Source organism: Streptomyces sp. NPDC088387 (assembly GCF_044753385.1).
In the GTDB taxonomy this organism is placed as follows: domain Bacteria; phylum Actinomycetota; class Actinomycetes; order Streptomycetales; family Streptomycetaceae; genus Streptomyces.
Map to the genome: position 1 here is coordinate 91503 of NZ_JBIVNC010000018.1, position 55838 is coordinate 147340.

The 55838-nt window shown below is 73.0% G+C and carries 50 protein-coding genes and 1 pseudogene (1 of these 51 only partly in view); 18 read left to right on the forward strand and 33 right to left on the reverse strand.

Going from position 1 to position 55838, the window contains the following annotated elements; all coding sequences use genetic code 11:
• Positions 1–154: 154 nt before the first annotated feature.
• Entirely contained in the window at positions 155–1228 is a 1074-nt protein-coding gene (locus ACIQAC_RS35345; protein WP_402198587.1) for a glycosyltransferase, read from the reverse strand.
• Between the two features lie 138 nt (positions 1229–1366).
• Positions 1367–2236, reverse strand: coding sequence for a glucose-1-phosphate thymidylyltransferase RfbA (rfbA, locus tag ACIQAC_RS35350; protein WP_402198589.1), 870 nt, complete (start codon positions 2234–2236; stop codon positions 1367–1369).
• Positions 2237–2431: 195 nt separating this feature from the next.
• Between rfbA and ACIQAC_RS35355 the strand changes: the two genes are divergently transcribed.
• Positions 2432–3433, forward strand: a complete 1002-nt coding sequence (locus ACIQAC_RS35355; RefSeq protein WP_402198592.1) for a Gfo/Idh/MocA family protein — start codon at positions 2432–2434, stop codon at positions 3431–3433.
• Between the two features lie 88 nt (positions 3434–3521).
• On the opposite strand, the gene ACIQAC_RS35360 is transcribed toward ACIQAC_RS35355, so the two are convergent.
• From ACIQAC_RS35360 to ACIQAC_RS35375, 4 genes are all read right to left on the reverse strand, one after another.
• The gene (locus tag ACIQAC_RS35360; protein WP_402198595.1) at positions 3522–4148 is read right to left on the reverse strand and encodes a dTDP-4-dehydrorhamnose 3,5-epimerase family protein; all 627 of its coding nucleotides are present in this window, start codon (positions 4146–4148) and stop codon (positions 3522–3524) included.
• A 26-nt stretch (positions 4149–4174) separates the two neighbouring features.
• Positions 4175–4831, reverse strand: coding sequence for a sulfotransferase family protein (locus ACIQAC_RS35365; RefSeq protein WP_402198597.1), 657 nt, complete (start codon positions 4829–4831; stop codon positions 4175–4177).
• Between the two features lie 22 nt (positions 4832–4853).
• Positions 4854–5300 carry a carboxymuconolactone decarboxylase family protein gene (locus tag ACIQAC_RS35370; protein ID WP_402198599.1) on the reverse strand — a complete coding sequence of 149 codons (447 nt, stop codon included), beginning with the start codon at positions 5298–5300 and terminating at the stop codon, positions 4854–4856.
• A gap of 68 nt (positions 5301–5368) precedes the next feature.
• Positions 5369–6397 carry a methyltransferase gene (locus ACIQAC_RS35375; RefSeq protein ID WP_402198602.1) on the reverse strand — a complete coding sequence of 343 codons (1029 nt, stop codon included), beginning with the start codon at positions 6395–6397 and terminating at the stop codon, positions 5369–5371.
• Between the two features lie 212 nt (positions 6398–6609).
• Between ACIQAC_RS35375 and ACIQAC_RS35380 the strand changes: the two genes are divergently transcribed.
• Entirely contained in the window at positions 6610–7227 is a 618-nt protein-coding gene (locus ACIQAC_RS35380; RefSeq protein WP_402198604.1) for a DsbA family protein, read from the forward strand.
• 20 nt (positions 7228–7247) lie between these two features.
• Here the strand turns inward: ACIQAC_RS35380 and ACIQAC_RS35385 are convergent, their stop codons facing one another.
• Together ACIQAC_RS35385 and ACIQAC_RS35390 are read right to left on the reverse strand one after the other, a co-directional pair.
• Positions 7248–8090: an NmrA/HSCARG family protein gene (locus tag ACIQAC_RS35385; RefSeq protein WP_402198607.1), complete on the reverse strand. Its 843-nt coding sequence runs from the start codon at positions 8088–8090 to the stop codon at positions 7248–7250.
• Between the two features lie 193 nt (positions 8091–8283).
• Positions 8284–9009, reverse strand: a complete 726-nt coding sequence (locus ACIQAC_RS35390; protein ID WP_402198609.1) for an SDR family oxidoreductase — start codon at positions 9007–9009, stop codon at positions 8284–8286.
• A gap of 262 nt (positions 9010–9271) precedes the next feature.
• Here ACIQAC_RS35390 and ACIQAC_RS35395 point away from each other — a divergent pair, with 262 nt between their 5' ends.
• The 3 genes from ACIQAC_RS35395 (at position 9272) to hemG (ending at position 13945) form a co-directional block, all read left to right on the forward strand.
• Entirely contained in the window at positions 9272–10759 is a 1488-nt protein-coding gene (locus ACIQAC_RS35395; protein WP_402198612.1) for an FAD-dependent monooxygenase, read from the forward strand.
• A 38-nt stretch (positions 10760–10797) separates the two neighbouring features.
• Positions 10798–12282, forward strand: coding sequence for an FAD-dependent monooxygenase (locus ACIQAC_RS35400; protein WP_402198614.1), 1485 nt, complete (start codon positions 10798–10800; stop codon positions 12280–12282).
• Positions 12283–12478: 196 nt separating this feature from the next.
• A complete protein-coding gene (gene hemG, locus ACIQAC_RS35405) occupies positions 12479–13945 on the forward strand; it encodes a protoporphyrinogen oxidase (protein ID WP_402198616.1) in 1467 nt (488 codons plus the stop codon).
• Between the two features lie 127 nt (positions 13946–14072).
• Here the strand turns inward: hemG and ACIQAC_RS35410 are convergent, their stop codons facing one another.
• From ACIQAC_RS35410 to ACIQAC_RS35450, 9 genes are all read right to left on the reverse strand, one after another.
• Positions 14073–15827: an FAD-dependent monooxygenase gene (locus ACIQAC_RS35410; protein WP_402198619.1), complete on the reverse strand. Its 1755-nt coding sequence runs from the start codon at positions 15825–15827 to the stop codon at positions 14073–14075.
• 134 nt (positions 15828–15961) lie between these two features.
• Entirely contained in the window at positions 15962–16414 is a 453-nt protein-coding gene (locus ACIQAC_RS35415; RefSeq protein ID WP_402198621.1) for a pyridoxamine 5'-phosphate oxidase family protein, read from the reverse strand.
• A complete protein-coding gene (locus ACIQAC_RS35420) occupies positions 16383–17522 on the reverse strand; it encodes a threonine aldolase family protein (protein WP_402198623.1) in 1140 nt (379 codons plus the stop codon). The genes ACIQAC_RS35415 and ACIQAC_RS35420 overlap by 32 nt, the downstream gene beginning before the upstream one ends.
• On the reverse strand, positions 17519–18973 hold the full coding sequence (locus tag ACIQAC_RS35425) for an aldehyde dehydrogenase family protein (RefSeq protein WP_402198625.1): 1455 nt from the start codon (positions 18971–18973) through the stop codon (positions 17519–17521). Before ACIQAC_RS35425 ends, ACIQAC_RS35420 begins: the two co-directional genes overlap by 4 nt.
• Positions 18970–20082: a hypothetical protein gene (locus ACIQAC_RS35430; protein ID WP_402198626.1), complete on the reverse strand. Its 1113-nt coding sequence runs from the start codon at positions 20080–20082 to the stop codon at positions 18970–18972. Before ACIQAC_RS35430 ends, ACIQAC_RS35425 begins: the two co-directional genes overlap by 4 nt.
• Positions 20024–21868 (reverse strand): asparagine synthetase B family protein, encoded by a 1845-nt coding sequence (locus ACIQAC_RS35435; RefSeq protein WP_402198628.1) that lies wholly within the window; start codon positions 21866–21868, stop codon positions 20024–20026. The genes ACIQAC_RS35430 and ACIQAC_RS35435 overlap by 59 nt, the downstream gene beginning before the upstream one ends.
• Positions 21856–22869 (reverse strand): alpha/beta hydrolase-fold protein, encoded by a 1014-nt coding sequence (locus ACIQAC_RS35440; RefSeq protein WP_402198631.1) that lies wholly within the window; start codon positions 22867–22869, stop codon positions 21856–21858. Before ACIQAC_RS35440 ends, ACIQAC_RS35435 begins: the two co-directional genes overlap by 13 nt.
• Positions 22866–24272 carry an MBL fold metallo-hydrolase gene (locus ACIQAC_RS35445; RefSeq protein ID WP_402198634.1) on the reverse strand — a complete coding sequence of 469 codons (1407 nt, stop codon included), beginning with the start codon at positions 24270–24272 and terminating at the stop codon, positions 22866–22868. The genes ACIQAC_RS35440 and ACIQAC_RS35445 overlap by 4 nt, the downstream gene beginning before the upstream one ends.
• A complete protein-coding gene (locus tag ACIQAC_RS35450; RefSeq protein WP_402198636.1) occupies positions 24272–25639 on the reverse strand; it encodes a formylglycine-generating enzyme family protein in 1368 nt (455 codons plus the stop codon). Before ACIQAC_RS35450 ends, ACIQAC_RS35445 begins: the two co-directional genes overlap by 1 nt.
• A gap of 323 nt (positions 25640–25962) precedes the next feature.
• On the opposite strand from ACIQAC_RS35450, the gene ACIQAC_RS35455 reads away from it, so the two are divergent.
• On the forward strand, positions 25963–26766 hold the full coding sequence (locus ACIQAC_RS35455) for a phytanoyl-CoA dioxygenase family protein (protein WP_402198638.1): 804 nt from the start codon (positions 25963–25965) through the stop codon (positions 26764–26766).
• Positions 26767–26860: 94 nt separating this feature from the next.
• Here the strand turns inward: ACIQAC_RS35455 and ACIQAC_RS35460 are convergent, their stop codons facing one another.
• Positions 26861–28144: an ATP-grasp domain-containing protein gene (locus tag ACIQAC_RS35460; RefSeq protein WP_402198641.1), complete on the reverse strand. Its 1284-nt coding sequence runs from the start codon at positions 28142–28144 to the stop codon at positions 26861–26863.
• A 78-nt stretch (positions 28145–28222) separates the two neighbouring features.
• On the opposite strand from ACIQAC_RS35460, the gene ACIQAC_RS35465 reads away from it, so the two are divergent.
• Both ACIQAC_RS35465 and ACIQAC_RS35470 read left to right on the forward strand, forming a co-directional pair.
• Positions 28223–29467, forward strand: a complete 1245-nt coding sequence (locus ACIQAC_RS35465; RefSeq protein ID WP_402198642.1) for an MFS transporter — start codon at positions 28223–28225, stop codon at positions 29465–29467.
• A 178-nt stretch (positions 29468–29645) separates the two neighbouring features.
• Positions 29646–30986 carry a nucleotide disphospho-sugar-binding domain-containing protein gene (locus tag ACIQAC_RS35470; protein ID WP_402198645.1) on the forward strand — a complete coding sequence of 447 codons (1341 nt, stop codon included), beginning with the start codon at positions 29646–29648 and terminating at the stop codon, positions 30984–30986.
• A 279-nt stretch (positions 30987–31265) separates the two neighbouring features.
• On the opposite strand, the gene ACIQAC_RS35475 is transcribed toward ACIQAC_RS35470, so the two are convergent.
• A complete protein-coding gene (locus tag ACIQAC_RS35475) occupies positions 31266–32831 on the reverse strand; it encodes an alpha/beta fold hydrolase (protein ID WP_402198646.1) in 1566 nt (521 codons plus the stop codon).
• A gap of 171 nt (positions 32832–33002) precedes the next feature.
• Here ACIQAC_RS35475 and ACIQAC_RS35480 point away from each other — a divergent pair, with 171 nt between their 5' ends.
• The 3 genes from ACIQAC_RS35480 to ACIQAC_RS35490 all read left to right on the forward strand — a co-directional run bounded on the left by ACIQAC_RS35480 (position 33003) and on the right by ACIQAC_RS35490 (position 35988).
• Complete coding sequence (locus tag ACIQAC_RS35480) at positions 33003–33356, forward strand: VOC family protein (RefSeq protein WP_402198648.1); 354 nt, start codon at positions 33003–33005, stop codon at positions 33354–33356.
• Positions 33357–33604: 248 nt separating this feature from the next.
• Positions 33605–34585 (forward strand): dTDP-glucose 4,6-dehydratase, encoded by a 981-nt coding sequence (rfbB, locus tag ACIQAC_RS35485; RefSeq protein ID WP_402198650.1) that lies wholly within the window; start codon positions 33605–33607, stop codon positions 34583–34585.
• Positions 34582–35988: an NDP-hexose 2,3-dehydratase family protein gene (locus tag ACIQAC_RS35490; RefSeq protein WP_402198652.1), complete on the forward strand. Its 1407-nt coding sequence runs from the start codon at positions 34582–34584 to the stop codon at positions 35986–35988. The genes rfbB and ACIQAC_RS35490 overlap by 4 nt, the downstream gene beginning before the upstream one ends.
• A 123-nt stretch (positions 35989–36111) precedes the next feature.
• On the opposite strand, the gene ACIQAC_RS35495 is transcribed toward ACIQAC_RS35490, so the two are convergent.
• Both ACIQAC_RS35495 and ACIQAC_RS35500 read right to left on the reverse strand, forming a co-directional pair.
• On the reverse strand, positions 36112–36618 hold the full coding sequence (locus tag ACIQAC_RS35495; RefSeq protein ID WP_402198653.1) for a carboxymuconolactone decarboxylase family protein: 507 nt from the start codon (positions 36616–36618) through the stop codon (positions 36112–36114).
• Positions 36619–36680: 62 nt separating this feature from the next.
• Positions 36681–37520, reverse strand: coding sequence for a gamma-glutamyl-gamma-aminobutyrate hydrolase family protein (locus ACIQAC_RS35500; protein WP_402198655.1), 840 nt, complete (start codon positions 37518–37520; stop codon positions 36681–36683).
• 230 nt (positions 37521–37750) lie between these two features.
• Here ACIQAC_RS35500 and ACIQAC_RS35505 point away from each other — a divergent pair, with 230 nt between their 5' ends.
• From ACIQAC_RS35505 to ACIQAC_RS35515, 3 genes are all read left to right on the forward strand, one after another.
• Positions 37751–38677: an ABC transporter ATP-binding protein gene (locus ACIQAC_RS35505; protein WP_402198758.1), complete on the forward strand. Its 927-nt coding sequence runs from the start codon at positions 37751–37753 to the stop codon at positions 38675–38677.
• A complete protein-coding gene (locus ACIQAC_RS35510) occupies positions 38674–39504 on the forward strand; it encodes an ABC transporter permease (RefSeq protein ID WP_402198657.1) in 831 nt (276 codons plus the stop codon). Before ACIQAC_RS35505 ends, ACIQAC_RS35510 begins: the two co-directional genes overlap by 4 nt.
• 190 nt (positions 39505–39694) lie before the next feature.
• The gene (locus ACIQAC_RS35515) at positions 39695–40903 is read left to right on the forward strand and encodes a ParB N-terminal domain-containing protein (RefSeq protein ID WP_402198659.1); all 1209 of its coding nucleotides are present in this window, start codon (positions 39695–39697) and stop codon (positions 40901–40903) included.
• A gap of 377 nt (positions 40904–41280) precedes the next feature.
• Here the strand turns inward: ACIQAC_RS35515 and ACIQAC_RS35520 are convergent, their stop codons facing one another.
• Positions 41281–42177, reverse strand: a complete 897-nt coding sequence (locus ACIQAC_RS35520; protein WP_402198662.1) for a helix-turn-helix transcriptional regulator — start codon at positions 42175–42177, stop codon at positions 41281–41283.
• Between the two features lie 232 nt (positions 42178–42409).
• On the opposite strand from ACIQAC_RS35520, the gene ACIQAC_RS35525 reads away from it, so the two are divergent.
• From ACIQAC_RS35525 to ACIQAC_RS35535, 3 genes are all read left to right on the forward strand, one after another.
• A complete protein-coding gene (locus ACIQAC_RS35525) occupies positions 42410–42874 on the forward strand; it encodes a helix-turn-helix transcriptional regulator (protein WP_402198664.1) in 465 nt (154 codons plus the stop codon).
• A gap of 5 nt (positions 42875–42879) precedes the next feature.
• Positions 42880–43512, forward strand: coding sequence for a glyoxalase (locus tag ACIQAC_RS35530; RefSeq protein WP_402198666.1), 633 nt, complete (start codon positions 42880–42882; stop codon positions 43510–43512).
• A gap of 70 nt (positions 43513–43582) precedes the next feature.
• Positions 43583–44044: an iron chaperone gene (locus ACIQAC_RS35535; RefSeq protein ID WP_402198669.1), complete on the forward strand. Its 462-nt coding sequence runs from the start codon at positions 43583–43585 to the stop codon at positions 44042–44044.
• A 330-nt stretch (positions 44045–44374) separates the two neighbouring features.
• On the opposite strand, the gene ACIQAC_RS35540 is transcribed toward ACIQAC_RS35535, so the two are convergent.
• The 3 genes and pseudogenes from ACIQAC_RS35540 to ACIQAC_RS35550 all read right to left on the reverse strand — a co-directional run bounded on the left by ACIQAC_RS35540 (position 44375) and on the right by ACIQAC_RS35550 (position 46326).
• Positions 44375–44785, reverse strand: coding sequence for an enediyne antibiotic chromoprotein (locus ACIQAC_RS35540; RefSeq protein WP_402198671.1), 411 nt, complete (start codon positions 44783–44785; stop codon positions 44375–44377).
• 301 nt (positions 44786–45086) lie between these two features.
• Positions 45087–45341: pseudogene (locus ACIQAC_RS35545) on the reverse strand (IS5/IS1182 family transposase); the annotation flags it as partial.
• Positions 45342–45645: 304 nt separating this feature from the next.
• Positions 45646–46326 (reverse strand): TetR family transcriptional regulator, encoded by a 681-nt coding sequence (locus ACIQAC_RS35550; RefSeq protein WP_402198672.1) that lies wholly within the window; start codon positions 46324–46326, stop codon positions 45646–45648.
• 255 nt (positions 46327–46581) lie between these two features.
• Here ACIQAC_RS35550 and ACIQAC_RS35555 point away from each other — a divergent pair, with 255 nt between their 5' ends.
• On the forward strand, positions 46582–48084 hold the full coding sequence (locus ACIQAC_RS35555) for an aldehyde dehydrogenase family protein (RefSeq protein WP_402198675.1): 1503 nt from the start codon (positions 46582–46584) through the stop codon (positions 48082–48084).
• Positions 48085–48177: 93 nt separating this feature from the next.
• On the opposite strand, the gene ACIQAC_RS35560 is transcribed toward ACIQAC_RS35555, so the two are convergent.
• The 8 genes from ACIQAC_RS35560 to ACIQAC_RS35595 all read right to left on the reverse strand — a co-directional run.
• Positions 48178–48435, reverse strand: a complete 258-nt coding sequence (locus tag ACIQAC_RS35560; RefSeq protein WP_402198677.1) for an NUDIX hydrolase — start codon at positions 48433–48435, stop codon at positions 48178–48180.
• Between the two features lie 270 nt (positions 48436–48705).
• A complete protein-coding gene (locus ACIQAC_RS35565) occupies positions 48706–49371 on the reverse strand; it encodes a response regulator transcription factor (RefSeq protein WP_402198760.1) in 666 nt (221 codons plus the stop codon).
• A gap of 456 nt (positions 49372–49827) precedes the next feature.
• A complete protein-coding gene (locus ACIQAC_RS35570; RefSeq protein ID WP_402198766.1) occupies positions 49828–50001 on the reverse strand; it encodes a hypothetical protein in 174 nt (57 codons plus the stop codon).
• Between the two features lie 139 nt (positions 50002–50140).
• Positions 50141–50551 (reverse strand): GNAT family N-acetyltransferase, encoded by a 411-nt coding sequence (locus ACIQAC_RS35575; protein WP_402198679.1) that lies wholly within the window; start codon positions 50549–50551, stop codon positions 50141–50143.
• The gene (purB, locus tag ACIQAC_RS35580; protein ID WP_402198682.1) at positions 50535–51824 is read right to left on the reverse strand and encodes an adenylosuccinate lyase; all 1290 of its coding nucleotides are present in this window, start codon (positions 51822–51824) and stop codon (positions 50535–50537) included. The genes ACIQAC_RS35575 and purB overlap by 17 nt, the downstream gene beginning before the upstream one ends.
• Positions 51825–51901: 77 nt before the next feature.
• Positions 51902–53398: a glutamine synthetase gene (locus ACIQAC_RS35585; RefSeq protein WP_402198684.1), complete on the reverse strand. Its 1497-nt coding sequence runs from the start codon at positions 53396–53398 to the stop codon at positions 51902–51904.
• 157 nt (positions 53399–53555) lie between these two features.
• Positions 53556–54947, reverse strand: coding sequence for an amidase (locus tag ACIQAC_RS35590; RefSeq protein WP_402198687.1), 1392 nt, complete (start codon positions 54945–54947; stop codon positions 53556–53558).
• Positions 54948–55005: 58 nt separating this feature from the next.
• Positions 55006–55838, reverse strand: partial view of a hypothetical protein gene (locus tag ACIQAC_RS35595; protein ID WP_402198688.1) — the end only. Its footprint extends 1108 nt past the window's final position; 833 of the gene's 1941 nt are visible here — the last part of the coding sequence; the start codon falls outside the window, past its right edge; the stop codon is at positions 55006–55008.

The following is a 55838-nucleotide window of genomic DNA, read 5'->3' on the forward strand; positions in this document are numbered from 1 at the left end:
CCCGCGGCCGCGGACCTTCTGTCGGCCGCGTCCGGCCCCCGGGGGTGTGGCACACAAAACACCCCCCCCCCCCCCGGGGGGGGGGGGGCGCCGGGGGGGGGGGGGCCCCGCCGCCCCCCCGCCCGTCTGTCCGCTGTCCGCGCTGTGGTGGCCGTCAGGCCGCGAGGGCCTCGATGTCGCGCAGCACCTCGTCCGGGGTGGGCAGGACGGCGCTCTGCGCGGCGAGGATCCGGCTGCGCTGCGCGTAGCGGTCGTCGGCGAGGATCGCGCGGCAGGCGTCCGCCGTGGCCTCCTCGGGGTCGGTGCCGGGCCGCGGCCGGTGGCGGTCGACCAGGATCGCGGCGCCGAAGCCGCTGACGGCCTCGGCGACCGCCTTGCCGTAGCCGTTGTCGGGGATGATCGCCTGCGGCACGCCGGCGTTGATCAGGGTCATCGCGGTGGTCGCGCCGCCGTGGTGGATCGCGAGGTCCAGGGTGGGGGCGACCACGTCCAGCGGGATCCAGCCGATGCGTACGTCGCCCAGCTGGTCGCCGAGCTTCTCCGCGGCCTCGGGCAGCGCCGCGATCAGCACCTCGGCGCCGGAGCCGGTCAGTTCGTCCACGACGCGCCGCAGTGAGCTGCCCGGGGTGTCGAGGACGAGGTTGCGGGTGCCGGCGGTGATCAGGACCCGGCGCGCGCCGTCGGGGCGGGTGTACATCCACGGCTCGACGGCGCGCTGGCTGACCCGGGGCACCCAGCGCATCGAGCGGGCGGCGGGGGCGCCGGGCGGGCGCAGCGCGGGCGGGCACAGGTCGATGAACAGGTCCGGGTCGGGCAGCTCGGTCAGGCCCAGGCGCTCCAGCTGGGGCTGGAGTTCGGCGATGGCGGTGCGGTCGCGGCGGGCCATCGGGGCGATGTGCCAGATGTGCCGGACGTAGGGGACCTTCAGCCGGGCGGCGAGGACCCGCGGGACGTGCGAGAGGCCGCCGACGACCAGGTCGGGCGCCCACTGCCCGGCCAGTTCCAGGAGGGCGTCGATGCGGGTGGTCGCGGTCATCGCGTCCTGGCCGTAGCGCATCCGCTCGGGGGTGATGCAGACGGCGGGCAGGCCCACCGACTGTGCCGCCGCCATCAGGGGCTGGTCGGCGGCGAGCAGGATCTGGTGGCCGGCGTTGCGGGCCGCCGCGGCGAGGGGGGCGACGCCGAAGACGGCCGCCTGGCTGCCGCCGACGGTGAACAGGATCTTCATAGCTATCGCTCTTCTTCCGGTGGAAGGACGCCCGGACGGGCGCGGGGCACGGCACGACAAGGGCACGGCACGACAAGGGCACGGCACCGCGGGGAGAGGCCGGCGGCAGTGCGGGGAGGGTGGTGGCGGGTGCGGGGGTCAGCCGGCCTGGGCCATCTCCATGACGTAGCGGCCGTAGGCGGAGTTCGACAGGCGGCTGCCGAGCCGGTAGCAGGCGTCCTGGTCGATGTAGCCCATGCGCCAGGCGATCTCCTCCAGGCAGGCGATGCGCACGCCCTGGCGGTGTTCCAGGACCTGGACGTAGTCGCCCGCCTCCATGAGCGCGTCGTGGGTTCCGGTGTCCAGCCACACGAAGCCGCGGCCCAGCGGGATCAGCCGGGCCTCGCCGCGTTCCAGGTAGACCCGGTTGAGGTCGGTGATCTCCAGCTCGCCGCGCTCGGAGGGCGCCAGGTGGCGGGCGATGTCCACGACCTGGTTGTCGTAGAGGTACAGGCCGGTGACGGCGAGGTTGGTGGCCGGGCGGGCGGGCTTCTCCTCCAGGGCGATCAGCCGGCCCTGTCCGTCGAGGGTGCCCACGCCGTAGCGCTCGGGGTCACGGACCGGGTAGCCGAACAGGACACAGCCGTGGATGTCCTGCGCGGCCCGCTGGACCATGGGCCCGAACTCGTAGCCGTGGAAGATGTTGTCGCCCAGCACCAGGGCGACGGAGTCGTCGCCGATGTGGTCCTCGGAGACCAGGAACGCGTCCGCGAGCCCGCGGGGCTTGTCCTGCTCCGCGTAGGTCAGCGAGATCCCGAGCCAGGAACCGTCACCGAGCAGCCGGCGGAACATGTCCGCGTCGTCGGGGGTGGTGATGATCTCTATTTCGGTGATCCCGGCCAGCATGAGCGCGGACAGCGGGTAGTAAATCATCGGCTTGTCGTAGACCGGGAGCATTTGCTTCGAGACTCCGAGGGTGATCGGATGGAGCCTCGTGCCATTGCCGCCGGCCAGGATGATGCCCTTCACCGTGGCGCCTCCTCAGTGACATGGTGCCCATGTGGGCATGCCGGCACTTTATCCGCGTACGGCATGCGGCCGAAAGTTTCTTCCGGGCCCGGCCTTCGTGAATAGCCGCATTGTTGACAGGGACGGGTCCGCCTACTCAGGCTGACGGTATACCGGTTCAGGCACCCGAATTCCGATCGTCGTTTAGGTGGACCTGTGAAAATCGAAGCTCTGAAGCCCGAACTCGAATATGAGCAGAGGGCCGGTATCGGCATCATGGGATGCGCCGACATCGCGGTGCGCCGTGCCCTCCCGGCGATCCGGCGCTCCCCCTTCAAGCTGGCCGCCGTCGCGAGCCGCTCCCACGAGAAGGCCGCGCGCGTCGCCGCGGCCGACGGTGCCACGGCCGTCGAGGGCTACAAGCGGCTGCTGGAGCAGCCCGGCGTCGACGCGGTCTACATCCCGCTGCCCAACAGCGAGCACGCCGTGTGGGCGCGCCGCGCGCTGGAGGCGGGCAAGCACGTCCTGATCGAGAAGCCGGCCGTGTCCAGCGAGGACAGCGCCCGGCAGCTGGTGGCGCTGGCCCAGGCGCGCGGGCTGGCCCTGATGGAGAACTTCGCGTTCTTGCGCCACCCCCAGCACGCGCAGGCGCAGGCGCTGATCGCCGACGGGGCGATCGGGCGACTGCGCGCCTACAACGGCTCGTTCGGGATCCCGCCGACCGACCCCGGCGGCATCAAGTACCAGGCGGACCTCGGCGGCGGCGCCCTGTGGGAGGTCGGCTGCTATCCGGTGCGTGCCGCCCAGGCCTATCTCGCGCCCGATGCCCGGGTCCTGGGCGCGGGGCTCACCTTCGACCCCGCGCTGGGCGTCGACGTGTCCGGGTCGGCGCTGCTCCAGGACGGCGACGGGGTGAGCGCGCACTGCTCCTTCGGGCTGTCGCACGGCTACCGCTCGACGTACGAGGTGTGGGGCAGCGCGGGGCGGCTGGTCCTGGAGTGGGCGTTCACGCCCTCGCACAGTGCCCGCCCGGTGCTGCGGTTGCAGCAAAAGGACCGGGAGACGAGCATGCTCGCGCCGGCCGCCGACCAGTTCCTCGGTGTGTTCGACGCCTTCCACGAGGCGGTGCGTGATCCCGCGGCGCGGGCGGTGCACCGCGAGGACCTGGTGCGCCAGGCCACGCTGATGGCCGCGATCCGGTCCCACGCCCGCCCCTGAGAACGGCGAAACGGCAGCCGGCGTCCTGGACGCCGGCTGCCGTTCGTGGTGTCGCCACGGCCCGGGGGGAGGCCGCGGCGACCGGGACTCACCCCGCGCGTCCTCGGGCGGGGTGAGGCGCGGAGAGGGCGAGGGGGCGCGGCGGGCACTGCTCCCAGGTGGGCAGCAGTCCCGCGGCGGCCGCCTCGGCCAGGGTGGGCGCGGCGGCGTCCTTGTCCGAGCGGATCGGCTCCTGCGTGAGGTCCCAGGGCAGGGCGAGCGCCGGGTCGAGCGCGTCGACGTCGATCATGGTGCCCGGTACGTACTCCTGGGAGCACAGGTAGCTCATGCAGGTGTCGTCGCTCAGGGCGAGGAAGGCGTGGCCGACCCCGTCGGGCAGGTAGACGGCGGTGCCGGTCTCCGGGCTCTGCAAGGTGACGTCGTAGTGCCCGAAGGTGGGTGAGCCCACCCGCAGGTCGACGGCGATGTCCAGGGCGCTGCCCCGCACGCAGGTGACGAACTTGTCCTGGCCGGGCGGCACCTTGGTGCCGTGGATGCCGCGCAGGGTGCCCCGCCGGGACACCGAGTAGTTGACCTGGCGTACGGCGAACTCCCAGCCGCTGCCCGCCAGCAGGGCGCTGGCGCGCACCGACTCGAAGAAGTGCCCGCGCCGGTCGCTGAGCGGTTCGGGCTCGACGCGGTAGGCGCCGGGCACCGTCATTTCGGTTATCAGCACAGCAGGCTCCTCCAGCTCCTTCGCGCTCAGCCCGCGGCCGGGGCGCCGGCGGCGGCGGCCGCGACCCGGCGGCGCATGGACGCGGTGTCGTTGGTGCGCGGGAACGGCTCGGCGGGGACGTCGGTGCCCAGGAAGTCGCACAGCGGCTCCCATCCCTGCCGCACGTCGTAGACGAGGACGTTGCCGGCGCCGAGGGCGTCGACGACCTCGGCGTTGTGGCGGTGGTAGACGTCGATGGCGTGGTCCTTGTCGGCGAAGCGGCCGCCGAACAGGCCGTCCCAGACCATCGCGGAGGTGATGCGCAGCAGACGGGCCGGCGGGCTGCCGGGCGGGGGCGGGTCGGCCTTGGCGCGCAGGGCGAACTGGTAGAGCGTGTCGTGGGTGCTGCGGTACCAGCTGTCCGCGTCGCGCACGGTGAGGATCAGTTTCGCGTCGGGAAACGCCTGGCTGAGCTGCCGGTAGTACAGGGCGCAGGGGCCGTCCACGGCGGAGCGGTATCCGTCGAACACGGCCGCCCAGTCGGGGGTTTCGCCGTCGCAGACGATCCGTTCCCACTGCTCGAGGCGGCGGGCGTCGCCGACGATGTCGAACATGTGGAAGGAGGGTCCCAGGCCCAGCCGGTCCAGGGCCGCCTTCAGTGAGGTCGTACCGGTCCTGCCCAGACCGGTGTTGATGAGCTGCACGATGTCTTTCCCCCCTTGTCCGCTAGCGCCAGGCCGCCGGTTCCTCGCGGTTGGCGACGTTGACCCGGTTCCAGAAGTTGACCAGTCCGATGTGCATGACGAGCGCGCCGAGCTGCTCGTCGGTGTAGTGCTGGGAGGACTCCTCCCACAGGGTGTCGGAGGCCATGTTCTCCGGGTCGGTGGTCAGGGTGATGGCCTCGGCCATCTCCAGCGCGGAGCGTTCGGCGTCGTCGAAGCAGTCCTCGGTGCGCCAGTGCGCGACGCGGGGCAGGCGCCCGTCGAGCTTCTCGGCCCGGGCCGGGTCGTCGGGGAAGAGATAGGTGCGGCGGTTGATCTCGCTGACGCGCAGCCGCACCAGGTCGAGGGTGGTCTGCGGCACGCCGACCTTGCCGATGACCTCGGTCAGGTCGAGCAGGGGCTGTAGGGCGCCGGGAACGACCAGGGAGGGGTTGTCCATCCGTGGGGCCATCAGGGTCTTCTCCTGTGCGGTGTGCGGGGATGAGGTGGACGGGGGCCGGCCGCGGCCGGCGGGCCGGGTCAGGCGGGGACCGCCTCGATGACCGACAGGGGCGCGGTCGTGGGCACGGCCCGGGTGAGGGTGAAGCCGGCCTTGGCGAACAGGTCGGTGTACTGGGCGAGGGTGCGTTCGCGGGCGCCGAGCATCAGCATCAGCCACAGGTCGATGGTGTGGCCGAGGTGGTCCTCGTTGTTCTCCGGCAGGACGTACTCGATGACGAGGAGCTTGCCGCCGGGGGCGATCGCCTCGCGCGCGTTGCGCAGGGCGGTGACCGCGTCGGCCTCGGAGAAGTCGTGGATGATGTGCTTGAAGACGTAGGCGTCGGCGCCGGCGGGCAGTTCACCGAGGTAGCCGCCGTGCGCGATGGTGAGCCGGTCGGCGACGCCGGCCGCCTCGAACAGGGCCGGGGAGTCGACGGTGGCGACCTCGGAGTCGTACAGGATGCCCTTGGTGTCGGGGGCCTGGCGCAGGATGCCGGCCAGCAGGTTGCCGCGGCCGGCGATCACGTCGACGACGGTGGCGAACGGGCTGAAGTCGTAGGCGGCGAGGATCGGTTCGGTCTCGGACGCCGACAGTTCGCCGAAGGCGCGGAAGAAGACGGCCGCGTAGGCGGGGTCGGAGTGGAAGAAGTCCAGTGCGCCCATGCCGCGCAGCTTGGGCAGGTTGGCCTCGCCGCTCTCCACGGTGGCGTCCAGGTGGCCCCACTCCTCCCACAGGGTGGGGTGGTTCATCAGCAGGGCGAAGCCGCGCAGGGAGTCGGTGACGCCCTCGCGGAGCTTGTCGGACAGCGGGGTGTTCTCGTAGCGGCCGTCGGGGCGGACGGCGAACACCCGGTGTCCGGTGAGGGCGCGCAGCAGCCGGTGGGTGGCTTCGGCGTCGGAGCCGGCCCGGGCCGCGATGTCCTCGACGGGCAGCGGTCCGTCGGCCAGGACGTCGGCGATGCCGAGCCGGGCCGCGACGGAGATCGCCTGGGTGATCACGGCACCCTGAATGAGACGGAGCAGCGCGTACGAGTCGGACTGGTCACGAACCTCGGGCAACACAGTCATGCCTATCCCTTTCAGAGCACCTCAGTCTTCGCGTTTCCCGAAGATATGTCGGTGCTTCGCGCAGCCGCAACCACGGCCGGATATCCGCGGTAATTCGCCTGTTCAACCGGGGAATTTGAGCGGTTGAACAGGCCACTTCCAGTGCCGCTCCAGCAGAATTCCGGGCCTTCTTGTCAAATTGTTGCGGTCCGGCTATATCGAGGAGGCCTCCGTTGCGGCACGACATCCAGACCCCGGTGGATTTCTGGTTCGACCCGACCTGCCCGTGGGCGTGGCTGACCTCGCGCTGGGTCCTTGAGGTGGCCCGCCAGCGGCCCCTGGAGGTGCGCTGGCATCTGATGAGCCTGGCCGTCCTCAACGAGGGGCGTTCGGACCTGCCCGAACGCTGGCACCGCGACCTGGCGTTGCGGATGGAGCCGGTGCGGGTGTGCGCGGCGGCCGAGCAGCGTCACGGCCCCGGTGTGCTGGGGCGGCTGTACACCGAGCTCGGGACCCGCTTCCACCTGGAGCAGGCGCCCAAGGAGCCTGCCGTGTACGCGGCGGCGCTGGCGGCGGCGGGCCTGGATCCGGCGCTGGCCGGCGCGGCCCGCTCCACCGAGTACGACGAGGCGGTGCGGGCCTCGCACCACGAGGGGATCGGCCGGGTCGGCTCGGACGTGGGCACGCCGGTCGTCGCGGTGGGCGACGCGGCGTTCTTCGGGCCGGTGGTGACCCCGTCGCCGCGCGGCGAGGCGGCGCTGCGGCTGTGGGACGGGGTGCTCGCGGTGGCCGGGACCGACGGGTTCTTCGAGCTGAAGCGGACCCGGACCCGGCAACCGGAGTTCACCTAGAAAGGGGCGCTCGTGCGGGGTCAGGCGGGGACGGGGGCCGTCCAGTTGCCGGCCAGCCAGCTCTCCAGGGTGACCAGGTCGCGGCCGCGGCGCAGGGTGTCGAGGTCGGCGCGGAACCCGTCGCGCTCGAACCAGTCGAACATGTTGGCCAGGTCGGGGCGGGCCTCGCGCAGCGGGCCGATCGGCAGCTGCTGGTAGCGGGTGGGTATGCCGCCGGCGGCCTGGAACGCGGCGGCCATCTGCGGGCCGGTGAGGCTGTCGCCGGCGATCTCGACGGTGCGGCCGAGCCAGGCTGCGGGGTTCTCGAAGGCGTCCGCGGCGAACACGCCGATGTCGCCGGCCGCGATGAGCTGCACCTCGACCGCCGGGTCCAGCCACATGGCCAGGACCAGTTCGCCGCCCGAGGGGCGCGGGGCGATGTCGAGGAGGATGTCGTGGAACATCACCGGCCGCAGCACCGTGGTGGGCAGGTCGAGGGTGTGCAGGTACTGCTCGATGCGGAGTTTGCTCTCGAAGTGCGGGACGCGGGTGTCGCGGTCCGCGCCGCCGACGGAGCTGTACACGAAGTGGCCGACGCGGGCGCGTACGGCGGCGTCGGCGACGTTGCGGCCGTGGCGTTCCTCGGCGTCGACGCCGCCGGGGCCGCGGAAGGTCTGGACGCTGAAGACGCCGTGGACGCCGCTCATGGCGGCGTCCAGGGACGCCTCGTCGTCCATGTCGCCGCGCACGAGGACCGCGCCGGCCGCGGCGAGTTCCCGGGCGGCGGGCTTGGTGTCGTCGCGGACCAGGGCGTGCACGGTGTGGCCGCGGCGCAGCAGTTCACGGGCGGTGGCCCCGCCTTGGCGGCCGGTTGCGCCCAGCACCAGGATGGTTCCTTCAAGCGCCACTGTCTGTCTCCAAGTCTTGTGCCCGCCACGGGGTGTTGCCGGGGGCGGGGTGGGTGTCGGCCGGGTGGGTCTGCGGGCCGCGGGGTGCCCGGGGGCCGGGGTGCCGGGTGGTGTGACCGGGGCACGGGCGGCGGGGGTCACCAGGGCACGGGGTGCCGGGGCGGCGGGGTTACCAGGGCACGGGGCCGTCGTCCGCCAGGCACTGGCCCGTCGGGCCGCTGTCGTCGAGCAGGGCGAGGCGGACCACGATCTCGGCGCCCTCGGCGGGGGTGCGGTGTCCGCGGTGGTGGTTGATGTCGGTGGCGACCACGCCGGGCAGGGCGGCGTTGACCTTCACCGGGGTGCCGGCGAGGTCCTTGGCGTAGGCGGCGGTGATCGCGTTCAGGGCCGTCTTGGAGGACTGGTAGGCGATCATGCTGACGCCCGCCAGGGGGGCGCCGGGCGCGGTCAGGGTCAGTGAGCCCACGTGGCTGGAGAGGTTGACGATGCGGGCGGCCGGTGAGCGGTGCAGCAGCGGCAGCATCGCGTGGGTCACGGTGACCACGCCGAAGACGTTGGTCTCGTAGACCTCCCGCAGGTCCGCGGCGCTCGCCTCGCCGGGGGTGCCGGTGAAGGAGCCCGCGGTGCCGGCGTTGTTGACCAGGATGTCCAGGCGTCCGTGGCGCCGGTCCAGGACGCGGGCGGCCTCGGCCACGCAGTGGGGGTCGGTCACGTCCAGGCACAGGGTGCCCGCGGTGATGCCCTCGGCGGCCAGCGCGTCGGCGGCCTGTTTGCCCAGGACCTCGTCGCGCGCGCCGACGACGACGGTGACGCCCCGCTCGCCGAGCGCGCGGGCCACGGCGAACCCGATGCCCTTGTTGGCGCCCGTGACAAGTGCGATCTTCTCGTCCGCCACGTCAGCTTCCTTTCCACGGCCGCAAAAACAATCGAGGGTCTGCGCATTGCCTTCGGGGAACGGAAAAACCCGGGGCACCCGACGATATTGGGGCGGTGCGGACGTCACGTTCAAGTGTTCACCGCCGGTGTTCAATCACCGCGATTCCTCGGTCGAACGCGCCGTGACAGCGTTCCTCTATTTCTTTCGTTGCGGCCGGACATTGCCCTGAGTAGTTTCGCCATGGCCAACTATTGCCGCAGCGCAGGGGTCTGGGACAAAGATGAGAACTAGTGACGTCATAGTGGTCGGCGCGGGACCGGCCGGCCTGCTGCTGGCCGGTGAACTGGGCCTGGGCGGCGCCGATGTGGTGGTCCTGGACCGGCTGCCCGCCGCGTCCGGGCAGTCCCGGGCGCTGGGCTTCAACCGGCGGGCCGCGGAATCGCTGGACCAGCGCGGGCTGCTGGGCCGCCTCGGCGCGGTGCGGTGGGGCCCGATGGGCCACTTCGGCGGGGTCCGCTTCGATCTCAGCGTCCTCGACGAGGACCACAGCGGGATCCTGGGCCTCTCGCAGGCCCGCACCGAACAGGCGCTGGCCCACTGGCTGGCCGACCTCGGTGTGCCGGTGCTGCGCGGCCACGAGGTGAGCGCGCTGCGCGAGGACAGCGACGGCGTGGTGGTGTCCTTCACCGGCCCGGACGGCGACGGCGAGCGGCGGGCCGCCTATGTGGTGGGCTGCGACGGCGCGGACAGCACGGTGCGCCGGCTGGCCGGCATCCCCGTCACCCGCATCGAGCCCACCCGCGGCATGTACACCGCGGAGATCACCGGGGTGCGGCCGCGGCCGCGGCCGATCGGTGAACGGCTGCCGGGCGGGCGGATGGTGGTGTGCACCCCGCTGGGTGAGGACCGCTGCCGGGTGGTCGTGCACGACCCGGACCTGCCGTCCCGGCCGGTGCCGGGCGCGCTGACGTTCGCCGAGGTCGCGGCCGCCTGGCAGCGGCTGACCGGTGAGTCGATCGAGGGGGCGCGGCCGCAGTGGCTGTGGGCGTGCGGCAACTCCGCCGCCCTCGCCGGGCAGTTGCGCAGCGGGCGGGTCCTGCTGGCCGGGGACGCGGCGCACGAGATCCCGCCGCTGGCCGCGTGGGGGCTCAGTGCCGGTGTGCAGGACGCGGCCAACCTCGGCTGGAAGCTGGCGGCGGTGGTCACCGGCCGGGCGCCCGAGGAGCTCCTGGACACGTATCACGCCGAACGCCATCCGGTGGGGGCGCAGTTGCTGCGCGACGCGCGGGCGGCGGCCCAGCTGTATCTGGGCGACGAGGCCATGGACCCGGTCCGTGAGGTGGTGGGCGAGCTGCTCGCGCACCCGGACTCCGCCGAGCGGATCGCCGGGATCGTCAGCGGTCTGGGGATCCGCTACGACCTGGGCGTCGGCGAACACCCCCTGCTGGGCCGCCGTATGCCCCCCGGCACGGTCCTCACCCTCGCCGACGGCACCCGCACCCGCGTCGCCGACCTCCTGCACACCGGAGCCGGCCTGCTCCTGACCACCGGCCGGGACACCACGGCCCTCACCGGGGCGGCCCGGGGGTACGGCGACCGGCTCACCGTGGTCGAGGCCGACTTCACCACCGCCCATGCCACGGACGCGGTGCTGGTACGCCCGGACGGCTATGTCGCCTGGACCTCCCCCGGCACCGCCGCCGACCTCGATGACACACTGCGCCGCTGGTTCGGCGCCGGACGCGTCCCGCAGCCGGCCGGCCGGTGAACACCGCCGCCGGCAGCGGGCAGAACAGGAGCGCACACATGCCCACGGACAGGGATGTCGATGTCGTCGTCGCCGGCGCGGGCCCGGTCGGGCTCATGCTGGCGGGCGAACTGCGGCTGCGGGGCGTGGACGTGGCCGTCCACGAGCGGCTGGCCGAACCGACCCGGCAGTCGCGCGGCGCGAGTTTCACCAAGCGCACCGCGGAGTGTTTCGACCAGCGGGGCCTGCTGGGTCGGCTCGGTGCGACCGAGCCCGCCGACAGCCACTTCGGCGGGGTGCCGGTCGACTACCGGATCCTCGCCGAGGACCACTACGGGCACCGCGGCGTCCCGCAGTTCCGCACCGAGCAGATGCTCCAGGAGTGGCTGCGCGAGCTGGGAGTGCCCGTGCTGCGCGGCCACGAGGTGACCGGCTACCGCGAGGAGCAGGACACGGTCACCGTGCAGGTGACGGGTCCCGGCGGGCCGGGCGAGGTGCGGGCCGCCTATCTGGTGGGCTGCGACGGCGGCCGCAGCCGCATCCGCAAGCTGGCCGGTATCGGCTTCCCCGGCACCGAGGGCCGGCGCGGCTTCCTGACGGCCGACGTGAGCGGTATCAGCACCCGCAAGCGGCGCATCGGCGAGGACCTGCCGGGCGGCAGCATGGTCATGGCGATGGACCTGGAGGGCGGCATCACCCGGCTCGTCGTGCACGAGGCCGGCACCGGGCCGCGCGCACGCGACACCCTCACCTACGCCGATCTCGCCGACGCCTGGCAGCGGCTGACCGGCGAGTCCCTCCACCACGGGCAGTGCCGCTGGATCAGCTGCTTCACCGACGCCTCACGGGCCGCCGACACCTACCGGCGCGGCCGGGTCCTGCTCGCCGGGGACGCCGCGCACGTGCAGCCGCCCGCCATGGCGCAGGGACTGAGCGTGGGTGTGCAGGACGCGGTGAACCTGGGCTGGAAGCTGGCGGCGGTCGTCCAGGGGTGGGCGCCCGACGGCCTGCTGGACACCTACGACAGTGAACGCAGGCCGGTGGGCGAGCAGTTGGCGCGCAACGCCCGCGCCGCCATCGAACTGCGCCTGAGCGGTGCGGAGATGGACCCGGTCCGCGAGATCGTGGGCGAACTGCTCGCCCACGAGGGGGCGGCCGGCCACATGGCGGGCATGCTGAGCAACATCGGCATCCGCTACGACCTCGGCGCGGGCGCACACCCCCTGCTGGGCCGCCGGATGCCCCCGGACACCGCCCTGACCCTCGCCGACGGCACCCGCACCCGCGTCGCCGACCTCCTGCACACCGGGACCGGCCTGCTCCTGACCACCGGCCAGGACACCACCCCCCTCACCGGGGCGGCCCGGGGGTACGGCGGCCGGCTCACCGTGGTCGACGCCGCCTGGGACCTCGACCACGCCGCGGACGCCGTCCTGGTGCGCCCGGACGGCCATGTCGCCTGGACCTCCCCCGGCACCACCGCCGGCCTCGACGAGGCCCTGCGCCGCTGGTTCGGCACCCCACAGCACGCACACGCCCTCTAGGGCGTGTCTCGAAAGCCCCGCCTGCCGAGCGGACGACGGGACTTCGAAACACGCCCTAGTCGCCCTCGACCGGGGGGCCGGTGCCCCCCGCGAGACTGCCAGGACCTGTCCTGGCGCCGGATGCCCGGTGCCGGGACAGCCCCCGCACGGGCGGCAACCGCGCCTCTACGACAGCTACCGCGAAGGATCGGGTGGAATGGCTCGCACCGAACAGGATCAGGTGAGTGGAAAGCCCCATGTGGTCATCATCGGGGGTGGTATCGCGGGACTGGCCGCCGCGTTCCGGCTCCGCAACGAGCCGGTCCGGGTGACGGTCCTGGAGGGCTCCGCCCGGCTCGGCGGAAAGCTGTCGGTCTCCGAGGTGGCCGGCGTCGCCGTCGACGAGGGCGCCGAGTCCCTCTACGCCAACCGGCGCCGCACCACCGGGCTGATCGGCGAGGCCGGGCTCGGCGAGCAGATCATGCCGGCGGGCGTCACCGCGTCCGCGATCTGGAGCCGCGGCGACATCCTCAGGCAGCCGGACCGTCAGTTCATGGGCGTGCCCTGCGACATGGACGACCTGGCCCGCTCGGGGGTCGTCTCCGCCGAGGGCGTCGAGCGGGCCCGGCAGGACCTGGTGCTGCCCTCGTTCGACCAGGACGGCGACGTCTCCGTCGCCTCCTACGTCGGCGGCCGGCTCGGCAAGGAGGTCGTGGACCGGCTCGTCGACCCGTTCCTGGCCGGCGTGTTCTCCGGCCGGGCCGAGGACCTGTCGTTCGAGGCGACCCTGACACCGCTGGCCAAGGCCTCCGCCCACCATGTGTCCCTCGCCGACGCGGCCGCCACCCTCACCCCCGAACTCGCCCCGGGCCAGGCGCCGCCGCCGGTACGGGTCGCCACCCTGGACGGCGGGTTCGGCTCCCTGCCCGCGGTGCTGGTACGGGAGATCCTCGCCGCCGCGCCGGACGCGGCCGTACGCACCGACGCCCCCGTGCGGGAACTGACCCGCACCGCGGACGGCTGGCGGCTGATCGTCGGACCGGGCACGGACGGGGAGCGGATCGACGCGGACGCCGTCGTCGTCGCCGTGCCCGCCGCCCCCGCCGCCGCCCTGCTGCGCCAGGTCCCCGGCACGGGCGCGGCCGTCGCCGCGTTCACCGACGTGCCCTACTCCGGGGTGGCGATGGTGACGCTGGCCTACCCGCGCACCGCGTTCCCCGGCGGCCTCACCGGCCGCGGCTACGCCGCCTACCGGGTGCCCGCGGTGGAGGGCAGGGCGGTCAAGGAGGTCACGTTCACCACGGTGAAGTGGCCGCACCTGGCCGGCGAGGTCGACATCGTGCGCTGCTCGATCGGCCGGCTCGGCGAGGAACACCTCCTTCAGCGCGACGACGCCGCCCTGATCGCGCTGGCGACGGCCGAACTGGCCGAGGCCACCGGGGTGAGCGGGCCGCCGGTGGCGTCCCGGGTCAACCGCTGGCCCGACGCCCTGCCGCAGTACACCGTCGGCCACCTGGCGCGGGTGCGGCTGATCCGGGAGACGGTCGCCGCCCAGCCGGGCCTCGCGGTGTGCGGGGCCCTGTACGACGGGGTGGGGGTCGGGGTGTGCATGGCGTCCGCGCGCACGGCCGCCGACCAGGTCCTGGCCCAGGTGAAGAAGGCCCCGGTGACCGCCGGCGTCTGATTGCACCGCACACACGAAGAAGGGGGCCGTGTCCGGATCCGGACACGGCCCCCTCTTTCTGTGCTCTGTGCTCTGTGCTGCTGTGCTCTGTGCTGCTGTGTTCTGTGCTGCTGTGCCGGGGGGTGGTTCAGCGTTCCAGGACGGCGGCGAAGGCCTGCGCCAGTGCCTGTCCGGGGTCCTCGCCGCCGGCTTCGGTGGTGCGCCAGGCGATGTGCTGGTCGGGGCGGACGAGCAGGGCGCCGTCGGCGCCGATGCCGCTCACCGCGGCCCAGCCGCCGTCGGGGTCGGCCCAGTCGGCGCCGGCGCCGATGGTGACGGTGTCGACGCGCACCGCGTACTTCTCGGCGATCCGGGCGGCCGCCTCGGCCCAGGCGGCGCCGCCGGGGCCGGTGATGAGGGTGAACGCGGTCAGGCCGGTCACGTCCAGGGTGGAGACGCGGCGGCCGTCGCGCTCGATCCAGGCGTGCGGCAGACGGTGCCCGGGGCGGGAGGTGGGGATGTGCTCGTTGCGCATGGGCACGCGGGCGGGCGGCTCGCTGCCGTCGGTGACGAGGGCGCCGTCCTCGTAGTGGAAGCCGATCTCCATGTCGAGGGACTGGCAGCCGCCGCGGTGGGTGTGGAAGACCTCCAGGGCGCGGGCCCGTACGGTGTCGCCGAGCGGGGAGGGGTCGAAGTAGGACTGGAGGCGCTGGGTGCGGCGCCCTGCGGGGATGTTGGGGCCGGCGCCGACGGCGTCGATGACGGCCTGGTGGTGGACGGCCGCGGAGACGGCCCAGTCGACGTTCTCGCGGCCCACCGGGCGGCGTTCGGACTCGTAGGTGTCCAGGAGGGCGTCGGTGGCGTGGCCGCCGGTGACGGCGGCGAGTTTCCAGGCGAGGTTGTGGGCGTCCTGGATGCCGGTGTTCAGGCCCAGGCCGACGGCGGGGGGCTGGCGGTGTGCGGCGTCGCCGGCGATGAGGATGCGGCCGACGCGGTAGCGGTCGGCGAGGTGGGCGTGCACGATCCAGTCGGTCACCTTGTGCACGGTGACCTCCAGGTCGGGGATCTGGAGGAGTTCGCGGATGCGGGGCACGACGCTCTCGTTGTCCCACCGGCCGGGCGGGCCGGGCATGAAGTGCAGGCCCCACTGCTCGCAGTTCTTGCCCCAGCTGGGGCCCATCTCGATGAGGTTGCTGGACAGTTCGGGGTCGGTGGGGTGCAGGAAGTGGGTGATGAGGGTGCCTTCCTGCCACCACGCGGAGAGGTCGGCGGAGAAGTACACGGTGGTGGTGTTGATCAGGCCGGGCGGGCCCTGCATCTCGATGCCGGCCGCGGCGCCGACCATGCGGCCGCCGTCGGCGCCGATGAGGTACTGGGCGGTGACGGTGGTGAGTTCGCCGGTCTCGGTGTCGCGGATCTCGGCGACGACGCGGTCGCCCTCGTCGCGGAAGGTGGTGAGTTCGTGGTGGAAGAGGATCCGGCCGGGATTGCGGTCCTCGGCGTGGCGGCGCAGGATCGGCTCCAGCCACATCTGCGGCAGCTTGGCGGGCAGGACCGGCCCGGCCGCCTGGTAGATCTCGCGCAGGTGTCCGCCGCCGAAGGCGTCCATCTCGTGGATCACACGGCGGTCCAGCGGTCCGTCGCCGGCGAGTGTGGTCTGCCAGCGGACCTTGCCGAACTTCTCCAGCGGTGCCGCCTCGGCGAAGACGTCGTCGGCGAGCGCGTGCGTGCGGAAGATCTCCATCGTGCGCTGGTTGAGATAGTGCGCCTTCGGGACCCTCGACGTGTCCGGGTGCCGTTCCACCAGCAGATGACCGACGCCGTGGTCGGACAGGAACACGGAGGCGGACAGGCCGCATCCGCCGCCGCCCACGATCAGGACCGGAACCTCGATGGCTCCCATATTCGCCCCTCCAGATTCGACAGATGTGTTGCCTGCGCAGCCTGGCAAAACCGTCTTCAGCACCGGTCAAGCACGGCTGGAGGGCGCCCGCCGGACCCGGCCCCGCCGCATCGCGGGCGGGGCCGGGGCGGGGGTCAGCCGGTCCAGGTGCCGTCGCGCATGAGGCCGCGTCCGGCGAGCTCGTTCGCCTCCCGCCAGGCCTGGATGCGGCGCGGCCGGATCCGGAAGTACTGGTAGGGGTCGGTGAGCTCACGCGGGTCGAAGCCGGTCCTGGCCGCGAAGTCGTCCGCGGCCGGGCCCAGGTCGGCGACGTCGACGGGCTGTGCGTCGCCGTCGACCATCACCACGTCGCGGGTCTGGCCCAGGCCCAGGCGGACCTGGCCGCCGGCGAGCAGGTTGCGGCCGGTGACCGAGTCGCGGGGGGTGGAGATGACGATCGCGGTGCCGTCCCACAGGTAGGACAGCGGTACGAGGTGCACGCCGCCGGCGCCCGCGGTGGCGACCCACAGGTCGACGTCGTTCTCGAGCCGGGCCCGAGTGTCCTTCAGCCGCTCCTCAAGGCCGCGCGGCGGCTCCTTCTTGCTCATCAGTCCTCCAGCTGTCGTCGGATGGGGCCGTCTTGGGGGTGTCTTCGCCGGTGTCCGGACAGCTCACCGCGGCGGTGGCGGCCACCGCCGCGAACGCGCGGACGGCCCGGCGCACACCGATCATGTCGTGTGCGCGGTGGGTGACGAAGCGGACGTGTCCGTTCGGCAGGGGCAGGACGTGAACGCCGTGCCCGGCCAGGCGCCGGGCGCACTCGGGCGCGGACAGCCCGGCCGGGCGGGCCATGACGATGTTGGTCGGGTGCGGCGCGTGCAGCAGGCGGGTGCCGGGCACGGCGGCGAGCCCGGCGGCCAGGCGGGCGGCGAGGGTGTGGTCGGCGGCGAGGTCGTCGAGGCGGTCCAGGGCGAGCAGGCCGGGGGCGGCCAGGACGCCCGCCTGGTGCAGGGCGCCGCCGAGCTGGGCGCGCAGGGTACGGGCGCGGGCGATGTAGGGGCGGGTGCCGGCCAGCAGGGCGCCGGCGGGGGCGCCGAGTCCTTTGGACAGGGAGAAGGTGATGCTGTCGGCGGGGGCGGCGAGTTCGGCCGGCGGCACGTGCAGGGCGGTGGCCGCGTTGGCGAGGCGGGCGCCGTCGAGGTGGAGGTGGGCGCCGTGGCGGTGGGCGAGCGCGGCCAGGGTGCGGGTGGCGGCGGCGTCGAGGGCGTTGCCCGCGCACATCATGCTGGTGTTCTCCAGGCAGACGACGGCCGGTGCCCCCGGCGCCGAGAGCAGTGCGGTCAGGGCGTCGGGGTCGGGCAGGCCGTCGGGCTGCTGGACCACCGGCAGGAGTTCCAGGCCGGCGAAGCGGCGCAGTCCGTCCGCCTCCAGGAACGCCATGTGGCTGCCGGCGCCGGCGAGCAGCCGCGGCGCCGGTGTGCCGGGCGCGGCGGCGGCGAGCGGGGCGAGGAGGTTGGCCAGGGTGGCGGTGGGGGTGAACAGGGCGTCCTCGGTGCCCAGCAGGCGGGCGGCCCGCTCCTGGAGGAGGGTGACGGTGGGGTCGTCGCCGTAGACGTCGTCGCCGACGGCGGCGGTGGCCATCGCGCGGCGCATACGGGCGTCGGGCAGGGTGCGGGTGTCGCTGCGGAAGTCCAGGTGCGCTGCGGCGGGGGTCATCGCGGGCCCTGCGGGGTGCTGCGGTGGGCGACCCAGACGGCGCGGGGGCGGGTGTAGCCGTCGGCGGCGTGCAGGCCGAGTTCGCGGCCGTAGCCGGACTGTCCGTGGCCGCCGACGCTGATCGCGGGATCGGTGTCGCCCCAGGTGTTGACCCACACCATGCCCGCGCGCAGGGTGCGGGCGAAGTGTTCGGCGCGGTGGGCGTCGGCGGTCCATACGGAGGCGGACAGGCCGTAGGCGGTGTCGTGGGCGAGGGCGAGGGCTTCGCTGTCGTGGGTGAAGGAGGCGACCGCCAGGACGGGGCCGAAGATCTCCTCGCGCCAGGCGCGGCCGGTGCGCGGTGCGTGGTCGATGACGGCGGGGTGGACGTAGAAGCCGCCGTCGAGGTGGTCGCGGGGGGTGGTGCGGCCGGGTGGCAGCAGGACGCGGGCGCCTGCGGCGGCGGCCTCGGTGACGAGGTGTGTGGTGCGGTCGGCGGCGGCCGCGCTGATCAGGGGGCCGAGGTCGGTGGTGGGGTCGGTGGGCCGTCCGACCCGCAGGTTGGCCGCGAGTTCGGCGACGCGGGCGACGAGTTCGTGGTGGACGCGGTCTTCGACGATCAGCCGGGAGCCGGCCACGCAGACCTGGCCGGTGTTGCCGGTGAAGCCGGTGACCACCGCGTGGGCGGCGGCGTCGAGGTCGGCGTCGGCGAAGACCACGACGGGGCTCTTGCCGCCCAGTTCGAGGGTGAGGGGGGTGGGGCCGTCCGCGCACAGCCGGGCCACCTCGCGGCCGGCGCGGGTGGAGCCGGTGAAGGAGACGGCCCCGACCTGGGGCCGGGTGCACAGGGCGCGGCCGGTGCGGGCGCCGCCGTAGACGGCCGACAGGACGCCGTCGGGCAGGACGTGCGCGGCCTGCTCGACGAGGCGGCGGATGCTCAGGGGGGTTTCGGGGGCGGGTTTGACGACGACGGTGTTGCCGTGGGCGAGGGCGGCGGCGATCTTCCATGTGGCCAGCAGCAGGGGGAAGTTGTTCGGGACGATCGCCGCGCACACCCCGACGGGCAGCCGGTCGGTGTAGGCGCGCAGGCCGGGGCCGGCCGGGTGGGTCTCGCCGACGGGGTGGCGGGCCGCGGCGGCGAAGAAGTCGGCGGCCTCGGCGGCGAAGGCGATCTCGCCCTCGGCGCGGGCGGTGGGTTTGCCGGTGTGGGCGCGTTCCAGGGCGGCGAGTTGTCCGCTGTCCTCGCGCAGCAGCCGGGCCAGAGCGGTGAGGGCGGCGGCCCGCTGGGCGGGGGTGGTGTGGGCCCAGTGCTCCTCGAAGGCGTGCGCGGCGCGGGCGGTGGTGGCGGCGACGGCGTCGGGGGTGGTGTCGGGTAGGTGGGTGAGGACGGTGCCGGTGGCGGGATCCAGTACCGGCCTGCCCTCCCCCGGCCCGCCGGGCACGAGGGGCACGGGTGTGGTGGGGGCGGTCATGCCGGCAGTTCCTTGCCGGTGAGGTCGAGAGCGGTGTCGAGGCCGGCGACCAGGGTGAGGAAGGCGTCGCGGCCCAGGCCTTCGCCCGCGCTGCCCAGCAGGCGCAGGGTGTGGCCGCCGGGGTGCTGCCAGATCGCGTCGCAGGCGCCGAACTCGGCGCTGAGGTGGCCGAGATGGACCGGGCGGGCGAAGTCGCCGGGTGGGGCGGGCAGGGTGTGGACCTCGGTGGTGGCGGGGTGCTTGTCCTGCTCGGGCGGGACGGTGAGGCGGCCGGCGCCGGTGCGCTGGACGGTCAGGCGCAGTTCGCCGCCGGCCGGCGAGAGGTAGACGACGTCCAGTGCGCGCCCGGCCGCGCCGTCGCCGAAGAGGGCGGCGCTCTCGGCACGGAACACCCCGGCCCGGTGGGGGATGCCGTGGGTGGTGAGGAAGGCGGGCAGCTGTGCGGTGGGGATCCAGTCGCCTTCGGCTTCGCGGCCGCCGCGGTGGACGTGGAAGACGCCGGTGGGCACCGACACCGGTTCGGCCCCGTGGCGGGCCCAGTAGCTGAGCTCCGCGAACGGGGTGGCCAGGATCCGGGGCACCGCCGAGGGGTCGGCGGGGCGCAGCGCGGTGTACAGGTCGGTGAGTTCGGTGTCGGTGAAGTCGCCGTCCAGGACGGAGAGTTCGACGGTGGTGCGGGCCATGCGGGCGGATGCGGCCGGGTGGCCGAGGTAGTCGGTGCCCAGCCACACCACCCGTCCTTCGCCGAGGGGGGCGGGGCGGGTGTCGCTGCCCCACAGGCAGGGGTGGTCGGCGGCCGGGAACGCCCAGTCGTACAGGAACTGCTTCAGGCGCAGCCGGCGGCCGCCGCCACTGATCTCGGTGCGGTAGCCGGCGGGGTTGGCGTCGCTCCACGGGGTGCGGCCCGCGGCGTCGACGCGGCCGGGGGGTGCTTCGCGGCGCAGGGTGCCGGTGGCGGTGGTGCAGCCGGCCGGGAGGCGGGTGGGCTGCCACAGGACGAAGTTGCACCAGGGCTGTGCGTCGGTTTCGGCGAGGGTGGGCGGGACGGGGTCAAGTGCGTCCGCCCGGGGCAGAGTCCGCCAGTGCCACCGGGGTGCGGAGGGGTTCACGGTGACTCCTCGGGTCGGTTGTGAGTGTGCTGAGGTGGCCGAGCCAGGCGGAGGTCGAGGCGAGGAACATCCATTCGCCGACGCCCAGTTCGGCGCGCAGGGCGGCCGGCAGGGGCGGCAGCCCGAAGGGGGTGCCGAGGTCGTCGGCGAGAGCGGCCAGGGTGGCGAGGTAGCCGGGGTCGGTGGGGCTGGGGAAGCCCTGCTTGGGGCGGTGGCGTACGGAGTCGGGCAGCAGGTCGGCGAGGGCCTCCTTGAGCAGGCCCTTGTGGCTGACGCCCGCTTCGCCGGTGTCCTTGAGGTGTTCGGGGCAGCGGAAGGCGAGTTCGGCGAGTGCGACGTCCTGGAAGACGGGCCGGTCCTCCAGGGTGAACGTCGCCGAGGTCGCGTCGACCATGTCGTTGACGTAGACGAGGAAGCGGCGCAGGAGGTGGTGGCGGCCGCGTTTGAGGGGGGAGGCTGTTTTCAGGGCGCGGTATTCGTCCATGGTGCGTTCCCACACCCGGTCGGTGACGGTGCTCATGTCGACGTCGAGTTCGCCGGCCATCCAGGTCACCAGCCGGGCCCAGACGGGGCGTTCGTCGGCGTGCAGCTGGTGGGTGAGGTAGTGGCGGCCGTGGATGTAGGTGGGGGCGTAGGGGTCGACGACGGGGAAGTAGCGGCCGGCCTGGTAGCCGAAGAGTTCGTCGGCGCCGTGGCCGGAGTAGACGACGACGTTGCGGTCCTGCGCGATCGCCCCGTACAGGTGGTGCATGGCGAGTTCGGCGCCGTGCAGCAGGGGCCGCATCAGCCGGGTGGGCAGGACGGGCACCAGGTCGGCGGCGCGGTGGCGGTCCAGGTCGCAGACGGTGAGGGGGACGCCGAGCAGTTCGGCGGCCTCGGCGGCGTGCACGGCGTCGTCGCCGGAGCCGCCGATGCCGTCCTGGTAGCGCAGGACGTATCCCTCGACGGGGACGCCGGCGCGGGTCAGGGCGGCGACGGTGGCGGTGGAGTCGACGCCGCCGGACAGGACGGCGGCGCGCGGGACGTCGGAGACGGCGCGTTCGGTGATGGCCCGGTCGAAGGCGTCGCGGATCTCCTCGGCGCCGACCAGGCCGTCGACGGGGGTGGGCTGCCAGTAGCGGTGGGTGCGGGTGTGGGGCCGGTCCACGATCAGGTATTCGGCGGGCTGAAGGGCGCGGATGCCGTGCAGCCAGGTGTGGTCGTCGGCGGCGTCCATGCGGATCCAGGAGCGCAGCACGTACTCGGTGGGGTCGACCTCGGGGGTGATGAGGCCGGTGGCGAGCAGGACGCCGGGTTCGGAGGCGAAGAGCAGGCCGCCGTCGGCGCGGGCGTAGTAGAGGGGTTTGACGCCGAAGTGGTCGCGGGCCAGGACGACCCGGCCGGTGGTGGTGTCGTGCCAGGCGAGGGCGAACATGCCCGACAGCGGGCGCAGTGCGTCGCCGGGGTCGTCCTCGCGGCAGACCTGCTGGAGGGCGAACTCGGTGTCGCAGTCGGTGCGCCGGGGCCACAGCGGTGCGGCGGGGGCGCGTGAGCCGTAGATCTCGCCGTTGTGGACGAGGACGGTGCGCCGGCCGGGGTCGGTCATGGGCTGGTCGCCGGCGTGGCTGCGGTCGCGGACGGCGAGCCGGGTCGCGCACAGCATGACGGTGGCGCAGGAGGAGACGTAGGGGGCGCGGGCTCCTTCGCCGCGGTGGGCCATGGCGTCGGTCATGGTCCGCCCCAGCCGGGCGAGGCGGTCCGGGTCGCGGGGGCCGTCGAAGCTGACGAAGCCCGCTATGCCGCACATGTGCCGGCCTCCGTCCCGGGGAACTGCCGCCACAGCCGCCACAGGCGGGCCAGGGCGTGGGTGAAGACGTGTTCGACGCCGTGGTGTCCGCCGTCGTGCTCCAGGTAGTCGTGTGCGACGCCGTGGCTGTCGAGGGCGGCGTGCAGGGCGCGCACGCCCCAGTGCATGCCGTACTCGTCGCGCCGGCCGACGTTGAGGTGGAGCAGGTCCAGGCGGCGCAGGGGGCCGGTGTGGGCGGGCAGCATGCGTACGGGGTCGTGGGTGAGCCAGCGCTGCCACACCTTCTCGCGGAAGGCGCCGGTGGCGGGGTCGCAGGGCAGGGCGTCGGCGGGGGTGACGGCGGGGTCGTCGGCGTAGCACATGCCCATCGCGACCAGGCTCATGGCGACCATGAACGGGACGTCGTGGGGGCCGCTGCCGCGCCGGGCGAGCAGGGCGTCCAGGCCGCCGGCCGCGCGTATCGTGTCGAGGGCGGCGGGCAGCAGCGGCAGGTAGCAGTGTTCGAAGCCGGCGTCGGGCGAGCAGGCGATCACCGCGCCGAACAGGGGGCTGGTCATGCCGGCGACGAGGGCGCCGTAGCCGCCGCTGGACTTGCCGCCGATCGCCCGCCACCGGGGTTCGGGCAGGGTGGCGAAGTGGTGGTCGGTCGCGGTGACGACTTCGGCGAGGTGGCCGGCGTAGTGGCCGGATGCGGCGGAGTCGATGTACTGCGAGCCGCCGTAGGCGGTGGTGGCGTCGGGTACGACGAGCAGGGCGGGCGGGATCCGGCCGTCGATCATGGCGGTGCGCAGCCGGTCGGCGACGGACGTGCCGAAGGCCAGCGGGCGGTGGGTGAGGGTGGGGTGGGCGCCGAAGCCGGGCAGCCAGTACACGGCCGGGTAGCGGCGCACCCCGTCGTAGCCGGGCGGCAGGTGGACCTCGACGCGGCGGTGGTGCGGGTCGCCGAGCGGGTTGCCGCGCAGGGCGGGGCTGTCGAGTTCGAGGACGGCCGGCTCGCTCATCGCGTCGTCGCCTCCCGCAGTTCGCGCTCCACGTGGCGGGTGTAGAACGCGGGGTGGTGGAAGACCGCGGAGAGCAGGACGCCGTCGCTGGCCCACAGGCCGAAGGAGCTGCCGAAGAGCAGGTCGGCGTGGAGCATGGCCTCCAGGGTGGCGGCGGCGATCTCGGTCCAGCCCTCGCCGCCGGCGAGGTGGCCGCGGGCCGGGCCGTCGCCGAGCCGGGTCACCCGGTCGGCGACCAGGTCCAGGAGGTAGGAGCTTTCGCTGCCGTCGTCCTCGTACAGGGAGATGACGTGCCGTCCGGAGCCGTTGTCCAGGGCCCGGTACCAGTAGTCGGTGGCGACCAGGCGGTCCAGGAGGTCGCGCAGCAGGTCCGGGGCGGGGCGGGACTGGTGGCCGTAGCGGTCCAGGGAGGCGTCGAACGGCGGCACCGGTGTCGTGGGGTCGAGGGTGACCTCGGCGTAGAGGGCGTCGAAGTCGTAGCCGTCGGGGGCGACCGGGCCGTCGACGAGGGTGGCCTTGCCGCCGGTGATGTCGATGACCTGGCCGGGCCCCCACAGCAGTCCGTCGCGGCCCAGTTCGTCGAGGCGGGCCATCGCCTGGACGGGGGTGAAGGGGAAGATGGTGCGGTTGCACCAGTCGTAGTCGCGCCCGGTGTCGCCGCTGATGCGCCAGCCGAAGCTGGAGGGCACCGTCACGGTCGCGGGCAGGGTGCTCACGTAGCGGTCGAAGTTGGCGATCGCGCGGGCGCGGGCGGCGTCGGGGTCGCTGACGGAGCGGCGTTCGGTGAGGACGCCGGGCGGCGAGATGCTGTGCGCGGGCACGAACAGGGCGTCCAGGCGCGGGGCGTCGTCGCGGGCGAACGCGGCGACGGTGTCCTCGTGCAGCAGGGAGTCCCCGCACAGCATGACCGCCGCGTCCTGGTTGTGGACCAGCACGCTCATCTCGGGGAAGGACACCGCCGAGGGGAAGGTGCGCAGGGTGGCGCCGCCCAGGGTGACGGTGTCGCCGGGGGTGACCGGGTGCAGGTGCTCGAAGCCGAACCGGCGCAGCGTCCAGGCGATCGCCTGGTGGCCGAGCCCCGACGCGGTCAGCTGCGGCGGCACCGGGCCGGCCGGGTAGATGCAGGTGACGCCGGCGCTCTGGCGGGGGCTGTCGTCGAAGTCGACGTCGGCGCCGTCCACCAGCCGGTGCAGGGAGGGGTAGTGGTGGTGGTCGAAGTGGTGGTGGCTGAAGACGACGTAGTCGACGCCCTCGTCCAGGACCCGGGCGACCAGGTCGTCGGGCAGCGCGGGGTGGTGTTCCCAGAAACGGTCCAGGCGCTGGGTCAGCCACGGGTCGAACAGGATGCGCTCGCTGCCGGTGTCGACGAGGACGGCGGCATGGCCCAGGGAGGTCAGTCGCATCAGTCGCTCGTCTCGTACACGCAGCGGAAACCGACCTCGTTGTGCCGGTCGGTGATCAGGTCCTTGCCCCGGTAGAACGTGGTCAGGCAGGCGGGCGGGGACGTCCAGGTGCCGCCGCGCAGCACGTGGAAGGCCTCCTTGCGGTTCATGAAGTCCAGCGGGTGGCGGCCCTTGAAGAAGGGGTCCATGTCCTCGCCGGTGTAGAAGTTGGTGCGGGTCAGTTCCCACACGTTCCCGGACATCTGGAGGGCGCCGTAGGGGCTGGCGCCCTGCGGGAGGGCGTCGGCGGGCAGGACCGGGTGGGCGGGGTTCTCGCCCGCGGAGATGGTCACCAGCAGCGCTTCCAGGGAGTCCAGGTCGGCGACGGGCTCGCCGAAGGACCGCTCCACGTAGTTGACCCGCTCCGGATCGAACTCCTCGCCCCAGGGGAAGCGGCGGCCGTCGACGCCGCGGGCGGCCTTCTCCCACTGGACCTCGCTGGGCAGTGCTCCGCCGGCCCAGCGGGCGAACGCGTAGGCGTCGTACCAGTCGATGCCCACGACCGGCAGGTCGTCGGCGTTGAAGCGGGCGTCGTGCCAGTGCGCGGGCCGGTGCGAGCGCTCCAGCGGCTGGTCGGCGTGGTCGAACTCGCCGCTGTCGCCCGCCTCCTGGAGGAACTCGCGGTAGCGGGCGTTGGTGACGGTGGTGCGGTCGATGAGGAACGCGGGTACGTCGACGGCGCGCAGGGTGCTGTCGTCCTGTGCCATGCGGAAGGCGTCGGGCTTCTCGTTCGCGCCGAACACGGCGGGCCCGCCGGGCACCAGGACGACGTCGGTGGTGCGGCGCGGGCGCTTGCGGGCGGCCTCGACCCGCGCGCGCAGGTCGGTGAAGTACTCGTCCTCCAGGCGGCGCAGTTCGGCGGGGTCGCGGGTGCCGAACACGGCGATCAGGGCGCGCTTGGTCAGTGCGGCGCCGCAGCCGACGGGCTTGCGGACCCAGTCGGAGCGGGTGAAGTTGCTGGGCCAGCCGGAGATGCGGATGAGGTCGGGGACGGCGGCGGCGATCCGGTACTCGGTGATCACCTTCAGGGCGGTGAACGCGACCCAGTCGACGGTGTCGTGGGTGGCCGCGGCGACCGCCGCGTCGGCGTCCGGCTCCCCCGCGTGGTGGGCGGCGAGCAGCCGTACGGCGCCGGCCCGCACCGGCCACTGGGGATGGTCGACCGCGAGACTCGCCAGCAACGGTGTCCCGCCGGCGGCCCGTCCACGGTCCTCGGCCAGCGCGACGACGCGCTCCACGGACGCCCAGTACCGCTCGTCGGTGGAGTCGTCGACCGCCAGCAGGTCGGCGGGAATGTCGATGACGTGTGAAACGCGATTGCCTACCATCAGAAACCTCTCTTGGACGACGCAACGCCCGTACGGATTCGATTCCATACGGGCGGCGCGTTTCGCTTTTTCAGCGGATTACCACTTGCTGGTCTCCTGCTGCGCGTCACGGGTGTCGATGAAGTCGCGGTCCGTCATTTGTCACTCCTTCCGCCATATCCAGTTTTCGTGGGTCTGATGACCTCACGGCCCGAAAGCATAGGGAGCCCGCGCGAGTATCGGCAACGGGCGCCGGCCCGGGCGGGCTTGAACATGAACACGGCCGTGAATATGCGCACCGGGTGCGCGACGATCCGGGGTGAGAAGCAGAGAGGGAGGGATCAATGGTGGACACCGATTACCGTGATCTGCGGGAGAACGGATTCGTGACGCTGCCGCGGCTGGTGGCGGGCGCGGAACTGCGCCGGCTGCACGGCGCGGTGGACCGGCTCAAGGAGCTCGCCCGGGAACGTACGGTCTCCTCGGGGGACTTCGTCCTGGAGGCGGCCGGTATCGGCGGCTGGGCGGCCTGGCAGCAGGGGGCGCGGGCGCTCACCGGGGTGCTGCGCTCGGCCGACCGGATCCACGAGCACGTCCCCGAGTTCGACGCCGTGCAGCGTTCGCTGGACCTGGCGGGCGGGCCGGTGGCCGGCGCGGTGGGCAGCGCGGGGCGGCTGGTCAACGCGTTCCTGTGGGCGAAGCCGCCGGTGGTGGGGTCGGGCAAGCCCTGGCACCAGGACATCGCGTTCGCGCCGCCGCAGTTCGGCGCCGAGGACAACGGCATCGTGACGATCTGGATCGCGCTGGAGCCGGCCACCGAGCACAACGGCTGCCTGGAGTTCATTCCCGGCTCGCACCTGCTCGGGCTGTTCCCGCACACCGGCGACCGGGAGCGGCTGCCCGGCGAGGCACCGCTGGACGCGGCGGTGGAACCGCACGTCGCCGACAGGCACCTGCCGCCCGTCCCGGCACGGACCGTGCCCCTGGAGCCGGGCTCGGCCGTCATGTTCGACGGCATGGTCCTGCACCGCTCGGCCCCCAACACGACCACCGCGCAGCCGCGCACCGCCGTCAGCTTCGTCTACCAGGTGCCGCGCCCGTCCTGGACCCGGTGGAAGCCGGCCACCACCGACACGGCCGGCGTCTGACCGGAAGCGGGGCGGGACCGGCGGGGCGGCGGGACGGGTGCGGTGGTGGGGTGTTCGACTGCTGAGGTTCCGCAGTCGAACGGGCCGTTGCCGGTCAGGCCGCCGTGTCCGGGGCGTCGTCGAGGGCGTAGAAGGCGTGGCCGTCGAGGTGGCGGATGGTGTTGAGGTCGCGCTGCACGACCTCCTCCAGGTCGTGCACGAGCGTCACCACGACCGGGTAGGTGAGGTCGTTGACGGTCCGGGCGATCTCCTGGCCGGGCCTGACCGGGGTCACCAGGGCGTGGAAGCTCTCCAGCCGCTCGATCTCCCCGATGCCCCGGTAGGTGCTCAGCACCCCCTCGACGGGTGAGACCATCCCGGCGATCGCCGCGTAGCGGCGCACCTGGTAGGGGGTGCCGGCGCGGGCGTGGAACCGCTCGGGGCGCAGGAACGCCTCGACGGTCCAGTCCAGTTGCGACGCGCCGATGCCCAGGCCCGCGGTGGCCGGGATGTTGCCGCCGGCGATGCGCGCGCCGACCTCGACCAGACAGGGCCCGTCCGGGGTCATCCTGATCTCCAGGTGCGCGGGGCCCTGCCGGATGCCCAGGGCGTCCAGGACCTTGAAGCCGTAGGCGCGCAGCGGTGCGACGACCCGGCTGCCGGAGTCGATCAGGGACAGCGAGTCGCACAGGTCGACGATGCCGTTCGCGCTGACGCGGCCGGTGCGCCAGACCTCGCACACGTGGTGGACCCCGTCACGGCTGACGGTGTTGACCATGTACTCGGTGCCGGGCAGGTACTCCTGGGCCACGGCCCCCTCGTTGGGGCGGGAGAACACGTCGTCGACGCCGGCCAGCGCGGCCAGCGCGGCGGCGGACTCCTCGGGGGTGTCGCAGAAGGACACACCGTGGCTGCCGGCGCCGCGCAGCGGCTTGACCACCACCCGGCCGCCGATCTCGCGGTGCCAGGCGGCGAGTTCGCCGGGGTCGGTGGCGCGCAGCTGGCGGGCCGCGCGCAGGCCCGCCGCGCGCACGGTCTCGATCATGAGGTGCTTGTCGCGGCGCGCGGCGCTCAGTCGGGTGCTGTTGCCGGGCAGGCCCAGCCGCGCGGCGAGCAGGTCCGCGAACTCGACGCCGCTCTCGCCGCCGCAGATGACGGCGGCCGGGGAAAAAGCGGCGACGGCCGCGACGGTGGCGTCCAGGTCACCGTCGTGGACGATATCCGCGACGAAGTCCCCGGGAACGTGAGGCGACTTGCGGTAGACGAACGGCACCTCGCGGGTGCTCTGCACACGGACGAGGGAGCACCCTTGTTCAAGAAATGTCAAAACAAGTGAACGGACCGCCGCATAGGCGTCGACAAGTACGATGCAGGTACGGGCCTTTTCGGCTGCTGTCATACGTTCAAAGTAGACAGAGTCTTCCCTCGCGGAAAGCTGTTCAACTCTGCCATCCTCCAGCCGCTGGAGGAGGAGAGAATGACGTCTTTTTCCCTGAGGTTCCGTTCCCCGAATTTCACGCCGGTGCTGCTGTTCGTGAACACGCTCGGCAGTTTTGTGGTCCTGGTGAGTCTGGCGACCCACGTGGGTTCGGTGACCGGTTCGGGACTGCTGGCGGGGGCGGTGCTGAGCGCGCCGTGGCTGCCCGCGCTGCTGCTGGCCGGCGCCCTGAACCGGCTGCTCGGCCGCCGGCCGGCACCGCGGCTGGTGCGGGGCGCGGAGGCGGCGAGCCTGGTGCTGACCGCGGCCGCGCTGCTCGCGCCGCAGGGCGCGCTGCTCGCGGTGGCGGCCGTTGTGCTGGTGGTCCGCGGCTACTTCGAGGCCGTCACGCGTTCGGCGACCGCGCTGGTGCTGCGCGCGGCGGTCCCGGCACAGCGCCTGGACCGGGCCAACACCTTCGCCGAGATCGGCAAGCTGACCGGCATGAGCGTCGGTGCGGCGCTGGCCGGGCCGGCCGCCTCGGTGCTGTCGCTGCGCGGGCTGCTCGCGGTGAACGCGGCCACGCTGGTGCTGTCCGCGCTGCTGGCGTGGGCGCTGCCGGACACCCCCGGCAGGACCGCCGGCACACTCGCCGGCGTCGGCGCCGACACCGGTGCGGGTGCGGGTGCCGGGGGGAAGGCGGGGAGCCGGCCGAGGGTCGAGGACCCGGTGCTGCGGCGGCTGTTCGCGCGTTTCCTGCTGGTCGCGTTCTGGCAGGGCTTTCACACGGTGGCCGTCACCGTCGTCCCGGTCCAGGTCCTTGCCGGCGGGACCCGCCTGGTGGGCGTCTTCGTCGCCGTCTCCTCGGTGGCCATCTTCGCCGGATCGCTGGCCGCGCTGCCCGCGCAGCGCTACCTCGACCGGGTGCCCTCGGCACTGTGGGCCCTGCTGCCCATGCCGCCGCTGCTGGCGGCCCTGCTGATCGGCCGGACGTTACCCACGCTGGCCTGCTACGCGCTGTTCCTGCTGCTGTTCGAGGTGGCCTACGTCCACTACAACAACCGGCTGCTGGCGGCCGCCTCCGAGCAGGAGCTCGCGTCGGTGGTGACGCTGAAGGCGACGCTGATGCCGTCCGGGGTGGCCGTGTCGATCCTCGCCATGGGCGCACTGTGCGACCTGGTGGGGCCGGTGCCGGCCGCGTTCGTGGTGGCCGCGGTGACGGTCGCGGTCACCGCCGCGACGACCGGCGGGGCCCGGCCCGCCTGGCCGCAGCGCAGGCGCAGACGCCGCCTGCAAGACGCCTGACCGGCGCCCCTCCCCCACCCCACCCCTCCCCTTCTCGCCGCCTCATCTCTCCAACTCTCCAACTCTCCTTCTCTCCTCTTCGCCTTTACGTCGTCCGACGGGTCCGCATGGCGTGCTGCGCGCGCCGTGCCCGCCCGCCGGTTCTCCGTCCTGTCCCCCACCTTTGAGGAAGTGCATTGTGCGGGTGCTCGTTGTGCCGTTTCCGTGGCAGACCCATGTCTTCAACCTGGTTCCGCCGGCCTGGGCCCTTCAGGCCGCCGGACACGAGGTCCGGATGGCTGTATGGCCGGACCAGTTGGATGCCGTCACCGGCGCCGGCCTGACGGGGGTGGTCGTCGGCCCCGGCGAGAGCGCCCAGCAGCGGGCCCTGCGCGACCGCAGACGCAGCTCCGCGCGCGGGCCCGCCGCCCCGCAGTCCGGGCCCGCCGCCCTGCGGCCCGCGCCCGCCGACCTCTCCGCGCTGTTCGACATCCGCCCGCACCGCGAACGGCTGGGCTGGCCGGAGGTGTCCGGCCTGTTCGAGGACCTGGTGCTGCCGCAGGCGCAGCGCTTCAACGACCCCATGGCGGACGACCTGATCGCCTACGCCCGCCGGTGGCGGCCCGATCTGGTGCTGTGGGGTGCGAAGGCGTTCGCCGGCGCGCTGGCCGCCGCCGCGGTCGGCGCCGTGCACGCCCGGGTGCTGTACTCGGTGGACGTCTATCCCCGGATGCGGGCCGACTACCTGCACGCCATGGCGGGCCTGCCGACCGGCGAACGCGTCGACGTGCTCGGCGACTGGCTGGCCGGCTGGGCCCACCGCCACGGTTTCGCGTTCGACGAGGACCTGGTCAACGGGCAGTTCACGGTGGACCCGCTGCCGGACGCGTTCCGGCCCGACCCGCGGGCGGCCATGCTGCCGATGCAGTTCGTGCCCTACAACGGGCCGGCCGTGGTGCCCGACTGGCTGTCCGGCACGGAACGCGAACCCGCCGTGCCGCGGGTGCTGATGACGTTCGGCGACGCCGTCAACGACGGGCCGGTACGGCTGCTGCTGTCCGAACAGCGGGTCCAGCAGATCCTGGACGCGGTGGCCGACCTGGACATCGAGCTGGTGCTGACGCTGCCCCGGACGTCCTGGGGCGCACTGCGCCAGGTGCCGGCCAACACCCGGCTGGTGGAGTCCGTACCGCTGTCGGAGGTGCTGCCGACCTGCTCGGCGATGGTGCATCACGGCGGCGCCTGGTCGTTCGGCTGCGCGCTGCGCTACGGCGTGCCGCAGCTGCTGGTCAGTCAGGCCTTCGACGCGCCGCTGAAGTTCGCGTGCCTGGAGCGGGCGGGGGCGGGGCTGGCGATGCGGCCCGGTGAGGCGGACGGGCCCGCCGTGCGGGCCGCGCTGGTCCGCCTCCTGGACGATCCGGCGATCCGGGCCGGCGCGGCCCGGCTGGGCGAGGAGGTACGGGCCATGCCCTCCCCCAACGAACTGGCCCGCACCCTGGAGGAGGCGGTGACCGCGGCGGGGGCGCGGCGGGCCGCCTAGCCCGACACGGCAACCGGAAGCGGCACGAGGGGGTCCGTCCCAAGGGGCGGGCCCCCTTCACACACCCCCGTCGCACGCCCGCGGCGCACACCCCCGTCACGGACCCGCGGCGCACGCCCGCGGCGCAACACCCCGCACCGCAACACCCGTACGGCGCGGCATGGGTGGTTGTACGGCGACGGGCCCCGTGGCGTCCGGACTGTTCCGGCGGCGGGGCCCGTCACTGTGGCGGGGCAGGGTGACTCAGGGATGGGGCGGGGTGGGGCGGGGCGGGGTGGGTCAGGGGGTGGGGACCGGGTCGGCGGCCGCCTGGCAGGTGGCGTCGATGCCCTTGCGGGAGGCGGGGCGGGTGCCGTCGCGCAGGAAGTCACCGACGTAGGTGTTCAGGCAGGTGTTGTTGTTCGCGGACAGGGCCGCGCCGACGTTGTGTCCCTTGGCCTCAAGGACGAGGCGGGAGTTGGGGAACAGGCCGTGGGTCTCGACGGCGCCGGCGACGCCGTGCGCGGTGTCGAACTCCGGCTGCACCAGCAGGACGTTGACGTTCTTGCCGCCGACCTTTTGCGGCTTGGCCTTCGCGGGGACCGGCCAGAACGCGCACGGGGCGCTGTACCAGGCGTTGGTCCAGGTCAGGAAGGTGTTGCCGGCGTTGTGCTGGGCGGTGTAGTCGTCGTGCCAGCGGTTCCAGTTCGTGGGCCAGGGGCCGTCGACGCAGTTGACCGCGTTGGTCATCGCGTGGCGGTTCTGGTGCGGGAAGCCGGGGTCGGAGTAACTGGCGCGCAGCGTCGCGGAGTTGTTGTGCACGACGTAGTCGGACAGGACCTTGGCGCGCGAGGTCCAGGTCCAGCTGCGGTAGACGACCGGCTCGAAGATGTCGGCGAACTCGGAGGGGCCTATCTCGCCGTCGAGGGGGGCCGCGCGCAGCTCGTCCTGGACGAGGTAGTAGTTGGCCTCGACCGCGGCGGCGGTGGTGCCCAGGTGGTAGACGCTGTCGTACTTGGCGACCCAGGCGAAGAAGATCTCCGCGTTGCGTTCGGACGTCACGTTCTTGGCGAGGTTGTTGCGGTAGCCGACGCCGCTGGGGCGCACCACGCTGTCCAGGACCATCCGCTGCACACGGTTGGGGAACATGGTGGCGTACAGGGAGCCGAGGTAGGTGCCCCAGTCGGTGCCGAAGTAGGTGATCTTCTCCTGGCCGAGCGCGATGCGCATACGGTCCAGGTCGCGGGCGGCGTCGTCGGTGCCCAGGTGCTCAAGGAGGCTGCCGTAGGCGTCGTCGCAGCTCTGGGCGTAGGCCTCGGCGCGGTCGACCCAGGCCTGTTCGGCGGCGGGGGTAGGCGGCACCGGGTCGGGCTGGGCGTGGCCGGGGTCGACGTAGTCGCTGTCGCACAGCACGGCGGGGTCGCTGGCGCCGACGCCGCGCGGGTCGAAGCCGATCCAGTCGTAGGCGGCGCCGACGTCGGCGGCGAGTCCGGTGGTGCCCTGGGCGTAGCGGGTGGGCAGGTCACGGCCGATGCCGCCGGGCCACTGGCCGCGGTTGAGGATGACGACGCCGCGGTACTGGTCGTCGGGGGCGGTGTGGCGGGCCCGGGTCAGCGGCAGGCTGATCTGCCGGCCTGCGGGCCGGCTGTAGTCGAGCGGCACCTGCACGGTGCCGCAGTCCAGGCCCTTGAGCATGTTGCCGAGGACCGGGTCGTTGTCGGGACACGGCACCCAGTCGACGGTGGTGGCGGCCGGCTTCGGCGACCTGCCGGCGGTGGCGGACTCCTTGGCGGACGCGGCCGGCACGAGGGCCGAACCCACCAGACCGGCGACGACCACGGATGTGAGCAACGTAAGCTTTTTCACGTCAATTTCCCCTCCTGAATTCAGCGCGCTCGCAGCCTGGCACCGGCTTCTTTGCCGCGGCTCAAGAACGCCTGGAAACCGGCTTGAGCAGGAGGGGCGGCGGATGTCACGCCTGCGCGGATTTCCCTAGCATGGGGCGACCGAAAACCCATGACCCCCCGGGAGTTCAGAATGGCTGACTCGGCCATCCAGGGAATCAAGACCGTGCTGCATCCCGTGGCGGACGTCGCCGCGGCCAAGAAGCTGTACGCGGCGCTGCTGGGCACCGACCCGCAGACCGACTCGGAGTACTACGTCGGTTTCGACGTCGCCGGGCAGCACATCGGGCTGGTGCCGGCCGGGGCGCAGGGCCTGACCTCCCAGGTCGCCTACTGGCACGTCACCGACATCGAGGCGAAGGTCGCCGACGTGGTCGCCGCGGGCGGCACGGTGCAGAGCCCGGCCACGGAGGTCGGCGGCGGCCGGCGGGTGGCCACCGTCACCGACCTGGACGGCAATGTGCTGGGGCTGCTCCAGGACGGCTGAGCGGGCGCGCCGCATCGCGTTCCGCCCTCAGGACCCTCGACCCCGATTCGAGAGGGCTTTGAGGGCGGCCGTGCACCATCACGGGACGGCGGGGGCCGCACAGCGGCCCCCGGTCCGGGGAGAGGGATGAGCCGGCTCTCGCGGCCCGCTCCGGCCGATCGGGCCGCGGCACCCCCCTTTCCGTCCCCTCATCGGAAAAGGACTCAACCCATGTTCCGAGCACGGAATTTCGAACGCGATGTGATCGAATGAAAATTCTTGTCACCGGTGGGGCCGGGTTCATCGGCTCGCACTATGTACGCACTCTCCTCGACGGCGGATATCCGGGTTTTGAGGACGCGCACGTCACGGTGCTGGATCTGCTGACCTATGCGGGAAACCGGGAGAACCTGCCCGCCGCGCATCCGCGGCTCACGTTCGTGCACGGCGACATCCTCGACCGGGATCTGGTGACGGCTCTCGCCGAGGGCCAGGACGCGCTCGTGCACTTCGCGGCGGAGAGCCATGTGGACCGCTCGATCCGCAGCGGGGCCGCGTTCGTGCGCACCAACGTCGAGGGCACCCAGGCGGTCATGGAGGCCGCGCTGGCGGCGGGTACCGGGCGGGTGGTGCACATCTCCACCGACGAGGTGTACGGCTCGATCGAGGAGGGGGTGTGGGACGAGTCGTCGCCGCTGCTGCCCAACTCCCCCTACGCCGCCTCCAAGGCGGCCTCCGACCTGGTGGCGCTGGCCTACTTCCGCACCCACGGGCTGCCCGTGTCGCTGACCCGCTGCTCCAACAACTACGGGCCCTACCAGCATCCGGAGAAGTTCATCCCGCTGTCGGTGACACGGCTGCTGGAGGGCCGGCCCATCCCGGTGTACGGGGACGGCGGGCAGGTGCGTGAGTGGCTGCACGTCGACGACCACTGCCGGGCCGTGCAGCGGGTGCTGGAGGCGGGCCGGGCCGGTGAGGTCTACAACATCGGGGCCGGCAGCGCCGTGACCAACCTGGAGCTGGCGCACCGGCTGGCCGAACTGTGCGGGGCGGGCCCGGAGATGATCCGGCACGTCACCGACCGCAAGGCCCACGACCGGCGTTACGCCCTGGACCAGGGCAGGATCGAACGCGAGCTGGGACACCGGCCGCTGACCGGGTTCGAGGCGGGCCTCGCGCAGACCGTCGCCTGGTACCGGGACAACCCGCAGTGGTGGAAGCCCGTCGTCGAGGACGGTGAGCGGCCGTGAGCGCCCCCGCACAGCTGATCCCGCGCAGCACGGCCGGGGTCGCGGACCGCATGGCCCTGTCCGCGGCGACCGCGACCGGCGTGCACATCGACACCGGTGAGGTGCCCGCCTGGCTGGCCCGGCACCGGCACGGCTGCGGCACACAGGTGCGGCGCATCGACTTCGCGGAGCTGGACCACTGGTCGTTCGCCGCCGACAGCGGCAACCTGCACCACAGCAGCGGGAAGTTCTTCACCATCGAGGGCCTGCACGTGGTGCGGCCCGAGGCGCAGTGGCAGCAGCCCATCATCGTGCAGCCGGAGATCGGCATCCTGGGCATCCTGGCCAAGGAGTTCGACGGTGTCCTGCACTTTCTGATGCAGGCGAAGATGGAGCCAGGCAACCCCAACCTGGTGCAGCTCTCCCCCACCGTGCAGGCCACCCGCAGCAACTACACCAAGGCGCACGGCGGTGCGGAGGTCCGCTATCTGGAGCACTTCCTCGATCCGGACCGCGAGCGGGTGCTGACCGACGTCCTCCAGTCGGAGCACGGCGCCTGGTTCTACCAGAAACGCAACCGGAACATGATCGTCGAGGTGGACGGTGACGTGCCCCTCCACGACGAGTTCTGCTGGCTGACGCTGGGGCAGATCGTGCGGCTGCTGCGGCTGGACAACATCGTCAACATGGACGCGCGCACGGTGCTGGCGAGTGCTCCGACAGCGCCCGCGGAGCCGCAGGCACTGTCCTCGGACGCCGATCTGCTGGCCTGGTTCACCGGGGAGCGGGCCCGCCAGGACGTCCACATCCGGCGGATGCCGCTGCGGGAGGTGGCGGGCTGGCACAGTGACGAGCGGGCCATCAGCCGCGACGACGGCCGGTTCTTCAAGGTGGTCGCCGTGTCGGTGGAGGGCGCCGGGCGCGAGGTGCGCGGCTGGACCCAGCCCATCATCGAGCCGGTCGAGGCGGGCATCGTCGCCTTCGCCTACCGCCTGTTCGACGGTGTCCCGCACGTCCTGGTGCACGCGATGGTCGAGGGCGGCTTCCTGGACACCCTGGAACTGGCGCCGACGGTGCAGTGCGTGCCGTCGAACTACGCCCATCTGCCGGCCGCGCAGCGCCCGCGCTATCTGGACCTGATGCTCGGCGCGCCGGCGGAGCGGATCCGTTACTCCACGGTCCACTCCGAGGAGGGCGGCCGGTTCCTCAACGCGGAGAGCCGCTATCTGATCGTGGAGACCGACGAGGACACCACGCCCGCGAAGGCGCCGCCCGGCTACCAGTGGGTGACGCCGGGTCAGCTGAGCTGGCTGGCCGGGCACAGCCGCTACATCAACGTCCAGGCACGCACCCTGCTGGCGGTGCTCAGCACCGGCGCGGCGGACCTGGGCCGCGGTACGGCGGGGGCCCGGCGGCTGCCCTGAGCGGCCGCCCTGAGCGGCTGCCGCACCTGAAAGTGGTGTTGCGGGAAGCGGTGCACGGCGAAGGCCCTGGCCGGCGGAATGGGGAGATTCCGCCGGCCAGGGCCTTCGTGTGGTGCGCGGTGGTCAGGGGGTGGTGGCGAGGCGGCTGGTCATGGGGGTCCAGGTCTTGGGGTTGATCCGCCAGTCGACGGCTTCCTGCCGGGTGGCGACGTTGACCCGGTTCCAGAGGTTGACCAGCCCGATGTGCAGGACCACCGCGGCGAGCTGGACCTCGGTCCAGTGCCGTGCGGCCTCGTCCCACACCTCGTCGGAGACGGGGTCCTCGCGGTCGTCGATACGGGTGGCGGCCTCGGCGAGGGCGAGCACGGAGCGTTCGGCGTCGGTGAAGCAGCTCTGCTCGCGCCAGGTCGCGACGACGGGCAGGCGGCGGTCCTCCTCACCGGCGTCCTCGAACTCCTTGGGCTTGATGGGCAGGTGGACGGTGCGGCCGTTGATCTGGCTGATCCTCAGATGGACGAGGACGAGGGTCTGAAGAGGGACGCCGACGCTGTTGACGGCCTTCACCAGGGCGCGCATGGGCGGCAGAACATCGGGAACGACCAGCGACGGGTTGGGCATCCGCGGCGACATCTCAGAAATCTCCTTCGCATGGGGAACCGAAAAAACAGTCTGGGCTCGCAGGTGGTGTGTTCTCAAGAAACCGGCAATAGTGCGGCCCGCTCATTCATCGAACGCCGGGCGGCGTCCGCGAGTGCGTAATGCAGCCGTTTGTCGGACGTCTGGCCGCATTCCCATTGCACGCCGACGACAAAAGCCCGACCGGCCGCCTCGACCGCTTCGACGGTGCCGTCGTCGGCGCGGCCGGTGACCGTCAGGCCGGCGCCGACGGTGTCGAGGGCCTGGTGGTGGTGGCACGCCGTGTACGGCCCGCCCCCGCCCCCCGCGCCCCCGTCCGCGCCCGCGTTCCCGTCGGCGCCGCTGTCGGCGTGGTCGGCGTTGTCGGCGTGGTCGAGGAGGGCGGCGAGGCGGCTGCCGGGCTCCGTCTTCAGCGGCAGCCGGCCCAGGGTGAACGTGCTGGTGCGGGGGCGGTGGCGGTCGTGGCCGGTGACCTCGGCGAGGTGCTGGTGCAGGGTGCCGCCGTGCGCGACGTTGAGCAGCTGCATGCCCCGGCAGATCGCGAGCAGCGGCAGACCGGCGTCAAGTGCCCTGTGCAGCAGGGCCAGTTCGGTGCGGTCGGTGTCCGGGGACGGTGCCCGGGTCGCCGGGTGCGGGCGCTGCCCGTACAGGGCCGGGTCCAGGTCGGGGCCGCCGGGCACGAGCAGGGCGTCCAGGGTGTCGACGAGGTCCTCGGCGCCGGGCACCAGTGGCAGCAGGACGGGGGTGCAGCCCGCCTCGGCGAGGAACGCCACGTGCGTCTGGAGGGTGAGGGCGACGACGAGGTCGCTGCCCTGGAGCGTGACGGGCGCCGTGCGGGCGCAGATCCCGACCACCGGCCGGCGTCCGGGGCGCGGCCCGTTCGTTCCTGGTTGCATGACCATCCTCTGCTCGGAGTTTCCGGTTCAACTGCGGAAAGGAAGCAGATGAAACAGGCGCTTCCCCCGACGGCCCGAAACGCCAAAATAGCCATGCGGTGATGCGGGGGCCATCGTTCACGCCCGCTCAAGGCGGCGACTACTGAACAGATAGCAATCCTGATATCACAGATGCCCGGGGGAGAAATTGCCCCAGCGAAACTCTCGCAGGCCATTCAACCGAGGTGACCATGATCGAGGCCAAGAACCTCACGAAACGCTACGGCGACAAGACCGCCGTGAACGACCTGTCGTTCACGGTCGAGCCCGGACGGGTCACCGGTTTCCTGGGACCCAACGGCGCCGGCAAGTCCACCACGATGCGGCTGCTGCTGGGCCTGGACCGGCCCGACGCGGGCGAGGCCACCGTCAACGGTGTGCCCTACCGGGACCTGGCCGAGCCGCTGCGCGTGGTCGGGGCGCTGCTGGAGGCGCGGGCCGTGCACACCGGCCGCAGCGCGTACGACCATCTGCTGTGCCTGGCGCAGACGCAGGGCATCGGAAAGCGGCGGGTCGGGGAGGTCATCGACCAGGTCGGCCTGTCGTCGGTGGCCCGCAAGCGGGCGGGCGGCTTCTCGCTGGGCATGGGCCAGCGCCTGGGGATCGCCGCCGCGCTGCTGGGCGACCCGGCCGCGCTGGTGCTGGACGAGCCGGTCAACGGGCTGGACCCCGAGGGCATCCTGTGGATCCGCAACCTGATGAAGTCGCTGGCGGCCGAGGGGCGGGCGGTGTTCGTCTCCAGCCATCTGATGAACGAGATGGCGGTGACCGCGGACCATCTCGTCGTCATCGGCCGCGGCCGGCTGGTCGCCGACTGCTCCACACAGGAGTTCATCGAGCAGAGCACCGAGCAGTCCGTGCTGGTGCGCACCGGCGACGGGGCGAAGCTCGCCGAACTGCTGGGCCGTGAGGGCGCGGTGGTCACCACCACCGCCGAGGGCGAACTCGACGTGAGCGGGCTCGCGGCGCCGCGGATCGCCGAACTCGCCGCCGCCGACGGCCTCGTCCTGCACGAGCTGTCGACCCGGCGCGGCTCGCTGGAGGAGGCCTTTATGGAACTGACCAAGGACGCCGTCGAGTACGACGCCGGCGTCGGTGCTGCCGGAGGTGTGAAGTGACCTCGACCGCCCTGTCCCCCGGCGCCGTGCGCCCGGCGGCCGGCCGCGACTTCGGCCGGCTGATGCGCTCGGAGTGGACGAAGATCCGCTCGGTGCGCTCCACGCTCTGGTCGCTGCTGGTGCTGGTCCTGCTGACCTGGCTGTTCACCGCGCTGTTTATGCAGATGGGCATCGCCAACTGGGACAAGACCAACGCCGCCCAGCAGGCGGAGATGCGGGCCGATCCGACCGGCACCATCCTCGGCAGCGGCATCCTGCTCAGCCAGCTCGCCGTCTGCGTGCTGGGCGTGATGGCGATCGCCTCCGAGTACTCCACCGGCATGATCCGTGCCAGCCTCCTCGCGGTGCCCCGGCGGGTGCCGGTCCTGACCGCCAAGAGCGCGGTGTTCGGTCTGCTGGTCCTCGCGGTGGGTGAACTGACCGCGTTCGGCTCCTTCCTCATCGGCGCCCCCGTCCTGGACAGCAAGGCACCCGTCTCCCTCGGGGACCCGGGTGTCCTGCGGGCGGTGGCCGGCTGCGGCCTCTACCTGGCGCTGCTGGGCCTGTTCGCCCTCGCGGTGGGCGCGCTCGTGCGGCACACCGCGGCGAGCATCACCGTCGTCATCGGTTTCGTCCTGGTCATCACCCCGATGGCGGGCATGCTGCCCGGCACCGTGGGCGAACACATCCACGCCTACCTCCCCACCGAGGCCGGCTTTATGATCACCCAGCAGACCGAGCGCGCCGGAGACCTCCTCGGGCCCTGGCAGGGACTGGGTGTACTGGCGCTGTGGACGGGCGCCCTGCTGGCGCTCGCGGCGCTCCAGCTGCGCCGCCGCGACGCCTGAAGAAAGTAGGAAACCAAGCCCCCGCGGGCGTCCGCCGGCACGGCCGGACGCCCGCGGTGTCCTCCCTTCCACTTCCCTTTTCCGGGGCCGGATCCTGGGGCTTCCAGGCAGCGTTGACCTGCCCTCCAGTCAAGCTGGACACCCTCCTGCGACCCTCGTCGGCAGCGGCAGCAGAGAGGGAGTTACCGGAATGGCTCAGAGCAACGCGCAAGCAGTCTCGATTACGAGTGCATTCAGTCCCGTCCGGATGGAGGGCGTCGGTTCGTCGACCCGCAGCGAATTCGATCTGAAGAACTTCGAGGCACTGCCGGCACGCGAGATCCCCATTTCCGCACTGTCGCCCGGAGTTTCCCTGCGGCAGGGCGGAACGGACGCCGCCCACATACGACTTCTCATCGACGCGGCGGATTCTGCGCAGCTTCCGCCCATTCTCGTCCAGGTGGACGGCTGCCGGGTCATCGACGGTCTGCACCGGCTGGAAGCGGCCCGTCTCATGGGCGAGTCCGGCATCCTGGCCCGCCTCGTCGACTGCTCCAACTCCGAGGCCCTGGTCATCGCCATGAAGGCGAACGGCACCCACGGCCTGCCCCTGTCCAAGGCCGACCGCGTTGCCGGCGCCCAGCAGGTTCTGGGCTCGCACCCCGACTGGTCCGACCGCGCCATCGCCCAGATCACCGGGCTGAGCGCGAAGACCGTCGCGGCGCTGCGCGAGAAGTCGGCCATCGCCGCCCCGCTGGGCGGCAAACGCATCGGCCAGGACGGCAAACGCCGCCCCGTCGACGCCGGCGAGGGCCGGCGGCGCGCCGCGCAGTACATCGCCGCCCACCCCGACGCCCCGCTGCGCCAGGTCGCCCGCGAGACCGACGTCTCGCTGGGCACCGTGCACGACGTCAGCGCCCGGCTGCGGCGCGGCGAGGGACCCGAACGCGCCGGCCGGCAGGCCTGCGAGACCCGCCCGGCACACATGCGGCCCGTCGCCGCGGTGCCCGCCCCCGCCCCGCCCGTGCACAGCGAGCCGGTACCCGACAGCGGGACGGCCGGGCACCGCGCCGCACTGCGGGTGGCCCGCTACGACGAACCCGCCCCCGCCCCCACCACGGCGCCGCGCCGCAACCACAGCGAACCCCCGCCCACCTGGGCCACGGTGGCCGCCAAGCTGGCCACCGACCCCGCCATCCGCTACACCGCCGGCGGGCGGGAGTTTTTGCGCTGGATGCAGTCGCACGCCGGCGGGCCCGGCGAGGACTGGCAGCGCCACGTCGAGGCGGTACCGCCGCACTGGCTGGGCGTCATCGCCCCGATCGCCGAGCACATCGGCCGCGAGTGGTGTCTGCTGGCCGAACAACTCAAGGCCCGCCAGGACCTGTGCCGCAACCCCACGACCCGCCCAGGCCCCTGACCCCACCGGCCGGCGCCCGTGCCCGCACAGCACTCAAGCCCCCGACCCCAGCGACGACACCCCGCCCACACAGGGCTCAGGCACCTGACCCCAGCGACAACGCCTGTGCCGCGCAGGGCTCAAGCCTCTGACGACAGCGGCAACGCCCCGCCGGCGCGCAACTCAGGCCCCTGACCCCACCGGTCGGCGCCCGTGCCCGTACAGCACTCAAGCCCCCGACCTCAGCGACAACACCCCGCCCACACAGGGCTCAGGCACCTGACCTCACCAACGACGCCCGCCCGCGCGGAGCTCAAGCCCCCGACCCCAGCAGCAACGCCCCGCCCGCACAGGGCTCAGGCACCTGACCTCACCGACGGCGCCCGTGCGCGCGGGGCTCAGGCTCCTGACCACAGCGGTGGCGTCCCCGCTCGTGTGGCGGGGAACGGCCGCAGTACACCTCCGCCCGCCCCGGCGGCCTCCAGGGCTCCCGGGATCGTGGGGGGTGGGGTGGGGGCGGCGACGCAGGGCGGGCGCGGTGCGAGCAGCGTGGGGGGTGTGAGGTCGGGCAGGGCCAGCAGGACCGGCGCGTCGAGCGGGGCGGGCGGGTGCAGCCGCAGCGCGGCGCTCGTCATCGCCCCCGCCGTCACGCCCACCGGCCGGATTCCGTGTCCGCCGACGAGGGCGGTGTGCCCGGCGGCCGGGTCGTGCCCGTCGCCGGCGGCCACCGCCGCGGCGAGCAGGTACCACTCCCCTGGCGGCACTTCGGAAAGCCGGTAGCAGACGGGGCCGCCCGCGGGGACGTCGACGACGGTGGCGGCGGCGAACGGATGCTGCATCAGCGCGGTGGGAAAGGCGCCGACGAACACCCGCGCGGCGCCGAACCCCGCCGGGACACGGACCGTACCCGCCACCGCCCCCACGCCCGGCCCGGTGTCCGGGACGGGGGTGGGGCCGGGCAGCGGCCGGCCGGTGTCCAGCGTGCGGCGGCGGAAGCGGCCCGGCGAGAGGCCGACGCTGCCGGTGAAGAAATGGGTGAACGAGCCGAGGCTGGCGTATCCGACCGCCGCGGAAATCTCCGCGACCCCCGCCGACGTATCGTCCAGGAGCCTTTTCGCCTCGTCGACACGGACCGCGGAAAGGAACCGTCCCGGACTGATTCCGGTCTCTTCCTTGAAAATCCGCGAGAAATGGAAAGTGCTGAGCAGGGCGCTCCCGGCGATTTCCGTGACGGTCAGCGGACCGCCGAAACGCGCCCGTATGCACGCGACCGCTTTCTCCACCGCTTCGCCCATGGCGCACCTCATCCGTGTCGATCCGCTCAACAGCGTGCCGCGCGCCTGCCGAAAGCCGCTCGAAGCCCGCTTGAGAACCGCTACAGGAGCGCGGCGCCCGCCGCGGCCACACGGCACGATCAGGAATCGAGAAGCCCCGCGCGCACAGCGCGGCTAGCGTGACGACGCCGGCCCCGCGACGACGGGGCGGGCGAACAGAAATGGAACGGACTGGATGAGAGGGGCCCCGCCCATGTGTCATCCCGCCCTGAGGCGCGCGCTCATCGCGGCGCAGCGCCTGCGTGACCTGGCGCAGCTGCGCCGGGTGCGTGACCGCATGGACCGGGAGGTGGCGCGGCCGCTGGACCTGGTGGCCCTGGCCCGCCTGGCGGACATGCCGTCCGGGCAGCTCAGCAGGCAGTTCCGCCTGGCCTACGGGCAGAGTCCCTACGCGTATGTGACGGCACGCCGGATCGAGCACGCGATGGCGCTGCTGCGCCAGGGCGGCACGGACGCCGGGCAGGTGTGGCGGGCCGTGGGCTGCCCCACGGCCGGTGTCTTCGGCGCCCGCTTCACCGCGCTGGTCGGCATGTCCCCCGACGACTACCGGCGCCGTGCGGCGTTGGACGTCCCCGGGCCGCCGTGGCGGGTGCCGCCACGGGCGGCGGTATCGAGCAGGATCGAAGAAGCACCGGCCCGGCCGGCGCGGATAGCGTGAAAACCATGACTTCCCTGGCATCCATCACCCTCGAGGTGGCCGACCCCGCGGCCGCCGAGCGTTTCTACAGCAGCGCCTTCGGACTGGGCCCGCGCCTTGGCCTGCGCGCCTCCGAGGCACCCACCTCCGGCTTCCGCGGCTTCACCATGTCGATCACCGTGGCGCAGCCGGCCGACGTCGACAGCTTCATCGAGTCCGCGCTCGCGGCCGGCGCCACCACCCTCAAGCCCGCCGCGAAGTCCCTGTGGGGCTACGGCGGCGTCGTCCAGGCCCCGGACGGCACCATCTGGAAGCTGGCGACCTCGGCCAAGAAGAACTCCGGCCCGGCCACCCGCAAGGTCGACGACCTGGTCCTGCTGCTCGGCGTCGAGGACGTCAAGGCGAGCAAGCAGTTCTACGTCGGGCAGGGCCTGGACGTGTCCAAGAGCTTCGGCGGCAAGTACGTCGAGTTCACCGCCGGCGACGCCAGCCCGGTGAAGCTGGCCCTGTACAAGCGCAAGGGCCTGGCCAAGGACGTGGGTGTCGGCGAGGAGGGCTCCGGTTCGCACCGGATCGTGCTCGGCGGCACGGCCGGTTCCTTCACCGACCCGGACGGTTTCGCCTGGGAGAGCGCGTCGGTGACCTCCACCCCGGCCTGAGCGCCTTCCCGGCGCGGGCGTGCTCGCACGGGAGGGCCACGGCCACACACCTGGCACGAAAGGACACGCCATGAAGAGCTCGCAGTCGTCCCCCAAGACCTCCGCCGCGGACGAGTCGTTCACCGCCGAGGAGCGTGCGGCCCTCAAGGAGCGCGCCAAGGAGGTGCAGAGCGCCAAGCGCGGTGCGCGCGGCGCCAAGGCGGACCCGGAGGCCGAAGTCCTCGCGAAGATCGCCGAGATGCAGGACGCGGACCGGGCCCTGGCCGAACAGGTCCACCGGATCATCCGGGCGAGTGCCCCGCACCTGACGCCCAAGCTCTGGTACGGGATGCCCGCGTACGCCAAGAACGGCAAGGTGCTCTGCCACTTCCAGAGCGCGGCGAAGTTCAAGACGCAGTACGCCACGCTCGGCTTCAGTGACCAGGCCGAGCTCGCCGACGGGGCGGTGTGGCCGGTGGCCTACGCCCTGACCGCCCTGGGCCCGGCCGACGAGGAGCGCATCGCCGCCCTCGTCAAGCAGGCCGCGGGCTGAGGCCGGCGCGCGCCCCCACCCCGGGCGCCCCGGCCCTCCCGCACCCCGCGACACGACGAAGCCGCCCCGTGGACAACCGTCCACCGGGGCGGCTTCCCGCATGACCGGTGCAGACCGCGCAGACCGCGCAGACCGCGCAGACCGCGCAGACCGCGCAGGCGGCGGGGGCTGCGCAGGCGGCGGGGGCTGCGGAGTGCGGGGGGCGGGCATGCCGGAACCCGGCCCGTGCGGTGGTGTCGTGGCGGTCGGCGCGCCACGTCCTGCCGTGCACGGTCCGGGTTCGGACACAGGGCCGTCGGCCCGGCGGGTGCGCCGGGCCCTCCCGCCGGCTCAGCCGAAGGAGATGTTGGTGCCGACGGCGCCGGTGGCCTCCAGGTAGGCGACCAGCTGGCACTGCTGGGCGCCGCAGTCCACGGTGACGGTGGAGCCGGTGCTCCAGTCGGTGGCCGTGAAGGACTTGCGGACGCTGTACTGCGCGCTGAAGCTGCCGTTGGCGCCGACGGTGGCCCGGGTCAGGGAGTCGGTGCAGGTGGTGGCCTCACGGCACTGGGAGACCGCGACCTCGGAGCCGGCCGGGAAGCCGGTACCGGTCACGGTGACCGTCTGGCCGTTGGACAGGCCCGAGGCGGGCGAGGCGGCGACCGCCGGGGCGGCGGAGGCCGGGCCCGCGGAGAAGGCGAGAGCGGCCACGGCGGCGGCGCCCAGCATGCCGGCCTGGGACAGACGCGAGCGGATCTGCATGGTCATCTCCTTGACTACGTACGGAATTTCCGTGGGGGGCGGCGCGCCCGGTGATCAACGCGCCTCACTCAGGCTGGGGGTCCGCGCATGAGAGTCACTCGAAGATCACTCGAGAAGGGTTCGGCCTCCGCACAAGACCCAACGGAGGCCGGACACAAAGGAGTTGGACGTTCACTGGGATCCGGCACGGGCCCGCCAGGGCCCCTGTGCGCCCGTGTGCGGGCCTGTGCGGCCCTGCGCGGATGCGGGCAGGGCGCCCGGGGGTTGCGGGCGGCGGGCGGGGCTCTGGGGGCGGTGCGGGTCAATGCACCAGGTCGTGTCCGCAAGGTCGGGGCAGCCACAGTCGTAGGCAGGCCAGGGTGACCAGGGCCTGGTCGTGGCAGGCGCGTTTGTCGTAGCGGGTGGCCAGGGCCTTGTTGTGCTTGAGCCGGTTGAAGCAGCGTTCGACGATGTTGCGGCGGCGGCAGGCGGCCCGGTCCAGCCGGCAGCGGCTCTCGCCTCGCCGGATACGGCCCTTGATCTGGTCGATCCGTTCCGGGACGGCCGGGCCCGCACCGCTCGATGCGGACAGTGCGGCGACGTACCCGGCGGCGTCGGGGCGTGGGCCGTGGCGGCGGGCGAGCAGTTCCTGGGCGTGTGCGGGGCTGTCGTGCCACAGCCGGATGGCGACCTCCAGCTTGAGCGCCGGCACTGCTCCGGCCGTGTCCTCGGGGGCGCGCGTCCTGCGCCGCCGCTCTCACCGCGGCTCCGGCCTGCTCCAGTGCCGTTCGCGCGATGCCGACCTGCGCCTCCTCCTTGCTCCCCAAGTACTTGCAGACCGTGGGGCGCGGCAGACGGGACTCCCCGACGGTGTCACGGACCTACTCCGGCCCCTCGGTCACCGACTGCGGCGCGGCAAGCCCCATACAGGTCGCCGCCAGCAGGCGGCGCAGCGTGCCGAGAAAATCGGTGACCGAGATCGCGGCGAGATCGGGATCCCTCAGCTGCGCCGACGCCAGGCCCTGCGCGGGATGCGTGACCTGCCACAGCGTCGCCGCCAGCGCGTCGGCCGCGAGGACCACGTCGCTCGCGGCGCGCGCGTCGAGGGAAGGAGCCGCCGCCGCGATCGCCTCGACCATCGCGGCGATCGGCGCGCGGGTGCGTTGCTTGAAGTCGATGACGCGGTCCACGTCGACCGCGTGTTCGAGGTGGAGCGGCACATTGGCCAGCAGGTCGCAGAACAACGGGTCGGCGGCGAGCGTGGTCGCGAGAACGTCGGCCAGCCGGTCGGCCTCCGCACGCTCCCCCCGAAGAGCCTCGCAGACCGCCTGCGACCAGCGGATCCACCCCTCCGCGGCGAGATGGAGCAGCACTTCCTTGTGCGAGTCGAAATAGCGCCGCACCGCCGAGTGGTGGACCCCGGCGCTCTGCGCGATGGCCGTCAAAGTCACCCCGGCCACCCCTTGTTCGGTCGCCAGGACCCGGGCGGCGTCGATCAGGTCCTGGGCGCGTCGGCGCTTGCTCTCGGCGGAGCGCGCGCGCTGGAAGGGAGGCGTGGTCATACCCACAAGATAACGCACAGGCCGTGCGTTGCTTTCCGGGCAGGATGGTCGTACGGTTGTTAACGAACAGACCGTGCGTTAACAACGGCATCGTCACGCCGGACCGACCCACGTTCACCGATTACCGCGTCAGCCGATCCCGGCCTCGGCCACATCCCGCCTCGGCGGACCCCCGCCTCGGCAAATCCCCGCTTCGACCGGATCGCGATCCCCTGCACCGCACACGACCTGTGCGGATTCCGTTGGAGGTGTCTCATGACCACCCGCTCGAACACGAACACGACCCCGGACTCGGACTCGGGCTCGGCCCCGGTCCCGGACTCGGCCGCGACCCCGTCCCCGCGTTTCCCCTCGCCCGCCCATTGGATCGGTGGCCGGCCGGTGCCGGGCGGCCCGGACGTCATCGACGTCGTCAATCCCGCGAACGGCCGAGTCATCGCCGCGGTCCCCGCGGGCACCGCGGCGGACGTGGACTCGGCGGTGGCAGCCGCGCGTACGGCCTTCCCGGCGTGGGCCGCGACCGGGGTGACCGACCGCGTGGCGACCGTACGCCGCCTGGCCGACGTCCTGGAGAGCCGCGTCGAGGAGATCGCGCTCACCATCACGGCCGAACTCGGCTCGCCCCTCACCGAGTCCCGGATCGCCCAGGCCGGTCAACCCGTCGCGCTCGCCCGCGCCACGGCCGACGTCGCCCAGGACTTCCCCTGGAGCGAGACGATCGGCAACTCGCTGGTTCTCCGGGAGTCCCTGGGGGTGGTCGGCGCCATTACGCCCTGGAACTTTCCCCTCAACCAGATGATGTCGAAGGTCGCCCCGGCGCTCCTCGCGGGCAACACGCTGGTGGTGAAGCCGTCCGAAGTCACCCCGCTGACCGCGCGCATCCTCGCCGAGGCCGCCGCGGAGGCGGGCCTGCCCGGCGGCGTCCTCAACATCGTGCACGGCGCGGGTCCGGTGGTGGGCGCGGCGATCACCGCCCATCCGGACGTCGACATGGTGACCTTCACCGGTTCCACGGCCGCGGGCCGGCTCGTCGCGGCATCGGCCGCCGACAGCGTGAAGCGCGTGACGCTCGAACTCGGCGGCAAGTCGGCCAGCGTGGTCCTCCCCGACGCGGACCTGGAGAAGGCCGTCGCGCTCAGCCTCGCGAGCGCCTGGTTCAACAACGGGCAGGTGTGCGCCGCCTGGACCCGGCTGATCGTGCCCGCCGATCGTCAGCGGCAGGTGGCGGAGCTGCTCGTTGCTGCCGCGGAAGGCTTCCGTGTCGGAGACCCGATGAGCGAACCGACCCGCCTCGGGCCGTTGGTCTCCGAGACCCAGCGGGAGCGCGTGGACGCGTACATCCGGCGGGGGCTGGCCGACGGCGCCCGCCTCGTCTTCGGAGGTCCGGGCCGCCCCGATGGATGCGAGACGGGCGCCTACGTCCGGCCGACGATCTTCACGGACGTCGATCCCGACGCGGTCATCGCCCAGGAGGAGATCTTCGGCCCCGTGCTGTCGGTGATCCCCTACACGGACGAGGAGCACGCCGTGGCCATCGCCAACAACAGCGTCTACGGGTTGCACGGCGCCGTCTTCGGCGAGCCGGACCACGCCCTGTCGGTCGCCCGCAGGCTCCGCACCGGGCAGGTAGACGTCAACGGCGGCCAGTACAACATGGTGGCGCCCTTCGGCGGATACAAGCAGTCGGGCAACGGCGGCCGGGAGTTCGGCCGCTACGGCCTCGACGATCAGCTCGAAACGAAGTCCGTACAGCTCTGAGCCGGTCCGGGAACTCCCGGGACACCGTGGAGGTTCCGATGCGCGGCGGGGACGTCGAGGATCCGATGCGGACCGGGACCGCTGAAGTGCCGTTCACACTCCGCCGAACACTGTTTCCGGGCGAATACCGACCGCCGTGTCCGCAAGCAACCCGCTGACGCGGGGCCCGCGAGCTGCGGCGGGTACGAAGTCGCCCTGGTGGAGGGGCAGGTGGCCGCGCGTGCTCAAGGGCCACCCCGAGGTGGACCGGCTGCGGCGGTCCGCGAAATGGCCGGATCGGCGCGCCGCAAAATGTTCCCGTAGGACCGTCTCCCGCGGCGTCTCACCCGCCTCGGCTCCGCCGCCGGGCATCGGCCAATGTCCCGGCCACGCGATGCCGGCCTTGTTGTCCCGCGGCTGGAGCAATCGGCCCGGGGCGCAGCGCAGTCGCCGGCCGGGGCAGGCCGGGCCGGGGAGATGCGGGAGCGGGGGTGGGGGGTGCGGCCCGTCCCGGGGCGGCCGTCTGCTCAGGACGAGGCCGGGGCGGTCAGTGGCGGGTGCCGCTCACGTGTTCCGGGCACGCAGGAAGGCGCCGGGGACCGCCTCACGCCCCGTGCGCGGTGTGCCGCTGTCCGCGGCGGTTCAGGGGGTGCCGAGCATAAAGCCGACGCCGCGGACGGTGATGATCCAGCCGCTGTCACCGAGTTTGCCGCGCAGGCTGCTGACGTGGGTGTCGACGGTGCGGCGCGACCAGGAGTCGCCCCAGACCTGCTGGAGGAGCTGCTTGCGCGGGATGACGGTGTCGGGGTGCGAGGCCAGCAGGCACAGCAGGTCGAACTCCTTGCGGGTCAGGGCGACTTCCTCCCCGCCCAGCAGGACCTCGCGCGAGCCGACGTCGATGTGCAGGCGGCCGTGGCGGATCTCGCGGGCCGCGGCGGGCTGCCACTGGGTGCGCCGCATCACGGCCTCGATCCGCGCCATCAGTTCCCGCAGCCCGTAGGGCTTGGCGACGTAGTCGTCGGCGCCGGCCTGCAACCCGAGGACACAGTCGAGTTCGGAGGCGCGGGCGGTGACGATGATGACGGGCACCCGGCTGACCGCGCGGATCGCTCGGCACACCTCCAGGCCGTCCAGGTCGGGCAGTTCGAGGTCGAGGAGGACCAGATCGGCGTCCTCGTGGGCGCGCAGCGCGGCGCTGCCCCGTTTCACCCCGTGTGCCTCGTGGCCGTGCCGGCGCAGCTGGGTGAGCAGCAGGTCGGCGCAGGAGGTGTCGGCGTCGACGACGAGGACCCGGCGCCCGGAGGGCATCGAGACGGGCGCGCCGAGACCGAGGACGGCCGGCCCGGGCGGTTCGCGGTCCGCGACGGGCCGCGGGAACGGCGACGGGGCGGGTGGACGCGGGTCGAGCAGCGCCTGTGCCGGTGTGTGGGTCATGCCTCCCCCAGGGGCCTGGGCGGGCGCGCGTGCCGGGGCCCGCACCCTGGTGTCGAATCTAGGCACCGGCGGTCGAGCCCCGGTACAGCCGCCACCGACCCGGCCGGCCGGTGCACGCCACCCGGCCACGCCCCCCAGCAGGCCACGCACCCCCCAGCCGGCCCGGTCCGGCTGCCGGCCGGGGGGGTACGGCCCGATGCCCGCCGGAGACGGTGCTCCGGCGGGCATCGGACTTGTCGGGGGGCCGGGGTGCGGCGGGGCCGGCCCGGGGTGCGGGCGGGCCCGGGCCGGCGGCCGGGTGTGCGGGGACGGGGGTACCCGGGGGCGGGTTTAGAAGTAGTGCTTGCGTCCGCCGACCATGCGGCCGCTGGCACCGAGGATCCACAGGACCGCGCCGACCACGACCAGGATCCCGCCGACGGTCGTCAGGAGCGAGACACCGACCAGCAGGCCGATGAGGAGCAGGATGACGCCAAGGACAATCATGTCGGTTCCGATCTTCACGTCTCTTCGGTGCGTGCGGGCTCTCGCTCGCTCGCAGCACCCTGTTTCCGGTCACGGTGCGCCCGGTCGTGCACCCCCCGGGTGCCCCGCTCACGCCCGCTCATGCCCGGGCCGTGACCGGAACCTGCCGCCCTTTTCGTCAGGCGGTGCTGCTGAGGACCCAGGCCGAGGCGTGGCGGATGAAGCCGAGGTGGGGGTAGTAGTCGACGGCGGCCGGCGCGGACAGCAGGACGATCTTGGCGTCCGGGGCCTGGGCGCGGGTGGCGTCGATCAGGGCGCGGCCGATGCCGGAGCGCTGGCGGCCGGCCACGACGGCGATGTCGGACAGGTAGGTGACGTAGGAGAAGTCGGAGACGGCCCGCACGATGCCCAGCAGGGTGTTGTCCTGGTCGCGGGCGACGAGGACGAGGTTGGCGTGGGTGAGCATGGCCGCGAACCGTTCCCGTTCCTCCACCGGGCGGCGTTCGCCGAGGCCGGAGGCGTGGTAGACGGCGAGGACCTCGTCCAGGTCGAGGGTGGCGCCCTCGACGCGGTCAATCTTGACGCTCATGCAGTTTCTCCAGTCGGGTGCGGATCACGTCGTGGCGGGTGAGGAACCGCTCGGGGGCCAGTGCGGTGGCGGGGTGGATGCCCTGGGCGGCGAGGGCGGCGCCGAAGTGCTCGCCGGTGGTGACGGTGTGCAGGGCGGCGGCCTGGACGCTGCGGTAGGCGTGTTCGCGTTCGGTGCCGTTGCCGAGGAGTTCGGCCAGGACGCTGGAGCTGTACAGGAGGCCGTCGGTGTTGTCGAGGTGGGCGCGCATCCGGCCGGTGTCGACGTGCAGGGATGCGATCAGGTCGGCGGCCTTGGTGGCCTGGTAGTGGCCGACGCTGAGGCTGTCGGGGAGGATGACGCGTTCCACCGACTGGTGGGCGAGGTCGCGTTCGTGCCACAGGGCGACGTTCTCCAGGGCGGTGTCGGCGTAGCCGCGCAGCAGCCGGGCCAGCCCGCACAGGCGTTCGCTGGTGGTGGGGTTGCGTTTGTGGGGCATGGCGCTGGAGCCCTGGTAGGCGCCGGTGCGGGTCTCTTCGACCTCGCGGACCTCGGTGCGTTGCAGCAGCCGCATCTCCAGGGCGATCTGTTCGACGCAGGCGCCCAGGGTGGCGACGGCCTGGAGGAGCTGGGCGTGCCGGTCGCGGGCGACGACCTGGCTGGGTGCGGGTTCGGCGGCGAGTCCGAGGGCGGCGCACACGTGTTCTTCGACGCGGGGGTCGATGAGGGCGTAGGTGCCGACGGAGCCGGAGACGGTGCCGACCGCGACGGCGTCCCGTGCGGCGGCCAGGCGGTGCAGGCAGCGGTCGATGCCGAAGGCGTGGCCGGCGAGTTTGTGGCCGAAGGTGGTGGGTTCGGCGTGCACGCCGTGGGTGCGGCCGACCATGACGGTGTCGAAGTGTTCCAGGGCGCGGGTGGTCAGGACCCGGCGCAGCCGGGTGGCGGCGGCGGTGAGCAGGTCGGTGGCCGCGGCCAGGGTGTGGCCGAGTGCGGTGTCGACGAGGTCGTAGCTGGTCATGCCGTGGTGGACCCAGCGGGCGGAGGCGGCGGGGATGTGCTCGCAGTAGGCGGCGAGGAAGGAGAGCACCTCGTGGTCGCGTTCGCGTTCGATCTCGGCGACCCGGGCGGGGTCGGGGACGGGGGCCCGGCGCATGTCGGTGACCGCCTGCCGCGGTACGTGGCCCAGGTCGGCCTGTGCCTCGGAGGCGAGGATCTCCACCCGCACCCAGGTGGTGTAGCGGGCGTGGTCGGTGAACAGGGCGGCCATCTCGGGCAGTGTGTAGCGGTCGATCATGCGGGCCTTCCTCGGCAGGAGGCGGAACAACGGCACGGCCGGGGGGACCGGCCGCCCATGTGGATGTGTGGGGGGGGTCAGTAGGCGCCGAAGTATTCGCGCTGTTCCCAGTCGGTGACCTGGCCGGGGGCGGGGTCGGCGCTGTGGCACCAGGTGGTGTAGCGGTGCAGTTCGCTTTCCTTGAGTTTGGTCAGGCAGGCGGTCAGGGGTGCGCCCAGCAGGGTGGCGGCGCGGCCGGCGCGGAAGGCGTCGAGGGCTTCGGCGAGGTGCTGCGGGACGAGTGCGGGCGGCCCGGGAGCGGTCGCGGGGGCGGCGGGGGCGGTGAGTCCTTCGAGGCCGGCGAAGAGCTGGGCGGCGATGGCGAGGTAGGGGTTGGCGCAGGGTTCGCCGATGCGGTTCTCGATGTGGGTGCCGGCGCCGTGGCCGACGATGCGGAGCATGGCGGTGCGGTCTTCCTCGCTGAAGCCGGGCCGGGTGGGGGCCAGGGCGTGTTCGGCGGCCAGGCGGCGGTAGCCGTTGACGGTGGGCACGGACAGCAGCAGCAGTTCGCGGGCGTGGGAGAGCAGGCCCTCGGCGTAGGCCTTGCCGTGCGGGGACACTCCCGCGGACAGGCCTTCGGCGCGAAAGAGGTTGGCGCCGGTGGTGAGGTCGGTGACGGACTGGTTGAGATGCCAGCCGCTGGGGTCGGCGGCGTCCAGCTGCGGCAGTGACATGAAGGAGGCGTGGTGGCCGCGCCGGGCGCACCAGTTCTTGGTGACGGTGCGGAACAGGAGCATGGCGTCGGCGGTGTCCAGGGCGGACATCGGGCTGAACGTGGTCTCGACCTGGCCGGGCCCGGACTCGTGTTCCATGGAGCGCAGCGGCAGTCCCAGGCGCAGCAGGTGCAGGGCGAGGGGGTCGGTGAGGGGGGCGACGGTGTCGTAGTGGGTGTCGAGGTTGAACTGGTAGCCGGCGTTGACGGCCTCGACGTGGGGTGCGCTGCCTTGCAGGCCGAAGCCGTTGCCGGTGTTGCCGGGGGCGTTGTCCAGGCGGCGGGTGAGGTACCACTCGACTTCCAGGCCCAGTACGGGGGCCAGGCCGCGGGCGGTGTAGCGCTCGACGGTGCGGCGCAGTACGGCGCGGGAGGACAGCGGGTGGGGGGTGCCGTCGCGCAGGTACTCGTCGCCGATGACCCAGGCGGTGCGGGCGCCTTCGCCGGGCAGTTCCTGGAAGGTGAGCGGGTCGGGCACCAGGACGAAGTTGCCGGCGCCGGTGATCTCGTCGACGCCGATGCCGTGGTCGCCGGTGAAGTCGACGGCGACGGCGTGTCCGGTGTCGAAGAGGTAGGGGCCGGGGCTGAAGTTCATGCCGTTGCGCAGGACGGCGCGGAAGGCGTCGGCGGTGAGGGTTTTGGAGCGGGCCAGGCCGTGCGGGTCGCCGAAGGCGAGGCGGACCAGGTCGATGCCGTCCAGGGCGGCCTCGACGCGTTCGGCGGCGGCCAGGCGTGCTGCGTCCCACAGGCCGTGGTCGGCGACGAACGAGGGCCGTCCGACGCTGCCGTCCGCGGCGGCGGTGGACCATGACCTGACATGCATGGAAGCGTCCTTTCGACGGGCAACGGGCAACGGGCGGGCGGGCGACGGGCGATGGCCGGGCGCGACGGGCGGGGGTCGGGCGGGCGGTGGGCCGCCGGGGGCTGCGGGGGCTGCGGGGGGCTGCGGGGGGCTGCGGGGGGCTGCGGGCCGGGCGGGGTCAGTGGGTGGTGGCGGGGTGGTGGGTGGTGCGCAGGGGTGGGGGTGGCAGGAGGCCGAGGTCGGTCTCCAGTCGGGCGGCGAGGGACAGGACGAGTTCGTCGGCGCCGACCGGGCCGACCAGTTGCAGGCCCACCGGCAGGCCGGCGCGGGTGAGTCCGGCGGGCAGCGACAGGGCGGGCTGGCCGGTCATGTTGAACGGGTAGGAGGCGGGCGCCCAGGCCAGCCATTGCAGATCGCGCGGGTCGGCTGCCCAGGCGGGGCCGATGGCGCCGGCCTCGAAGGGCTCGACGGGCACGGCGGCCATGGCGAGGATGTCGTAGCGGTCCATCACCGCGCGCAGGGTGGTGCGCAGGCTCTGGCGGACCTCTTCGGCGCGGATGACGTCGGCGCCGGACAGGGTGCGTCCGTGGCGGATGACGGCGAGGCGGCCCGGGTCGGCGTCCTGGTCGTCGCCGGGGCGGGCGCCGGCCGCCTCGAAGGCGGCGGTGATGTCGACGAGGGCGGGGTAGATCCGCTCGCAGCGCACCTCGACGTCCTCGATGGTGTGGCCCTGGGCGGCCAGGGCGTGGCGGGCCTGTTCGCTGACGCGGCGTACTTCCCCGCCGGTGCCGTCGTACTCGATCCAGCCGATGCGCAGCACGGGTCCGGTGCGTGGTGCGTCGAGGGAGCCGAGGCCGGAGTCGGGGTCGTCGGGGTGCGGGCCCTGGAGGGTGCGGGCCATCAGGGCGGCGTCGGCGACGGTGCGGGTGAGGGGGCCCTGGTGGGCGAGGCGGTCGGCGCCGTGGGGGAAGTAGGGGATGCGGCCGTAGGAGGGTTTGAAGCCGACGACGCCGCAGAAGGAGGCCGGGATGCGGATCGAGCCGGCTCCGTCGGTGCCCAGGGAGGCGTCGCACAGGCCGGCGGCGACGGCCGCGGCGGCGCCGCCGCTGGAGCCGCCGGCGCTCAGGCGCGGGTCGTAGGGGTTGCGGGTGGGCGGGGCGACACGGCTGACGGTGGAGGCGCTCCAGCCGTATTCGGAGGTGGTGGTCTTGCCGACGACGATCGCGCCGGCGGCGCGCAGCCGGGCGACGGCCGGGGCGTCCTGGCGGGGCCGGTCGTTGGGCAGCAGGGAGCCGCGGGTGGTGGGCAGGTCGCGGGTCTGGAGGAGGTCCTTGACGGAGACGGTGACGCCGAGCAGGGGCCGGCTGTGCCAGGCGTTCGGGCCGTGGCGGCGGATCAGGGCGTCGGCGTGTGCGGCGGCGGCGAGTGCCTCCTCGCCGGCGACGGTGACGTAGGCGCCGAGGGTGTCCTGCTCGCGGGCGGCCGCGAGGACGGCGGTGGTGTGCTCGACGGCGGACAGGTCCCCGCGCGCCAGCAGGTTCCTGGTGTGGCTGATGCCGCGGGCGTTCATCGCGCTCCCCCTACGTTTTCGGGTCGGGCCGCTCGGCGCACGGGGCCGGCGGCCGGGGTCAGGACGCCCGGCGGACGGGACCGGCCGTACTGGCGGCGTCGGCGGGTGTCTGGCCGGTGACGGTGTTCAGGTGCCAGGCGGAGTCGAAGGCGGTGACCTCCAGCGCGGTGCCGGCGGCGGCGAGCCGGGCGGCCAGGGCGGTGGCCCGGCCGATGAACGCCGACACCCGGTGTGCGGCGAGCAGGTCCTGTTCGTCGAAGGGGTCGCCGGTGCAGCGCAGCAGCCGCAGGTCGGTGAAGCCGTCGAAGCGGCGGCCGTCGACCTCGATGCCGTGCGGGGAGCGCAGCGCGAACCGCACGTTGTTGTTGACGTGGCCGTGGTGGTGCTGGTCGGAGTAGAAGGCGATGTCCGGCAGGAGCGGCGGGACGAAGTGGTCGCGGGCGGTGACTTCGGGCACCGGGGGCAGGTTGCCGGCCAGGAAGTGCCAGGAGTTGTACTGCATGCGGGAGGACATCGCCCAGGCGGCGTCGGCGAGGGCGGTCTTCGAGCCGCCGAAGTGGGCGGCGGCCTGGGGGCGGGGTACCACGCAGCAGAAGAAGTGGGTGATGTCCCAGTCGCAGATCTCCGCGAACCGTTCGCCGCGCAGTGCCCGCACCAGGTCGGGCAGGGAGCGCATGCCGCGGCTCATCGCGAAGTCCGCGCCGAACGCGTCGGTGGTCGCGGCCACCGTCTCGAAGACGAGGGACTCCAGGCCGGTGGCGAACGCCCCGTGGGGCTGGGCCAGTACGCCGGGTGCGGCGGCCAGGTGGCCGGCGAGTTCGTCGAGGGTGGTGCCGGGCAGGCCGAGGGCGGTGCGCAGGCGGGCGGTGACGGCGTCCTCGCGGGCTCGGG

Coding starts and splice junctions, on each gene's coding strand:
- ACIQAC_RS35345 (WP_402198587.1), bottom strand. CDS start 1,228: ATGAAGATCCTGTTCACCGTCGGCGGCAGCCAGGCGGCCGTCTTCGGC.
- ACIQAC_RS35370 (WP_402198599.1), bottom strand. CDS start 5,300: ATGGCCCCACGGATGGACAACCCCTCCCTGGTCGTTCCCGGCGCCCTA.
- ACIQAC_RS35375 (WP_402198602.1), bottom strand. CDS start 6,397: ATGACTGTGTTGCCCGAGGTTCGTGACCAGTCCGACTCGTACGCGCTG.
- ACIQAC_RS35395 (WP_402198612.1), top strand. CDS start 9,272: ATGAGAACTAGTGACGTCATAGTGGTCGGCGCGGGACCGGCCGGCCTG.
- ACIQAC_RS35400 (WP_402198614.1), top strand. CDS start 10,798: ATGCCCACGGACAGGGATGTCGATGTCGTCGTCGCCGGCGCGGGCCCG.
- hemG (WP_402198616.1), top strand. CDS start 12,479: ATGGCTCGCACCGAACAGGATCAGGTGAGTGGAAAGCCCCATGTGGTC.
- ACIQAC_RS35410 (WP_402198619.1), bottom strand. CDS start 15,827: ATGGGAGCCATCGAGGTTCCGGTCCTGATCGTGGGCGGCGGCGGATGC.
- ACIQAC_RS35415 (WP_402198621.1), bottom strand. CDS start 16,414: ATGAGCAAGAAGGAGCCGCCGCGCGGCCTTGAGGAGCGGCTGAAGGAC.
- ACIQAC_RS35420 (WP_402198623.1), bottom strand. CDS start 17,522: ATGACCCCCGCCGCAGCGCACCTGGACTTCCGCAGCGACACCCGCACC.
- ACIQAC_RS35425 (WP_402198625.1), bottom strand. CDS start 18,973: ATGACCGCCCCCACCACACCCGTGCCCCTCGTGCCCGGCGGGCCGGGG.
- ACIQAC_RS35435 (WP_402198628.1), bottom strand. CDS start 21,868: ATGTGCGGCATAGCGGGCTTCGTCAGCTTCGACGGCCCCCGCGACCCG.
- ACIQAC_RS35440 (WP_402198631.1), bottom strand. CDS start 22,869: ATGAGCGAGCCGGCCGTCCTCGAACTCGACAGCCCCGCCCTGCGCGGC.
- ACIQAC_RS35445 (WP_402198634.1), bottom strand. CDS start 24,272: ATGCGACTGACCTCCCTGGGCCATGCCGCCGTCCTCGTCGACACCGGC.
- ACIQAC_RS35450 (WP_402198636.1), bottom strand. CDS start 25,639: ATGGTAGGCAATCGCGTTTCACACGTCATCGACATTCCCGCCGACCTG.
- ACIQAC_RS35455 (WP_402198638.1), top strand. CDS start 25,963: ATGGTGGACACCGATTACCGTGATCTGCGGGAGAACGGATTCGTGACG.
- ACIQAC_RS35460 (WP_402198641.1), bottom strand. CDS start 28,144: ATGACAGCAGCCGAAAAGGCCCGTACCTGCATCGTACTTGTCGACGCC.
- ACIQAC_RS35465 (WP_402198642.1), top strand. CDS start 28,223: ATGACGTCTTTTTCCCTGAGGTTCCGTTCCCCGAATTTCACGCCGGTG.
- ACIQAC_RS35480 (WP_402198648.1), top strand. CDS start 33,003: ATGGCTGACTCGGCCATCCAGGGAATCAAGACCGTGCTGCATCCCGTG.
- rfbB (WP_402198650.1), top strand. CDS start 33,605: ATGAAAATTCTTGTCACCGGTGGGGCCGGGTTCATCGGCTCGCACTAT.
- ACIQAC_RS35495 (WP_402198653.1), bottom strand. CDS start 36,618: ATGTCGCCGCGGATGCCCAACCCGTCGCTGGTCGTTCCCGATGTTCTG.
- ACIQAC_RS35500 (WP_402198655.1), bottom strand. CDS start 37,520: ATGCAACCAGGAACGAACGGGCCGCGCCCCGGACGCCGGCCGGTGGTC.
- ACIQAC_RS35505 (WP_402198758.1), top strand. CDS start 37,751: ATGATCGAGGCCAAGAACCTCACGAAACGCTACGGCGACAAGACCGCC.
- ACIQAC_RS35515 (WP_402198659.1), top strand. CDS start 39,695: ATGGCTCAGAGCAACGCGCAAGCAGTCTCGATTACGAGTGCATTCAGT.
- ACIQAC_RS35520 (WP_402198662.1), bottom strand. CDS start 42,177: ATGGGCGAAGCGGTGGAGAAAGCGGTCGCGTGCATACGGGCGCGTTTC.
- ACIQAC_RS35525 (WP_402198664.1), top strand. CDS start 42,410: ATGTGTCATCCCGCCCTGAGGCGCGCGCTCATCGCGGCGCAGCGCCTG.
- ACIQAC_RS35530 (WP_402198666.1), top strand. CDS start 42,880: ATGACTTCCCTGGCATCCATCACCCTCGAGGTGGCCGACCCCGCGGCC.
- ACIQAC_RS35535 (WP_402198669.1), top strand. CDS start 43,583: ATGAAGAGCTCGCAGTCGTCCCCCAAGACCTCCGCCGCGGACGAGTCG.
- ACIQAC_RS35540 (WP_402198671.1), bottom strand. CDS start 44,785: ATGCAGATCCGCTCGCGTCTGTCCCAGGCCGGCATGCTGGGCGCCGCC.
- ACIQAC_RS35550 (WP_402198672.1), bottom strand. CDS start 46,326: ATGACCACGCCTCCCTTCCAGCGCGCGCGCTCCGCCGAGAGCAAGCGC.
- ACIQAC_RS35555 (WP_402198675.1), top strand. CDS start 46,582: ATGACCACCCGCTCGAACACGAACACGACCCCGGACTCGGACTCGGGC.
- ACIQAC_RS35560 (WP_402198677.1), bottom strand. CDS start 48,435: ATGCCCGGCGGCGGAGCCGAGGCGGGTGAGACGCCGCGGGAGACGGTC.
- ACIQAC_RS35565 (WP_402198760.1), bottom strand. CDS start 49,371: ATGCCCTCCGGGCGCCGGGTCCTCGTCGTCGACGCCGACACCTCCTGC.
- ACIQAC_RS35575 (WP_402198679.1), bottom strand. CDS start 50,551: ATGAGCGTCAAGATTGACCGCGTCGAGGGCGCCACCCTCGACCTGGAC.
- purB (WP_402198682.1), bottom strand. CDS start 51,824: ATGATCGACCGCTACACACTGCCCGAGATGGCCGCCCTGTTCACCGAC.
- ACIQAC_RS35585 (WP_402198684.1), bottom strand. CDS start 53,398: ATGCATGTCAGGTCATGGTCCACCGCCGCCGCGGACGGCAGCGTCGGA.
- ACIQAC_RS35590 (WP_402198687.1), bottom strand. CDS start 54,947: ATGAACGCCCGCGGCATCAGCCACACCAGGAACCTGCTGGCGCGCGGG.